The organism is Actinoallomurus sp. CA-142502 (genome assembly GCF_050936355.1).
In the GTDB taxonomy this organism is placed as follows: domain Bacteria; phylum Actinomycetota; class Actinomycetes; order Streptosporangiales; family Streptosporangiaceae; genus Actinoallomurus; species Actinoallomurus iriomotensis.
In genome coordinates this window covers 6,370,454-6,428,124 of the sequence record NZ_JBNJMY010000001.1, presented here as the reverse complement: position 1 = coordinate 6,428,124, position 57,671 = coordinate 6,370,454, and the positions used below count along the sequence as shown (strand labels likewise).

The 57,671-nt window shown below is 69.5% G+C and carries 23 protein-coding genes (2 of these 23 running past the window's edge); 18 read left to right on the top strand and 5 right to left on the bottom strand.

Translation table 11 applies throughout. From position 1 onward, the window contains the following. From ACQEV1_RS30350 to ACQEV1_RS30335, 4 genes are all read left to right on the top strand, one after another. On the top strand, positions 1-119 hold the 3' portion of the coding sequence (locus ACQEV1_RS30350; protein WP_433397936.1) for an ATP-binding protein. 2,182 nt of this gene lie to the left of the window's left edge; the window shows 119 of its 2,301 coding nt (coding positions 2,183-2,301); its start codon lies off the left edge, out of view; it ends in the stop codon at positions 117-119. 232 nt (positions 120-351) lie between these two features. Continuing rightward, positions 352-660 (top strand): WhiB family transcriptional regulator, encoded by a 309-nt coding sequence (locus ACQEV1_RS30345; protein WP_433397934.1) that lies wholly within the window; start codon positions 352-354, stop codon positions 658-660. Between the two features lie 13 nt (positions 661-673). Next, the gene (locus tag ACQEV1_RS30340; RefSeq protein WP_433397932.1) at positions 674-871 is read left to right on the top strand and encodes a DUF5999 family protein; all 198 of its coding nucleotides are present in this window, start codon (positions 674-676) and stop codon (positions 869-871) included. Positions 872-1,324: 453 nt separating this feature from the next. Beyond that, positions 1,325-2,260, top strand: a complete 936-nt coding sequence (locus tag ACQEV1_RS30335) for an alpha/beta hydrolase (protein ID WP_433397930.1) — start codon at positions 1,325-1,327, stop codon at positions 2,258-2,260. A 23-nt stretch (positions 2,261-2,283) separates the two neighbouring features. On the opposite strand, the gene ACQEV1_RS30330 is transcribed toward ACQEV1_RS30335, so the two are convergent. Beyond that, a complete protein-coding gene (locus ACQEV1_RS30330) occupies positions 2,284-3,111 on the bottom strand; it encodes a class I SAM-dependent methyltransferase (RefSeq protein WP_433397929.1) in 828 nt (275 codons plus the stop codon). A 211-nt stretch (positions 3,112-3,322) separates the two neighbouring features. Between ACQEV1_RS30330 and ACQEV1_RS30325 the strand changes: the two genes are divergently transcribed. Continuing rightward, positions 3,323-5,527, top strand: coding sequence for a hypothetical protein (locus tag ACQEV1_RS30325; RefSeq protein ID WP_433397927.1), 2,205 nt, complete (start codon positions 3,323-3,325; stop codon positions 5,525-5,527). Between the two features lie 119 nt (positions 5,528-5,646). Then, positions 5,647-5,874, top strand: coding sequence for a hypothetical protein (locus ACQEV1_RS30320; RefSeq protein ID WP_433397925.1), 228 nt, complete (start codon positions 5,647-5,649; stop codon positions 5,872-5,874). Here ACQEV1_RS30320 and ACQEV1_RS30315 read toward each other — a convergent pair. Continuing rightward, the gene (locus ACQEV1_RS30315) at positions 5,865-6,881 is read right to left on the bottom strand and encodes a cytochrome P450 (RefSeq protein ID WP_433397923.1); all 1,017 of its coding nucleotides are present in this window, start codon (positions 6,879-6,881) and stop codon (positions 5,865-5,867) included. The genes ACQEV1_RS30320 and ACQEV1_RS30315 overlap by 10 nt on opposite strands. A 158-nt stretch (positions 6,882-7,039) precedes the next feature. Then, positions 7,040-9,412 carry a type VII secretion protein EccCb gene (eccCb, locus tag ACQEV1_RS30310; RefSeq protein ID WP_433397921.1) on the bottom strand — a complete coding sequence of 791 codons (2,373 nt, stop codon included), beginning with the start codon at positions 9,410-9,412 and terminating at the stop codon, positions 7,040-7,042. A 218-nt stretch (positions 9,413-9,630) separates the two neighbouring features. Here eccCb and ACQEV1_RS30305 point away from each other — a divergent pair, with 218 nt between their 5' ends. Both ACQEV1_RS30305 and ACQEV1_RS30300 read left to right on the top strand, forming a co-directional pair. Further along, on the top strand, positions 9,631-10,626 hold the full coding sequence (locus tag ACQEV1_RS30305; RefSeq protein WP_433397919.1) for a hypothetical protein: 996 nt from the start codon (positions 9,631-9,633) through the stop codon (positions 10,624-10,626). After that, positions 10,611-14,111, top strand: a complete 3,501-nt coding sequence (locus ACQEV1_RS30300; protein WP_433397917.1) for a right-handed parallel beta-helix repeat-containing protein — start codon at positions 10,611-10,613, stop codon at positions 14,109-14,111. The genes ACQEV1_RS30305 and ACQEV1_RS30300 overlap by 16 nt, the downstream gene beginning before the upstream one ends. A gap of 395 nt (positions 14,112-14,506) precedes the next feature. Here the strand turns inward: ACQEV1_RS30300 and mycP are convergent, their stop codons facing one another. Both mycP and eccCa read right to left on the bottom strand, forming a co-directional pair. After that, positions 14,507-15,697: a type VII secretion-associated serine protease mycosin gene (mycP, locus tag ACQEV1_RS30295; RefSeq protein WP_433397915.1), complete on the bottom strand. Its 1,191-nt coding sequence runs from the start codon at positions 15,695-15,697 to the stop codon at positions 14,507-14,509. Then, complete coding sequence (gene eccCa / locus ACQEV1_RS30290; RefSeq protein ID WP_433397913.1) at positions 15,694-19,683, bottom strand: type VII secretion protein EccCa; 3,990 nt, start codon at positions 19,681-19,683, stop codon at positions 15,694-15,696. The genes mycP and eccCa overlap by 4 nt, the downstream gene beginning before the upstream one ends. Before the next feature lie 134 nt (positions 19,684-19,817). Here eccCa and eccD point away from each other — a divergent pair, with 134 nt between their 5' ends. From eccD to ACQEV1_RS30240, 10 genes are all read left to right on the top strand, one after another. Next, complete coding sequence (gene eccD / locus ACQEV1_RS30285) at positions 19,818-21,224, top strand: type VII secretion integral membrane protein EccD (RefSeq protein WP_433397911.1); 1,407 nt, start codon at positions 19,818-19,820, stop codon at positions 21,222-21,224. A 30-nt stretch (positions 21,225-21,254) separates the two neighbouring features. After that, complete coding sequence (gene eccB / locus ACQEV1_RS30280) at positions 21,255-22,661, top strand: type VII secretion protein EccB (protein WP_433397909.1); 1,407 nt, start codon at positions 21,255-21,257, stop codon at positions 22,659-22,661. A 62-nt stretch (positions 22,662-22,723) separates the two neighbouring features. Continuing rightward, the gene (locus ACQEV1_RS30275; RefSeq protein ID WP_433397908.1) at positions 22,724-23,026 is read left to right on the top strand and encodes a hypothetical protein; all 303 of its coding nucleotides are present in this window, start codon (positions 22,724-22,726) and stop codon (positions 23,024-23,026) included. Positions 23,027-23,050: 24 nt separating this feature from the next. Next, positions 23,051-23,341, top strand: coding sequence for a hypothetical protein (locus ACQEV1_RS30270; RefSeq protein ID WP_433397906.1), 291 nt, complete (start codon positions 23,051-23,053; stop codon positions 23,339-23,341). Positions 23,342-23,468: 127 nt separating this feature from the next. Then, positions 23,469-23,864: a hypothetical protein gene (locus ACQEV1_RS30265; RefSeq protein ID WP_433397904.1), complete on the top strand. Its 396-nt coding sequence runs from the start codon at positions 23,469-23,471 to the stop codon at positions 23,862-23,864. A gap of 50 nt (positions 23,865-23,914) precedes the next feature. Further along, positions 23,915-26,179, top strand: a complete 2,265-nt coding sequence (locus tag ACQEV1_RS30260; protein WP_433397902.1) for a hypothetical protein — start codon at positions 23,915-23,917, stop codon at positions 26,177-26,179. Between the two features lie 60 nt (positions 26,180-26,239). Then, positions 26,240-26,650 (top strand): YbaB/EbfC family nucleoid-associated protein, encoded by a 411-nt coding sequence (locus tag ACQEV1_RS30255; RefSeq protein WP_433397900.1) that lies wholly within the window; start codon positions 26,240-26,242, stop codon positions 26,648-26,650. After that, positions 26,643-26,981, top strand: a complete 339-nt coding sequence (locus ACQEV1_RS30250; protein WP_433397898.1) for a hypothetical protein — start codon at positions 26,643-26,645, stop codon at positions 26,979-26,981. The genes ACQEV1_RS30255 and ACQEV1_RS30250 overlap by 8 nt, the downstream gene beginning before the upstream one ends. 4 nt (positions 26,982-26,985) lie before the next feature. After that, positions 26,986-48,387 (top strand): hypothetical protein, encoded by a 21,402-nt coding sequence (locus tag ACQEV1_RS30245; RefSeq protein ID WP_433397896.1) that lies wholly within the window; start codon positions 26,986-26,988, stop codon positions 48,385-48,387. Positions 48,388-48,562: 175 nt separating this feature from the next. Further along, positions 48,563-57,671, top strand: partial view of a hypothetical protein gene (locus ACQEV1_RS30240; protein ID WP_433397894.1) — the 5' portion only. Its footprint extends 371 nt past the window's final position; 9,109 of the gene's 9,480 nt are visible here — the first part of the coding sequence; its start codon is at positions 48,563-48,565; the stop codon falls past the right edge of the window.

Here is a 57,671-nt window from a genome sequence, read left to right as displayed (position 1 = left end):
AGGAGGGCCGGACCGAGGAGAGCCGCCGAGCGTACGAGCGTGCGGCGGAGGTGTTCGAGGAGATCGGTGACGCCGAGGCGAGCAGCCGCTGCCGCGACCTGACGACCGCCACCCGCTGACCCCGTCGGAGGCACCGCGCGCAGAATTACTGCTGTACTTCTTCGTACTGTTCTGCGCGGTCTGTCGGCAGGGTCTCTACGAGGACCTCGCCACGCCTCTTGATCACCGCCGATGGAGGGTCACCGCACCTCGAGCTGCCCCGGATGTGCCTCACCGGTCCTGATCGAGTGAACGGCGCCGGACGCCGCACGCGTATTCATTTATGAACGCAGCGCGCAGAGGAGGCACCAGATGGCCCACTTGACCAAGAGCACCGGGACAGATCCGGACGGCAAGGCCGGTTGGCGTGCGCGAGCCGCGTGCCTGCAGTTCGATTCAGCGCTTTTCTTCCCCGACCGCGTGACCTATCTGAAAAAGGACGTCGGCACCGCGAAGGCGATCTGCTTCCGGTGCCCCGTACGCGAAGAGTGCCTCCAGACCGCGTTGGACAGCGGCGAGCGGGTCGGCATCTGGGGTGGCCTCACGCCCGTCGAGCGCGCGAACCTGCACCGCCGACAGCGTCGCGTCAGAGCCCAGGAAACCAGCACAGAAGACAGATAGGAAGAGGATCCTCATGTGCCAGCATCGGCCGCCATGCCCATCCGCGGATGCTTCCGATCATGACGCGGCTCGGCTGCTCGTGTTCTACCCGGAGCAGGGATGGGGGTTGCTGTGCAACGGCGTAATCGTTTTTGACGACACTGGAGAACTGCTACCCGACGGACGGAGTATCCCCATCCACCCCGCTTTGTCCGAGCCCACGGCCGCATAGGACTGCGTAAATCGTGCTCGGCAGGCACACGGACGTCGTTCACGCTGCCGTTGTCTCGTCGGACTCTGAGCTAGACCGCCGGCCTGGTCCGCCGGCACGCAACCAGATCCGGTCCAATGGCCACCTGCTCCACCCCTCCCAACAACCATGCTCGCGCTGGTCTACCTGCGCAAGAACGTGTCCTTGACTTCCACCGGCATCTGATGTTCCCTGTCATCAAAAGCGATAACGGACGTCAGTAAGGGGAGGGCGGGTGGCGTGAAGGACTGATTCTCTGCTCCGTTTGGGTGCCTTTCGTCATCGCACGGCGCGGTCTCTTCCGCGGCTCGCCGTGCTGCGGTTCGCTGCCTGACATTGCCGATGTCGCGTGCCTAGTATTTCCGTCCGTCAACCTTTCGAATAGGTCGGGCCCGCACCGAACACCGGATCCCCTTATCGAAAGGAACACAGCCCATGATTGATCGGACCGAGGTGCGCATCGGCTGCACATCACCGCTCGGCACCGAGTGGTCGGTGGCTGGCTGGCTCACCGTCCCCGAACCGGCTGTCCGGGGCGAACTCCAGATACTCCTGCACGGCGGGAGTTACGACCACCGGTACTGGGACTGGCCTCTGGACCGCGAGACCTACTCCTACGTCGAATACTGCCGCCGTAGCGGGCACGCCACGCTGGCCATCGACCGCGTCGGATCAGGTGCCAGTTCCAGGCCGCCGGGCCGGCTCAACACCGCCGCCGCGCAGGCCGACGCTCTGCGCGAGATCGTCACTGCGGCCCGCGACGGCAGCCTGGCCGGGATCGCCTTCGAACGCGTCGTCCTGGTGGGTCACTCGTTCGGCTCGATCCTGGCCGGACTGGCGGCCAGCGAGAACGGGGACGTCGATGCTGTGGTCTTCACCGGGCATCTGGGGATCGACTCCGGCGCCATGGACGATGACCCCCGATCCGGGATCTTGTTCCACGACGTGGCCGAAGATCCGGTGGTGGCCCACCTGTGCGGCCTTGTCGATGACGGATACCTCACCCTCAGGTCAGAGGCGCGAGTTCCCACGTTCTACGTGGCCGAAAACGCCGACGAGCGGGTCCTGGATGTGGATGAGAAGATCAAGGGTGTCATGACGTTGGGTGAGATATCCGATATGGGTACCGCCGCCGAGGCGTGGGAGCGCATCGATGTGCCCGTGCTCGCTCTGGTCGGGGAAAACGACGTGATGATGTTCGATTCCGACATCGAGGTCGACACCTACCAGGCCGTGAATCGGGTCAAGGGCAAAGCCCCGGAGAATTTCAGCTTCCAGGTCGTCCCGGCCACCGGCCATAACGTCAACCTGCACCGCAACGCCCGCAGCAGCTACGAACACATTCTGCGCTGGCTCGCATCCCTGGCCTGAGCCGGCCAAAGGGCGGACCACGCTCATCGGCGTACGCGTGCGTGGGTGAGCAGGAAGAGGACTGCGGGCCGGAGGGCGTCGGAGCGGTCCCAGAGTGTCGCGTCGACCGACTCACGCTGGCCGACCTGCTCGATCGTGTCGTAGCCGCGCTCCGCCAGCAGACCGGCGACGTCACCGGCGGACAGGAACGACAGCAGCGCCTCCCCCTGTTCCGCGGAGGAGGATGTGAGCCGGTCGATGTGGAACTGGCCGGTCTCGTCGCGCTGCCCGGCGGGCAGCATGGTGTCAAAAACGATCTCGGTACCGGGTGCGAACATGGCGATCGTCGTGAGGGTCTGGGCGATCGCCTCGCGGGTGAGGTACATGGTGACGCCGAGCCAGCTGAACAGGGCCGGACATGCCGGGTCGAAGCCGTGGTCGAGCAGCGCGCCCGCGAGCGGCTCGGTCTCCAGATCCACCGGCACGTACGTCACGTCCGGTGCCGTGAGGCCGGTACCGGCCACCTGGTCGCGTTTCCACTGCTGCGTGGCCGGGTGGTCGACCTCGAAGACCTTGACGCTGCCGTCGGTGCGGTAGGCGTACGAGTCGAGACCGGCGCCGAGAATGACGTACTGGCCGACGCCGTCGCGCACGGCGGCGGCGAGGTGTTCCTCGGTGTAGCGGTTCCGGGTGGTCACGGACACGCGGCCGCCGGCGAGGAGAGAGTCCCCGCTGTTCGCCTGATGATGGCCGACTAATACCTCGGCGTGCTCACCGAGCAGGGTGTACGCGGTCGTGTCGGCGAAGAGTGAAGGTGCCTGGTCGACGATGAGGTGGGCGGCGCGTGCGGCGGCGGCCAGGAGTGCGGTCATGCTGGGACTTCCGTCGCTTTTCACCGGGCGAGAGTACAACGTCTTCGCATTTTGCTGCGGCTGGTGATTTCCGGCCTCCAGTGAACCATTGGGCCGGCCGAAGCCGTGTCTGTTGTGGCGTCGCTCAGCTTTAGGGGGGTGGGTCACCGGCCATGCCCCATGGTCAATTAGTCCCGAGCTTTATAGGTGTTCCGCTTCGAGGAGTAATACGTTGATCGCGTTCGGGGAATGGTTCAAATCCAGCCGGAGCGCTACTGGCGCTGACGCCGCATGCCTGGAAGTCGCGCTCGGCCACCTGGTCAGTGAAACCGGCGGCGGCAGACGGTTCATCCCGACCTGGTCCGACAATTCGCGCCGGCCCGCATACTCCGCCGATCCGGTCGAGTGGGTCGCCGCCCACCCGGGGGAATGGCTGGCCTCAAGTCGGCACGTCCCGGCTGCTTCACTGTCGATGGAACGGTTCGATCCGGCCCGAGAACAGCCGAACGGTGAGGAACGCCGCCCGGGGTTGCTGGCCGGGCGCGCAACGCTGATCCGTGCGAATGTGCGCAAGGTCCAGACCAGCGGAGGCACGCGGGTGCGGGAGTTCACCCTCGCCCTGCCGGTCTTGCCGGGGGACCTGCCGTTGGCCGATGTCACTCGCTTCGAGGCCCGGCTGCAGGGCTTGCTCGATGCCCACATCAATCGCCGGTATCGACTCCCCCGATCACAAGACCAGTTGCATGTGTGGGTCGCGTTGACCCCCTTTCGATCCCACGGCGAGGGAATCCAACTCACCGCCACCCGGGCCACTCACGATGCCGACCAACTCCACCTTGACGTTGTGCATGACTCCGACGGCGTCCTCCTCCACGAGCTCCTTCACTACCTGGGGCTCGGTGACCGGTCCCACGACTTGTGGTCGCTGTTCCGTCACTCACCCGGCTCACCGGCGGTGCATGCCAACGGCCTGATGGCCAGAACGGACCCGGACACAGTCGAAGCGGGACTGCTTGACAGGGACCTCGAGCTGATCGAGGACGTCAGCGACTCCGGTCCCCACATCCCCGGCTCTGCTTCCGGCCGGTCCGCATTCGCCGAACGTGACGACGCGGTCGACGGCTACCGGGGTCTCCTGCCGGAGAGTGCGTTGAAAATCGCGGCAAGCCCCGACGCGATACCCGCTCATCCCCCTTCCCGGGTTCCCACCTGGTGGGGCATCGGCAGACAACCCGCGCAGCCGGGGCCCTACGACGGCGACTATTACACCTTGCCGGCCCAACTCTCCCGCCATCTTCACCGGCTGCCGGCCGCGCCCGGCGGCCGCTATCATTCGGCGCTCGCGGCCGGTGATCTCGCACGCGTATCAGACCTGATTCGAGAAGATCAACGCGAGGACAGAGCAAGAACCCTTGACCTTATTCTCGATCGTTCGACGGTCTCTACGGTCGGATTGACCGACCATCGCCTGCGCGAACTGCTCAACGATTCGCTATTGAGAGAATATCCTGAGATAGAAACATACCTTGTTCGCCACAACCAGCAGTCGACCGATGATAGGAACACCGGCATCGACCGGTGGCGTTCCGAAGGTTTCCGCCTCGATTCGGGAAAAATCACTGTTCACTATGATCCGACCGGCCCCAGTGGCCGTCTGGTCGGGCTCATAAAGCGTGCGGTCTACCTGGTCGAGGCCGCAGGCTTCGTGATTCCAGACCTAGTGGTATACCTGCCGAAATACGCTAGACGACTGGAAATCAGCGCCGACGCCTCTTCGGGAGTAGAAGAACTCCTCATCGCATCCCACGAGGAAGATGGTCTTGATGCATTCGCTCGGTTCTTTGCTCCGAACGAAATAATCATAAGTGCTGAGCTGGCGGCCATCGAAGATCCCGACAGAGAGGCGAATCGAAACCCCTACGGACTCGAGGACTCGTTCGATGAGAAGGCGGTGGCCCAGATCATTCACGAACTCGGCCACCACCTCCATAGTCACCAGAGTCCATATATCGTAGCGCACTTGTGGAATACGGCACTACTAGATCCAAGTGTAGGCGCCGAGATCGGGTCCGTCAGCGAATACGCATCAGTGGGAGACTCGATCGAGGAGTTCGTAGCGGAGTATTTTTTGAGTTATGTGTTCGAGAAGCCCTACTCCCGCGAAGTCGACGTAGGCTTTCTGGAACAGCTCTATCGGGATCTGGGCGGTCCGCTTCCACGTCTTGGCCGGCGCGATATCGGTCCCGACATCGATGGCGAGAAGCTACGCATCCTGACGGCGAGGGTGAACGCCATTCTGTCCGCAGCCGGCGATCGGCGGATAATGACAGAGCAGATTGTTGCCGATTACCATGCTCGGCTGAGTCCCTATACCCGTCGACTGGTGCTGCGCGAAAGAGCTTTTTGGATCGTCCAGCGCATGCAACTCGAGCCATGAACGTAAGCGGCACGCAGCCCTCGCCCCGTGTGTACGGTCTTGACTTCTCTCCGCATCTGATGTTGCCTGTCCCCAAAATCTAGAACGGATGTCCGTAGTGGAGGTTCGCATGGCCGGGTGTGGGCGGGGCGCTGGTCAGGCGATTCTGTGCGGCATGGAGCAATCTGAACCCGTATGAGCTGGCGGGATACTTCGCCGAGAACGCCGTCTACCAGAACGTTCCGATCCCCGGAATCATCCTTGGTCGGGAAGCCATCGATGCGGAGCACGACGTGGACCTACCGATCATGGGCGTCTTCGAGCTGTCCGCTGACTTTGGTCATTTCACCTCCTGGACTCAGCGCTGATGAAAGATGACAGGTAGCGTGGTGAGGCCGCGAACCACCGGGCCGATCGTCCATTCGGGTCGATAGCCGTCGGCGAGGTGGTATCGGGGCGCCATCGCGAGGAGTTCTTCGGCGACGATGCGCATTTCCAGGCGGGCGAGGTGTTCGCCGAGGCAGCGGTGGATGCCGGAGCCGAACGCCACGTGCGGGTTGCGGCTTCGGGGGCAGACGAACTCCCCGGCGCGTTCGAACGTGGCCGGATCGCGGTTGGCGGAGGCGAGTACGAGCAGCACCCGTTCCGCATCGTCGAGCTTCTGCCCGGACAGGTCGGCGCCCCCGCGTACGGTGCGGGCCACGGAGACCACCGGCGCCTCCATGCGCAGGCTTTCGTCGATCATGTTGGGAATGAGTGCCGGGTCGGCGATCAACCGGTCTTTCAGGCCCTCCACGGTGGCGATGTGGTAGATCATCGTGCCGATACTGTGGACGGTGGTCTCGTGCCCTGCGATGACCAGCAGCAGGACCATGTAGAGCCGTTCCTGCGAGGTGAGCGGCCGCCCGTCGAACCGGCCTTTGCCGATCGCACCGATGACGGTCTCCTCGTCGCGTTCGCCGTCGAGGTGAGCCGAGAGATAGCTCGTGAACTCCCGCGCCACCCGCTCGTTCTCCGCGCGATCACCCGCGGCCGCCGTGACGAGGAGCCGGGTCGTCCACTCCACGAACCGCTCACCGTCTTCGGGCGGTAGCCCGAGAATGGCGGCGATCGCCATCGGCGGCAGGTAACGGGCCAGTGCGGGAATGACGTCGGCGCTGCCCTCATCGATCAGTTCGGTGAGGCGGTCGCGTACGAGCCGGCGTAGGAGCGGCTCGTATCGCGCCGCGCCCTGGCGGGTGAACTGCCGTTGAATGATCTTCCGGTAGGCGGTGTGCTCGGGTGGGTCGAAGGCGATCGGCGGCGACAGGATTCCATGGACACTGGGGATCGCGACGCCACCGGTACTGCTGTAGGTCCGCGGATCGCCGGTCACCTCCTTGACGGCTTCGTGTGTGAGCGCCGCCCAAAAGCCCCCGTGCTTGGCACTGTGCACGATCGGACAGCCGTCCCGCACTTCCGCGAACACCTCGTGTATGCGCGGCGCCAGCCATGGATCGATGTGATCGAATTCCCATTCACGCGAGTTCGCGGTCATATGCCGAGACCCTCCGCCAGCGCGGTCTGGACCAGCAGCGTCCGGTGGCCGGAACGGTAGCTCGCCCGGCCCTGCGGCAGGGCGCGGGCTTCGATGCCGTCGAGCGTGAAGCTCTCTGGCGCGGACAGCGAAAGAGTGGCGGCACCGGCGTCGCGAAGTCCGCGGATCAAGGGATCGGCCGTCGTGGCGGCGTCCGAGGGCGAACGTACGACCACGAGGTGCACGCCGAGCTCATGGCCCATCCCGAGGTATTCGATCAGCGGCTCGAACGGGCTCGGCCCGGAGAGCGCCGGTTCGTGGTCGTCGACGAGGACGAACAGCCGGGGACCGCGCCACCGCGGTGTGCCGTCCGGCCCCGGCACCCGCTCGGCGATGGCTCGTGTGGTGCCGTCGATCAGTTGCCGCAGGATGGCGGGGGAGGTGGCATGCCCGAGGACGAACGCGCCAGGCATCGCGTGCGGCAGTCCGCCGTCGCGGTCGACGAGCAGCAGCCGGATCTCTCCCGGACTGTGACACGCGGTGATCGATCGGGCGACGAGCCGGAGCAGATTCGTCCGGCCGCTGCCGGCGTCACCCACGACGACCAGGTGTGGCACGGCGGCGAAGTCGTGCACGACCGGCGCGAGCCCGCCGTCCGCGAGGCCCAGGGCGACCCGGAGACCCTCGGGTTCGGGAAGTGAGTCCGCCAGGACTCGTGCGGGGAGGTCGTCCATCCGGGGGGCGCCGGGGTGCCCCGCCCACTGCTCGGCGATCTCCGCCACCAACGCGGACACGGCCACATCGAGACCGTCGGCGCTCCGCACGCCGTCGGTGCGCGGCACCGCGGTGAGGAAGTGCTGCCCGGAAGCCGTCAGGCCGCGGCCGGGGCATCGCGGCACGGTCGCCGCCGCGCGGGAGCCGGCGACGGACTCGGCCGGGTCGTCGAGGCGCAGTTCGAGCCGCGTGCCGACTCGGGCGGGTGCCGCCGGCCAGTGAGTGTCCGTGAGGATCAGATGAACGCCGTACGCGAGGCCGTCGGCGGCGATCCGGTCCAGCGCAGGGGCGTGCTCAGCGAGTCCCGCGGCGCCGTCCGCCACGAGGAGGACATCGCCGTACGGATCGCCGGGGAACTCTGCGCGACGGCGCCGGTAGTCGGCCATCCCGGCGATGCCGTGGTCGCGGAAAAGCCGTTCGCGCCGCTCGACCAGCGCGCCGACTCCCGCGATCACGGCTCCGGCACGGTCGGCCGTGTCGATCAGAGCGCCGACATGCGGCAGGCCGGACAGCGCGCTGAGCGCACCGGAGAGGTCGAGACAGTAGAACTGCACCTCGCGAGGCGTGCGGGTGACGGCGAGAGCGAGGAGCAACGTCGTCACCAGAGTGCTCTTGCCACTGCCGGCCGCCCCGGCGATCAGCACGTGTGCGTTCTCCAGGTCCACGCGGAGGACGCCGCGGGTCCGCTCGAAGGGCCGGTCGATGACGCCCACCGGTACCGCCGGCCATCCCTCCTCGGGCGATCCGGCGGTGCTCAGACCGCGGTCACGGACGGTCCCGCGCGGTGGCGGCAGCTGGTCCATGCTGGGAGGGTCGGCGAGCGGCGGTGGCCATTCCCCGGGGCCGGCCGCGGCGTCGAGGAGTGCGGCGAGCTCGTCGCCGGGCATGGCCGGGAGCCGTGTTCTCGCCCTGGTGGCGTCCGGGCGGGTGATGTTCGGGCTCTCCTCCGGGCCGCGCTGGGCGAGCAGGAGAGCCGCGGCACCGGCGTCGTCCACCGGAGCGGAGCGTTCGGTACGGTCGTGGCCCAGCCACGTGGCCTGAACATCGACGGGTCGCACGTCCAGGCGCAGAACCGTACGGCCGGGGCGGCGGCGTGTGCCGGTGAGGTCGAGCATCACGGTGTTGCGGTGGCCCGGGCCGGTGAGGCGGTCGCCGACCGGGAGCTCGGCCCCGTCCACGACCACGACGACCAGCGGCTCGTGAGGATCGAGACGGGCGCCGGGAACGAACGCCGGCCGGCCCGCGAGATCGGCGCCGAGCAGTTCTAGGAGCCGCTCGACGGAGGAGACGGCCACTTCGTCTCCCGAGCGGCCCGGTGGCCGTCTCGTGTGCGGCAGCCACCGCGTCCACGCCCAGTCGGCCCGCCGCGACGGGGCGACGCACAGCGCGACCATCATGTCCTCGGCGGAAGCGACCGCGGCGAGCCGGGCGAGCATGGTGCGCGCGAGGGCACGGCGCCGGTCGTCGTCTCCATGGAACAACACGCGCGACCAGCGGCCACCGGACGGGCCGTGATCGTCCGGAACGCCGGAGACGGCCGGCCGGGCCGTGTCCGCGACGGTCTCGAACCCGATCGGACCCCTGTCCGTACGGCTGCGCAGTGGGCCTTCACTCACCGGGTTCTCCTCGCTTATCGGGAGGGGCGCCGGACGGCCTCTCCCGGCGCCGATATCCGGAGAGTAGCGCGGAAGAGAGGCAGAAGCACCGGCCGTTTCCGGCAATGAATGCGACGTCTCAAAGGTGAACTCCCGGAGCCCCGGCACACGTGGATCTCATCGAGGGACTTCGGATATCGGCCGGTGGAAACGCGCTTGACCGACCTGAGGAGTACGCCATGATCACCGCAGCACCGGATCGCCGGAGTCTGCACTCGCTGCTGCTCGGGTTGGCCGGGCGGGTGTCCGACGAGGATCTCGCGGAGATGCGCATGTGCCTCGCGGACGGGGAAGAAGTCGAGATCGTCTCCCGGCTGGCGGTGGTGATCGGTACCGGTCGGCTCGCCCTCACCGAAGCCGAGGCCGGCCTGGTACGGGCGCTCTTCGCCGGATACGGCGCCGATCCCGACCCCATCGACCTGGCGTCGCGTATCGAGAACCCGCCACCCCCGCGGGACCGGTTCGACACCCCGGAACGCGCCGAGGACGCGGTGGACGGCGTCATTGCCGAGGCCGGCAGGCGGGTCGGCGGGTTGAGCGCGATCTGGCGGGCGTGCCGTCAGGCCGATGACGGCGGCACGCGGCGCGTGTACCTGGCCGAGGCGAGACCGGAGGCCGACGTGGTCGAGCTGGTCGCGGAGATGCAGCACGCGCTCACCGAGGCGGACGGGGACACAGCGCGGGTCGAGGTGTTCGCGGAGAGGACGGCGCCACTGCCGTACCACGACGCCGCGCTCGCGTCCGCGGCCCTCGTCTGGGCGGCGGAGGAGACACCGATCCGTCTCGCGCGGGCGTTCGACGGAGCGCACCCGGAGGACGGGCCCTTCTTCCACCCGGACCACGAACGGCTGAACGGACCGGACGGGGAGCGGGTCCTGTCCTACCTGCGCGCGGGGGAGCTGGTGCTGAACACCCCCGGCGCGATGGACGACGTGCTGGACACGGAACGGCCGGGGGCGGTCCCGCTCGGGTTCCGCTCGGACGGGTCGTGGGTCTGGCCGGACTCGCTGGCCTATTACCTGAAACGTTATCGGCTCGCGCCGGAGGGGGAACTGGTCGCGCACGCGTTGTCCGCGCCGAAACCGTCTGTCCCCCTTACCAGGCTCATCCGCCACCGGGCACTGGAGACCCTGTTCGCACCGGCGGGAATGGAGCCGGTATGGCAGGCAGGCTGACCCCGTCGCGGTCCATCTTGAACGTCTCGGCGACCGCGCCCGACTCGTATCGGACGATCAGCGACGCGGTGGTCGCCGCCGGCCAGGGTGATGTGATCTCGATCCAGCCGGGGACGTACGTCGAGTCGGTGGTCCTGGACCGAGAGGTCACGCTCTCGGCGGCGGGTTCGCCGGGCGGGGTACGGATCGAGTCCCGCGGTGCCCCCGCGATACGGGTCTCCGGTGAGGCCGCCACCCTGTCCGGCGTCGTGATCCGGCATTTCGGTGCGGAGACCCCGGCCATTGACGTGCCGGTAGGCCGGCTCCGGATGGACGAGTGCACGGTGGAGGCCGAGTCGGCGGCCGCCCTGTACGCACGGGGCGCTGTCGAGGTCACGGCGCAGGCCTGTGAGTTCACGAACCCGGCGGGCGCCGGCGTGATCTTCGTTGAGGGCGCCGCGGGCAGCCTGACCGAGTGCGTCGTCCGGCGGACGAAGGCCTCGGCGGTCGTGATCCGCACCGGCGCCAACCCACAGCTCGCGGACTGCACGATCACGGAACTGCAGGGCAGCGGGCTACTGGTGGCCGAGCAGGCCCGGGGCACGCTGCGCAACTGCCAGATCATCGGTGCCGGAAACCCGGCGGTGGCGATCGAGAACGGCAGTGCGCCGCGGCTGGAGGGGGTCGTCGTCGGGGACCCTGACGGGGTCGGTGTGCTCGTCGCGTCCGGGTCGACGCCGCTGCTGGCGGGCTGTGTCGTGACCGGTGCCGGGGCCCAGGGCATCGCCCTGGTGGAGGGTGCGGCACCTGACCTGTACCGCGTCGAGGTGCGCGGGTCGGCCGGGCACGGCGTGCACGTGCTCGACGCGTCGACGGGGACGTTCACCGAGTGCGTCGTATCCGGTTCGGGTGACACCGGGGTCCTGGTGACGGGAGCCTCGACGAGTTCGTTCGAAGGGCTGCGAGTCGAGGGCGGCTCCGGCTCCGGGGTCGCCGTCACCGAGTCGGCGCTCCCGACGTTCGACGAACTGCGGGTCGACGGCACCGGCAAGAACGGCCTGGAGGTACGGTCCGGTGCCCACCCGCAGTTCCGCCGCGTGACCGTCTCAGCCCCCGCGGGGGACGGCATCCTGGTGACCGAGCTCGGCCGTGGGCTGTTCGAGGAGACGATCGTCACCGCGCCCCAGGGAGCCGGCGTACGCGTCGCCGGTGGGGGACGGCCGGAAGTGCGCGGGTGCGCGTTCAACGGCAGCGGTGGTGCGGCGGTCCACGTCGCGGACGGCGAAGTCGAAGTGTGGGACAGCGAGATCTCCGACGGCCAGGCCGAGGGGGTGCTGGTCGGGGACCGGGGAGCGGCGCAGCTGACCCGGACCCGAGTGCGCGCCTGTCGCCGCGCGGGAGTCGAATGGGGCGAACACGCGACGGGCAGCGTCGTGGAGTCGGAGATCTCGGCCGGCCGCGGCGACGGGATCCTCGTGCACTCCACCCGAGAGGTGATCGTGCGGGACTGCCTCGTACACGACAACACCGGGGCCGGAATCCGGGTCACGACGCCCTCGAACCGGCTGGAGACCGCCCAGATCACCAGCCGCGGAAACGGCGCCCCCGACGCGTACGCCGGATCAGACGCCGATGATACGAACAACGGATCGCGCGGCGACGCCGACCGGAGCGCCGCGGACGAGCCGCCCGGCCCGTCGCGGGTCCCAACGAAACGCCCGGCGGCCTCGGATGACGGCCCCTCGGACGGCCCGCGTGACGGCGGGCTCCGTCCCCGCGGCGGTACGGCCCCCACCTTCAGCCGCGGTCTGGGAGAGGGTGCCCTGGGTGAGCTGCTCGCCGAGCTGGAGAGCCTGGTCGGGCTGAGCGAGGTCAAACGTGAGGTGGCGACGCTCGTCCGGCTCCACCAAATGGCCGCGCGTCGCTCGGCGGTGGGACTGCCCGCACCACCGTTGTCTCGGCATCTGGTCTTCACCGGCGCGCCCGGGACCGGCAAGACGACGGTCGCGCGGCTCTACGGGCGGATCCTGGCCGAGCTCGGTGTGCTCTCGACCGGACAGCTCGTCGAGGTCGGCCGGCACGACCTGGTGGCCAGCGTCGTCGGCGGCACCGCGCTGAAGACCGCCGAGCGATTCCAGGAGGCCCTCGGCGGCGTGCTGTTCATCGACGAGGCGTACACGCTGTCGGCGGGTGCCACCGGCGGGCCGGACTTCGGCCGTGAGGCGATCGACACGCTGGTCAAGCTGATGGAGGACCACCGAGACCAGATCGTCGTCATCGTGGCCGGGTACACGGACGAGATGCGGAAGTTCCTCGCGTCCAACCCCGGGCTCGGGTCCCGCTTCTCGCGGGTCATCGAGTTCGCCAACTACTCACCCGCCGACCTGGTCACGATCGTCGAGGGGCAGTGCCGGGCGCACGACTACCGGCTGGAGTTCGAGACCCGCGCGGCGCTCGTCGCGTACTTCGAACAGATGCCGCGCGACTCGGCGTTCGGCAACGGCCGCAGCGCGCGGAAGGTGTTCGAGGAGATGGTTGGCCGGCAGGCGTACCGGCTCGCGGAGGAACCGGACGTGACACCGGTGGACATGACCCGCCTCCTGCCCGAGGACCTCGGCCGGTTGCCGGGCGGCGGGGTCGGCGCCGGAGCCGGAACGGACGACACCGAACGCGTGGACGCGCTGCTGACCGAGCTACAGCGGATGGTCGGGCTCGACGAGGTCAAGCGTGAGGTCGGGAACATGGTCGACCTGCTGGCCTCCTCCCGGCAGCGCATCGCGGCGGGGCTGCCCGCACCGTCGCTGTCACGGCATCTGATCTTCGCCGGGCCGCCCGGAACGGGTAAGACGACGGTGGCGCGGCTGTACGGCTCGATCCTGACCGCCCTCGGCGTGCTGGCCCGGGGCCAGGTCATCGAGGTGGGCCGCGCGGATCTGGTGGGGGAGTACGTCGGGCACACCGCGCAGCGGACGACGGAGGCGTTCGACCGGGCGCGGGGCGGTGTGCTGTTCATCGACGAGGCCTACACACTGAGCAGCCAGGCCGGCTCCGGCGCCGACTTCGGACGTGAGGCGATCGACACGCTGGTCAAGCTGATGGAGGACCACCGCGACGAGGTCGTCGTGATCGCCGCCGGCTATGAGGGCGAGATGGCGAAGTTCCTGGACGCGAACCCGGGTCTGTCCTCGCGGTTCTCCCACCGGGTCAGGTTCGCCGACTACACCACGGACGAGCTCGTGACGATCGTGAGCCAGCACGCGGCCACCGCCGGGTACGAGCTGAGCAGCGCGACCGTCGCCGCGTTGAGGACACACTTCGCCGCCGTCCCACGCGGGCCCTCGTTCGGCAACGGCCGGTACGCCCGTCAGGTCCTGGACGGAGCCGTGACAAGGCACGCGAGGCGGATGCGGCAAAAGGAATCCCCGACTGTGCAGGACCTGTGCCTGCTGCTCCGCGAAGACGTGATCGCCGCGGAGGCCGACGGCGCCGCCCCGGCCATGCGGTAGCCGGAGGCTCGCGTCGAGCAGTGATGCGCCACCGCCTGGCCTCACCCGGGGGTGAGCACCCACCGCGTGAAAGGGCGCCCCGCCGGATCGCGGCGGGGCGCTTTCGCTGACGAGGAAGACCAGGGGGTGCAAGTCCTCGTAGGCAGTCCCGAATCGGCCGACAGGAATTCTTTCGGCTATCCGCTCGGCGGCCGTGCGTCCCTGCTCGGAAAGGTCGTAGGCGGGGTCCGGATGACGGGCAGGAAGACGTTGGAGACGATGCCGTACTTGGCCCATTCCTGGGAGGCGTTCCGGGTCACGGCATGGATGGCGCCCTTGGCGAGCTCGTAAGGGGCGAAGCCCGGGTCGCCGTCGACGGCAGCAGGTGTTGTGATTCGGCCGGTCTCGGTTCACGCTTACGTGTCATCCAGCGCGCCGGGACGCCAACCGCGGCGCCGGCCCCGTCGGATCGTCGCGATGGCGAGACCGCACAGGCCGGCGCAGCCCGCCACCGCGGCCGAGGCGGCGAGCGAGGTGTACGCCGGCCGCCGATCTTTCGGCGGGGCGAGGACGATTCTCACCGGCTGCGGATCTGCACTCGGCGGCGTCTCGCCGGACTCCTCCGGCAGCACGGTCGCCACGGCCGCGCCCGGATCGACGATGCCGTAGCCGAGCGATGGGTCCGGAAGCCGCCCGGTCGGGTGGTCCGCGGTCGTCTCCAGGCGGTGCAGTACCTGTGCGGCCGTCAGCCGGGGCCGATAGTCGCGTACCAGCGCCGCGGTGCCGGCCACGAACGCCGCGGCCACCCCGCTGCCGGACGCGGTGACGTTCCCCGAACCCTGCGGGGCGACGCTCAGCAGGTTCGAACCGGGCGCGGCGAGGACCGGCGCGAAACCCGTCCTGGCACCGGTCGCGGTCGCGCCGGCCACCTTCCCGTCCGAGCCGATCGACGCGACGGCCACTACGCCGGGCAGCGCGGCGGGATAGACCAGGCCACCGGCCGACCCGCCGGGCGCGTCGGTGGAGGCGACGATGAGCACATCGTGGGAGCCCGCGTAGGCGACCGCGCTACGCAGCGCCCGGGTGTCCACGGTCGTGCCGATGGCGACGGTCACGACGCGGGCGCCGGCGTCGACCGCCGCCCGGATGCCCGACGCCAGCTTGGCCGGGTCGATCTGGTTCTGGTCCGTCGTGACGCGGATCGGCAGAACGCGTGCGGCGGGCGCGAACCCGGCGAACCCGTGTCCCGGGGTGGGCCGCGCCGCGATGAGACCGGCGACGAACGTGCCGTGACCGGAGCAGTCGCCGTCGGCCCGGGAGCGCGTCGTCACGTCACGCCCCGCGCCCACGGCCCCGGCCAGCGCGGGAGACGCCGCGCTCACGCCGGTGTCGACCACCGCGACGACGACGCCTGCGCCGCGGGTGAGGACCCAGGCCCGCTGCGGCGCGAGCAGTTGCTGCGCCCAGGGCACGTCGCTGACGGCTCTGGTGGCGGGGACGGCGCACCCCTGCGCCTGGGCCGGGCCCGCCGCGATGAGGGGCGGTGTTCCGCCCAGCGCCGTTCCGGTGAGCACCACCGCGAGACGGCGTAGCGCACCGGCGGTCATCGGGTGCCACCGTAGGGGGACGGGTCGGCCGGCGTCAGCCAGCCGACCTGCAGCTGGGTGGCGCTGCGGCGGGTGACGACGAGTCCGCGTCCAGGGGGGAACGGGCGCGGCCGCATGCCGTTGAGCAGGGGCATCTCGGTCGGCGGGCAGGACAGGGCGAGATCGGGGGTGTTGGACTCCTGCAGCCGGCGGACGGCCGCCTCCATCGACAGGCGGCCGGATCCGGCGGCGCTGCGTGCGAGGACGACGTGCAGCCCGATGTCGCCGGCTTGCGGGAGCAGGTCGATGAGCGGGTTGAGCGGTCCGCCCATCGGCCCCGTGAGCAGGTCGTAGTCGTCGATGAGAACGTACACGTCGGGGCCGGTCCACCAGTCACGGCGCGCGAGCCGGGCCGGGGTGATGTCGGCGCCGGGCATCCGTTCCCGTAGCCGTGTCGCCAGCGTCTCGATCAGTTCCGTCGCGGCCGAGGAGGAGAACGCGAACCCCAGACGGTACTCCTCCGGCAGTGCCTCCAGCAGCGCGCGGCGGCTGTCGATGATGAGGACCTCCGCCTCGCCCGGCCGGTACGCGCGGGGGATGGCGTCGGCGATCAGCCGGAGCACGCCGGTCTTGCCGCTGCCGGTGTCACCGAGCACGGTCAGGTGGGGCTGGAGGTCGAAGTCGTGCCAGACGGGTTCGAGGTCCGTCTCGCCCCAGCCGAGCGCTACCCGCATCCGGCCCTCCGGCGCGGGCAGCCGGTCGGCGGGCAGCATGGCGGGCAGCATGCGAACCGGCGGCGCGGCCGGGCCGTCCCAGCTGTCGGCGACGGTGTCGGCCAACGTCCGGGTGGCGGTCGCGAGATCTTCGGTGCGGGATCGGCCGTCGATGCGGGGGATCGCGGCCAGGAATTGCATCTTGTCCATGGTGAGCCCGCTGCCGGGGGCGCGGGGGACACGTGCGGCGGCACGCATGTCGATCATGGAGTCGATGGAGTCGCCCAGACGGAGTTCCAGCCGGGTGCCGAGCTGGTCGCGCAGGGCACTGGGGATGTCCGACCAGCGGGCGGAGACGAGCATGAGGTGGATGCCGTACGTCAGGCCGCGGGCGGCGAGTTGCCGGATCGGTTGGTCGTGTTCCTCGTAGTCGGCGCGGAGTGAGGCCCAGCCGTCGATGACGAGGAAGACGTCGCCGTGCGGGTCGTCGCCAAAGTGGCCGTCGCGGCGCAGTGCGCGGTAGGCGGCCATGTTCTCGATCCCGTGCTCGGCGAACAGGCGCTCCCGCGCGGTGAGGACGGCCTGGACTTCGGCGATCGTGCGGCTGACCCGCTCACGGTCCATGCGTCCGGCGACGCCCCCGACGTGCGGGAACCCGCTCAGGGTGGACAGCGTGCCGCCGCCGAGGTCGATGCAGTAGAACTGCGCCTCCGCCGGAGTGTGGGTGATCGCGATCGCGGCGATCAGCGTCCGCAGAAGCGTGCTCTTGCCGGACTGGGAGGCGCCGGCGATGCCGACGTGCCCGCCGACGCCGGACAGGTCGACCATCATCAGGTCGCGTACCTGATCGAAGGGTTTGTCGACGACCGCGACCGGCACCACCAGGCCGCCGCGTCCTGGCCAGCCGGCGGGGGACAGGCCGTACTCGGGGTCGGGCACGAGCGGGGGCAGGATCTGGTCCAGCGTGGGCGGGTCGGACAGTGGGGGAAGCCAGACCTGGTGGGCCGGCGGGCCGGCATCGCGAAGCCGGTCGACGGCGACCTGCAGCAGGGTCTCGGCGTGTTCCTCCTCCGGCATGCCGGCGGCCTGCGGTACGGGTTCGGGCGGGGACGTGACCGCCGGTGGTGCCTCCACGCTCGCGGCGCTGAACGGGACCACCTGCCGGCGGACCTCTTCCTGGCGTTGCTGGGCGGTCCGGCGGCGATAGCGGCCGGAGACGTAGGCGGCCTTGAACCGGACGAGGGTGGCGACGTCGGTGCGGATGTAGCCGTTGCCCGGCGCGTTGGGCAGCTGGTACGCGTCGGGGACACCGATGACGGATCGGCTCTCCATGGCGGAGAAGGTGCGCAGACCGATCCGGTAGGACAGGTGGCTCTCGAGCTTGTGGATGCGTCCGTCGTCGATGCGCTGGCTGGCCAGCAGCAGGTGGACGCCGAGCGAGCGGCCGAGCCGACCGATCATCACGAACAGCTCGGAGAAGTCCGGATGTGAGGCGAGCAGCTCGCTGAACTCATCCACCACGACGAACAGCGTCGGCAACGGGTCCAGAACCGCGCCGTTCGCGCGCGCCGCCTCGTAGTCGCGCAGCGAGCTGTGGTTGCCGGCCCGGCGCAGCAACTCCTGGCGGCGCATCATCTCGCCCTGCAGGGCGTCCTGCATGCGCTGCACCAGCGGCGCCTCGTCCGCCAGGTTCGTGATCACCGCGGACGTGTGCGGCAGCCCGTCGAGGCCGAGGAAGGTCGCGCCGCCCTTGAAGTCGACCAGGACGAAGTTCAGCACCTCGGAGGAGTGCGTGATGGCCATCGCCAGCACCAGCGTGCGGAGCAGCTCGCTCTTCCCGGAGCCGGTCGCGCCGATGAGCAGGCCGTGCGGGCCCATGCCGTCCTGCGCGGACTCCTTGATGTCCAGCTCGACCCGGCTGCCGTCCTCGGCGATGCCGATCGGCACCCGCAGCCGGTCCGGTCCTTCGGCCCGCGACCACACCTTCGACGGTTCGAGCGTGTGCAGGTCCCCGACGCCGAGCAGCGTGCCGAGGTCGAAGTCGGTGAGCATCGGCTCGGCCACCTCGGCGGTGGCGCCGAGCCGGAACGGAGAGATCGTACGGGCCAGCGCGGTCGCCTTCGCCACACTGAGCGCATCAGGCCGGCCCAGGGAGGTCCGGATCTCCTCACCGCTCCGGTCCAGGCGGATCATCTCCATCGACTCGGAGGTGACCTCCAGCCGCAGCGTCCCGCGGCCCGGCGTCATGGGCAGCCCCGAGGAGACGTTCAGCACGATCGAGTTGCGGTAACCGGTGCCCGCCAGGCGCGATTCGGCCGGTACCTCCACACCGTCCACGATCACCACGACGTACGGCTCGTCGAGCGTCGGTGTCGCGCCCGGTTCGAACCGGCCCCGGCCCTCCAACTCGACGGCGAGCAGCGAATCGAGCGAGTCGATGCCGTCGGTGTGCAGCCGGGCCTGGCCGGCGCCGTCCTGCCGTGTGCCGTGCTGGTTGTGCGGCAGCCACTTCACCCAGTCCCACTCGGCGGCGTGCTCTCCCGCGGCGCAGACCGCGATTCGCAACTCGTCCGGGGAGTGGAAGGTGACGAGCTGGGCGAGCAGCGCACGGATGAGATCCCGCCCGGCCGCCTCGTCGCCGCGCAGCCGTACCTGGGCGAACCCGCGCAGGAACACCGCGGCCGGCAGGTCGCTCACGGTCGTGTACGCCCGGATGAACCGGCGCAGCGCCCGTGCGCACAGCGGCTCCAGGTCCTCGACCGGTTTGGTCTGCATCGGGGTCATCGTCATCGCGAGCTTCTGCGGGCCGGTGCCGATCCGTACCTCGGCGAAGTCCGGATGGGTCGGCCGGCGCTCCCAAAGCCGGCTGCTCATCGCCACCGACCACAGCCCGGCCGGGTCGGGATGCTGCCAGGCCAGCGACTCGCGCTGCGCCGCCGCGACGGCCCGGACCTTCTTGCGATTCTGCGCCAGGTAGCGCAGGTAGTCGCGGCGCTCGCCGCGCAACCGCCGCTTCCGCTCGCTCGTCGCCCGCCCGACCTGCCCGAACACCATCGTCAACGACGTCATCGCCATCAGCCCGGCGGCCATCAGACCCAGGCCGGGCTTGGACGGTGAGACGAAGAGCAGGATGGTGACGCTCGAGCCGACCGCCATCGGCACGTACATCAGCAGCATGCCGAGGTTTCCCGTCGGTGCCTCCGGCAGCACAGGCGGCTCCTGCAGGGACAGCTCACCACTCGGCATCTCCGGCGGTGACTGTCGTGGCGGCCGCCGGAACAGCGTTGTACTCACGACCACAGGTCCTTTCCCGGGGCGTCGCGTGGTTCCCCTTTTCTCTAGCCACGGTTCCCGGGGCCCGTGGGGTTCGTTCCCTGTCGGTTTCTCGACAGGTGAACTCTCGAGCGGCCGGAAACCGTGTGTTGGGCATGTCTACTCCGCAGGCTTTGGGTTCCGGCGAGATGTGCCGGCTGACGATTTGCGGGCCGGCCTCGCAAATAGAGTTGGCCGTGCCGGCGCACGTGCCGGTGGCGGATCTGCTGCCGACGTTCCTGGAACATCTGGGCCAGGAACTGGCGACCGCCGGGTTCTCCCACGACGGATGGGTGTTGCAGCGGCTCGGCGAGCCGCCGCTGGATGAGGACCTGGGCACCGCGGCGCTGGGCCTCTACGACGGCGACGTGCTCCACCTGCGGCCGCGGGCGGACCAGCTGCCGCCGGTGGACTTCGACGACCTGGTCGACGGGGTCGCGACCGGGACGGCCGAGCGGCCGGACCGGTGGCGGCCGGAGACGACGCGACGGTTCGTGCTCTCACTCGTCGGCGTGGTGCTGGCGGTGGGAGCGGTGATCGCTCCGATGAGCGGACCGGGCGTACTGGCCGCGATCGTGGCGGGCGCCGCCGGAGTGGTCCTGCTGCTGGGCGCGGCGGCCGCCTCCCGCGCGCTGGGCGACCGTACCGCGGGGATCGTCCTGGCCGCCGGCGCGATCGGGTACACGGCGGTGGCCGGGCTGGCCCTGCCCGCGGGCGCGCACACGCTGGGCCCCGGGAACCTGATGAGCGCGCCCGGCCTGCTGGCCGCGGGCGCGTGGGCGGCGACGGTGGCGGCGGTGGCCCGCCCGGCGGTGGGCGGTGTGCTCGCGGGTCTCACCTCGGCGGTCTTCGCGGCGGTGCTGATGGGCCTGGGCGGCCTGCTCGTCTCCTTGCGCCTGGTGAACGTGGCGGGTGCGGCGGCGATCGTGCTGGCGGTGACGCTCTCGGTCGGCACGGTGGTCCCGCTGATCGCCTCCCGGTTCGCCAAGTTGCGGATCCCTCCGCTACCGACGAACGCCGAGGAGTTCCAGCAGGGCATCGACCCCGAACCCAGCCGGGTCGTGCTGGACCGCACCACCCGCGCGCACGAGCACATCGGCTGGCTGTACGCGGGCCTGGGGGTCGTCGCGGGCGTGTGCCTGCTGATCCTCGGCACGACGCCGGGCATCGGCGCGCGGGTCCTGGCGGCGGTGGCCTCCCTGCTGCTGCTTCTGCACGGCCGTGACCTGTTCGGGATACGCGCCCGGCTGGCGGTGCTCCTGCCGGGTGTGGCCGGACTGGCGACCGTGACGGTGGATCTGACGTTGGACCAGGGAGCGCTGGTCCGGCCGTTGATCGTGGCCGCGCTGCTCATCGTGGCCGGACTGCTGCTCTCGGTCGCCCGCAAGGTGCCGGGGCGGCGGATGCTGCCGCACTGGGGACGGGTCGCCGACCTGGCCCACAGCGGCACCGCGATCGCGGTCGTCCCGCTCGTGCTGTGGGTCGTCGGCGTGTACGCCCGAGCCCGGGCCGGATGGCAATGAGCGAGCGGACACGAGGCGAGGGGGTGTCTGATGCATAGCCGGCGGGACCAGGTACACGCGCACGGCTTCATGGTCGGCCGGCTCGTCTCCGCACTACTACGCGCCGAACCGGACATGGCCGTCCCGCCGCTGCGGCGTTCGTGGAGCGGGCTGGTCATCGGCTCCCTGGTCGCGATTCTCGCGGTCGCCGGGTTCGCGGTGCTGGCCGTCGTCTCCCCGGGTGGGACGAGCGCGTGGCGCAAGCCCGGCACGCTCATCCTCGACAAGCAGACCGGCGCCCGCTACGTGTACGCGGGGGGACGGCTGCGGCCGGTGCTGAACTACGCGTCCGCGCGGCTGCTGCTCGGTGCCAAACTCACCATCGTCTCCGTCACCTCGAAGTCCCTGAAGAACGTGCCCCGCAGCAGCCCGGTCGGCATCGTCGGTGCTCCGGACGCGCTGCCCGCTCCCGAGGCGGTGAGGGCCCCTTGGCTGGCGTGCGCGACCACGACCGGCTCGCGGCCCGCGCTGTCCCTCTACATCGGCAGCGTGGCGGACGCGTTCCCTGTATCGGCGCGGCAGGCGGTGCTGGTCCGCTCCTCCGACGGCACGACGTACCTGATCACCGGCGGGCACCGGCTAAGGGTCACCGCCCCCTGGGTGACCCGCGCGCTGGGGTTCTCCGACAACGCGGCGGTCGGCGTACGCGACGCCTGGCTCGACACCATGCCCGCCGGCCCGGACCTGCCCCCGCCCGCCACGCCGGGCATCGGCCAGGACGCCCCGGCCCTGGAAGGGCACCCGGCGAAGGTCGGGCAGGTCTTCCTCTCCCGCGGGGCCGGCGGGGACCAGCGCTACTACCTTCTGACCACGGGCGGCCTCCAGACCATCACCCAGACCGCCGCGGCGCTCATCCTCAGCGACCCACGGACCGCCAAGGCATACCCCGGCACGGCCACCGCCATCAGCCTCGGCCCGGCCGCGCTCGCCGCGTCGAAGGTGCTGTCGGCACCCTCGTGGACGAGCGCGCTGCCCGCCGCGCCGCCGACCCTGGACGCTGTCGCCGCCGGTCGGATGCCCTGCGTGCGCTGGGCACCTTCGGGGAACCGGACCGACGTCACGATGGTCACGGTGCCCGCCGCGCCCGTCACGTCGGCGACCGCGGTGGTCGCCCCGGCCGGCGGCACCTCGCCCGCCGCGGCGGGGAACCGGGTCGCCGACCAGGTGGTGGTGGCCCCACGGGCGGGGATGCTCGCGCGGACGCTCCCTGTTCCCGGCGTCCCGGGCGAGGGGCTCTACCTCATCACCGAGGACGGTGAGAAGTTCCCCGTCGCGAGCGTCGCCGCGGCCACCGCGCTCGGCTACTCCACCTCCTCCATGGCCCCGGTGCCGACGGACCTGCTGGCCCTGCTGCCGGCCGGTCCGGTCCTGCAGACGCTCGGCGCGGGAGGTGGTTGACGCACTTTTTCTCGGCAGCACACGTCCACAGAAACACGCGACAACACCTTAAGGAGAAAAAGATGGCAAACCAGCCAGGCGGTTCCTACTATTACGAGTCGCAGGACCTGCGAAACATCATCGACAAGACCAACAACGCGGTCAGCGAGCTGAACACCGTGAACAGTATGGTGCAGTCCCACACCGACGCCCTCGTCGACGCGAACAGGTCCGACTCGGGACAGATCCTGTCCTCCCACCTGGCCACGTGGAACACCGACTTCCACACCTGCGTGAGCAACCTGAACGACCTCAACCAGAAGGCCCAGGCGCTGCTCAACATCAACCTCTCGACCGACAGCAACACCAGCGGCATGGCCAAGTAGAACCGCCGGAAAAGGAGAAAGACGATGCCCGATCAGTTCTGGGTCAACCACAACAACTACTCGGACGTGAATGCCGGCCTGGTCAACGAAGTGGCGCGGATGGACTCGATCATGGAGGACCTCAACGCGACCCTCTCCCGGATCGCCCAGGCCAGCGGCGGTAAGGCGACCCCGCTCTGGGAGAACCAGCAGAGCCAGTGGAACCGGTCGTACCAGGAAATGAAGCAGCAGCTCAACGAGCACACGCAGTCGTCGATCCGCGTCGCGGACAACTTCGTCGACGGAGACAATCGCGGCGCCAACGCGATGATGTGATCGCCCGGGCGGTCTGACGGGCCATTCCCGTAGGTGCCCGAGCCGGTGGAGTTCGCCGGCTCGGGGACCATGTCCCGATCATCCATCCGGCCAGCGGGCCTTAACGAACCAGCGAAAGAGGAATCTCATGGCCGACGGCAACATAACTTCGTTCGACAAATCGCACTATGAACAGCTGCTGACTTTTCTGAAGAACATCGATACGGATGTCGAGGGCAATCCCCAGTACCTCGGCCCTTCGGCGGACCTCAAGCTCGACGCCACGCTGAACTCCCGCTTCCATCCAGGTTCGCAGGAGTGGTCGGTGTGCAAGGACTTCCTCCAGCAGGCGACCTCCTTCGGCACCTCGATGCACAGCCGGCTGGCCAACTTCGACACCGATCTCCGGAACTTCTACTCGGCGCTCAAGAACGCCGAGGCGATCTTCGAGAAGACGGACGACCTGGCGACCTACGACGCCTCGAAGTTCTCGCAGGACTATCCCGATGTCACCGGCGGTGGTGGGAACCCGACCACGACCTGAGCGGGGCGGGACGGTCCCGTCGGTAGATCGAGGAGAGTGGAGGAGGAGCGGTGGCGGATGATGGTTCCGGCGGTCTGTCCATTCCGAACAGCGACAACTGGAGTGAGTGGACGTTCGAGCAGACACTGAAGGCGCTCACCAGCGAGGGCTCCGACCTCCATACTCCGGCGAAGGCGGCCTGGTTCACCTGGAATCCCAATCCCAGTCCGGGCGGCGGTGACTGGTGGCAGTACCACGCGTGGGACAAGGCCTATTTCGGTGTCAACCTCAATACTGACGCGATCAACGCCTGGGCCACGGCGGTCAACGCGATCGACGAGATGATGCCGGATGTCGCTCGGGGCAAACGCGGCAGCATGGATTCGTGGACGCTCACGCACCTGTCGTACGAGCTGAACGACATGGCCACATATTTCCAGAACACCGGTGGCGGCTTTGACCAGTGGGCGAGTCGTTTGAACTCCGATGACGACGGGTTCAGGGGTAAGGCGGCGTTCCTCATCTACTGGCGTCTCAAGGTGCAGGGCGATGGGCTGAAGGACACCTATGAGCAGCTTTACAGCCGGCACGGGAAGCCGATGTGGGTTTCCATCGCGGACGCCGCGCAGGCGCTTCAGGTCTACAACTCGACGGTGTCCCGAAGCTGGCAGATCGCGATGGGCTACAACATTCGTAACTGGGTCACCGACCAGATCCGGACGATGAGCGACCGGCTTAACGCGTACCTCCAGAGTATGGGTCTTTATAAGGGCACTCCCCAGTACATCCTCGATGGCATGGTGCACGACCATGGTCGCGAATACGCCGAGAATTTCATCCGGGAGACCCTGGCTAATTCCGACTGGGGGGATTTGACTCAGGAGTCCACCTGGACGAGCATGAGTGATCAGGTCACCCAGAAGGTGCTCAACAATCTCAAAGGTTTTCTCGATGGGCCGGCGCAGACGGCGATGGCGGCGTTGGCGCCCAAATATGTGATGGCGACCAGCTCGCTGATCGAGATCACCGCGCCGCCACCGGAGACAGCGCCGAAACCCGATCCCGGCGACGGTGGTGATGGTGACAACAAGGACCTGCCGCCTCCTCCGGACGGGGGCGGTGGCAATGACAACAAGGACCTGCCGCCTCCTCCGGACGGGGGTGGCGGGAACGACAAGCTCAACATTCCGCCGCCGGATGGCGGTGGTGGCGGTGGCGGTGGTGACGGTCTCAACCTGCCGCCGGCGGACGGCGGCGGGGGTGACGGCGGGCTGGACCTGCCCAATGGCGGCGGGGGTGACGGCGGGCTGGACCTGCCCAACGGCGATGGCGGCTCCGGCGGGCTGGATCTGGCCAACGGCGGTGGGGGCCCGGGTGGCCCGAACGAGTTGAACGCCCCCGGTGGGGATCCCGCGTTCGATCTGGCCAACGGCGGTGGTGGTCCCAACGGATTCGATCCGGCCGGTGGCGGTGGCGGTGGCGGTGGCGGTGGTGGTCCGCTCGGGGACGGTGGCGGTGGGTTCGTCCCGGGGCTGGTGCCTCCGGGCGGCGGCGGCGTCGACGGCGGTGGTGGCCCCAACGGTAAGAACGGGGTCGGTCCCGGTAGCGACGGTGCGTTCGATGAGAACGGTCTCGGCAATCACCTCGCGACGCCGCCGGACGGCGGCGGGGGAGACGGCTTTTCCATCGTGCCGTCCGACTCCGGCGCGTCGAGCACGCATCTTCCGCCCGGTGTGAACGGTGGTGGTCCCGATGGGAGCAACGGCTTCGGCACGTCGCCGAACGGTGTCAATGGGCCGGATGGTGGCCTGGACATCGGCCCGGGTGGGTTCGGCAGCGACCCCGCGAAGGGCTTCGGCTCCGGCGGGAACCTCTTCGGGACGAATGGCGGTGCGGGCAATCCGCTGGGTGGCCCGGGCGGGCTGGACGGCAACGGCACCAACGGGTTGAACGGTACGTCCGGTCTGCTCAACAACGGCTCTGGAACACCGGGCGCGAACGGCACCTCGGGGACGCCGGGCGATGGCGGCGGGGGCGTGCCGTTCTTCCCGCCGATGATGGGCGGTGGTGGCGGCGGTGCGCCCGGGGAGAAGCCGCAGGAGCGTGAACGGCAGACCTGGCTGCTGGAGGACGAGGAGATCTGGGGTACGCGTGTCGACGTCCGTTCCGGTGCCATCGGCCGTCTCGACGAGGAAGAAGAGATCGAGGAGATTCCGCTGGCAGGCCCCACTCGCCGGCAGCGGCGGCTGGAGACCCCACGGCGCCCGCGGCCGGACGAGAAGCCGGACACCGAGCGCACCACCACGTCCGGCGAAGAGGTGACCGGCTCGGCATGACGAATCGGCGATCACCGCCGAACGGACCGGACAGCATCAACCTGACAAGGAGATGGGCGAATGGAGAAGCGAGCGGAGTACGACCTGAACGCGGCCATCGCGGACCTGCGGGCCGAACAGGCCCGCATCGAGGCGGCCACCGACCGCATGTCGAGCGTCACCGGCTCGGCGGTGTCGAAGGATCGGGCGGTGACCGCGACCGTCGACAGCCAGGGACGGCTGGTCGAGCTGAAGCTGGCGGCCGAGCGGTACCGCCGGATCGCTCCGGCGGAGCTGGCCGCGAGCATCGTCGCGACGGTACGGCAGGCTCAGGACGACGCCTTCCGCGAGGCGACGAGCATGCTGTCCGGACTGATGCCGGACGGGTTGGGCCTGCCGCTGAGCGGCGACCTGGACCTGGCGGCGATGTTCGACGCCGCGGTGACCGCGGCCACCGTGACGTCACAGGAAGGGACGGACGACAATGCCTGACGACGCGAATATCTTTTCCGCCGACATTCCCCAGCTCAGGGACGGCGTGCCCAAGATCGAGCACTTCAGCGAGCTCATCGGCGACATCTACGGAAATCTGAACAACACGCTCGCGTCGAATCCCCTGGACACGAGCGGCGACGACGACTTCAGCAAGTCCCTCAAGCAGAAATACGACCCTTCCAAAGAGGGGTGTCTGCAATTCCTGAGGGATCTTCAGCAGCGGATCAATGACAATACCAACGGATTCGGTAATATGGGAAACATTCTCAGTGAGATGGATCTGAATTCCACGGATGTAGCGGGCGGCGTTCACGGCCACAGGCACTGATCGCATGGGACTGGAGGTGCCCGAGAACGTCCGGGGGTTGTTTCTCGTCCTGACCGGAGAGAAGTGGCCGTCGGTCGACGAGGACGCGTTGTGGCATGCCGCTGAGGCGTGGGGCATCGCCAGTGATCGTATGCGGAATGAGGCCGGTCCGTACCTGCTGCGGGTGGTGCAGGACATCCGGGAGAATTTCTCGGGGAAGTCGGCGATCAAGTTCGCTGAGATGATGGGTCCGTATATCACGGAACCGCCGTATTACCTGCCGCAGGCGGCGGATCAGTTCAAGGGTTTGCAGCAGTTCTTGGACGAGGCAGGAACGCAGGTCGAGTACGTCAAGATCATTTCGATCGAGGAGCTGGTGCTGCTGATCGCCCAGATCGCCTGGGCGATCGCGGCGGCGTACTACACGGCGGGGTCCAGCCTGGTGTGGCTGGCGGGCCGGTTCGTGGTGGTGCGGTTCTTGCTGCAGCGGTTGTGGGGGCGGCTGCTTTTGCAGTTCGCGATGGCGGAGCTGTTCGGGATCGCGTTCCAGCTGGCGCTGGATGTGCTGACCCAGACGGTTCAGTTCGCCAAGGGCTCCCGCAGCAAATGGGATACGCGTTCGACGTTGATGTCGGTGGAGGTCGGGGCGATGGGCGGGGCGTTGACGGTCCCGTTCTCGCTGATCGCGCATCAGGTGTCGAAGTATGTGACGAAGGCGTTCTCCAAGCTGCTGGGCAAAGAGATCTCGCTCGCTGAGCTGAATCCGTTCGTGGTGCGGGCGGTGAATAATGCGCACGAGCAGCTGGAGCACACGCCGATTTCGGCGGTGGGCAAGGACGCCACCGGCAAGGTCTCGGAGAAGATCGTCGACGGGGTGGTCAAGTCGGTGCCCGAGCCGCTGCGGGTGCGGCTGGTCAAGATCGGGATACCGGTGCTGATCGAGGTGACCGAGGAGGGGCTGCACGAGGCGATCACCGAGGGTCTGGTGAACCAGGCCAACGGCCAGGGTTTCTCCTTCAACCCGTTCTCCTTCACCTCCGGCGTGGCCGGTGGGATGGCCAGCGCGCTCGGTCATGGGCTTGGCCACAAGCTGGCCGGCCCGCGCCCCGAAGCGCACGGCTACACCCAACTGCCCGATGAGCCCAAGACCGACGCCGAACCCGACCCGACCGACGACGACACGCAGCCGCTGCTGCCCTCCGGCTCGTCCGTGCCGGACTCGGTCTCCCAGACCACGCTCGTCGACCCCGCCACGACCACCCCCGGTGGCGGCAACAAACACAACGACGGGCCGTCGGCCTCGGTGCCCCCGAGCCGGACCTCAACTCTCGGGTCCATCGAGCAGACCGACAGCGAGACCGCCTACGGGACGGACAGTCGAAGCGATGGCCGGGGTACGGCCTCCACACCCGCGACCGAACCATCCGGAAGGGCCGGCGCACCCGGCACGACCAGGGACGATGGGGTGCGTCCGGGTTCGCAGACCGGTCCGGCGGTGCCGCCCAAGGATGTGGTGCGTCCGGGTTCGCAGACCGGTCCGGCGGTGCCGCCCAAGGATGTGGTGCGTCCGGGTTCGCAGACCGGTCCGGCGGTGCCGCCCAAGGATGTGGTGCGTCCGGGTTCGCAGACCGGTCCGGCGGTGCCGCCCAAGGATGCGGTGCGGTCCACCCCCGAGACCGACCCGTCGGCTGCTTCCCGGCAACGCCAGGGTTCATCGCCGTCGACCACCACCCCGGACTCGCGTCCGCCGGCCAAGAGCGGGGGTTCGCCCCGGACCACGTCGTCCACCTCGCTGTCCTCTTCACCGAGCCGTACGGGCAGCGACTCCGTACAGCCGGAGACGACGCCGACCCGATCGGGCGGCCGGGACCCCGGCAAGCCGAACGGGCCGGCCGAGCCGGCGAAGACGCAGGCGACCGCGGGTGCCGACATCTCCCGGTCCGCCTCCGGGCCGAACCCCGCCCGGAACGGCCGAACCACGCCGGCCACCGGCTCCACGACCGAGACCCCGGCGGCACGCGGATCCGCGAACCGGCCGCGCGACACCTCGGCCACCTCCGATGCTCCGCGCCGCGACGACGCCCGGCCGGCCACGACCCCGCCCAAGACCTCACCCACGAGAACACCGGACCGTACGACGCCGGCGAAGGAGTCGGCGGTCACCGGGCGGGCCGGCTCGGCTACGAACCAGAGCACTACCAACCAGAACACCACGAACCAGAACATCACGAACCAGAACACCGCACACCAAGACGCCAGGAGCAACCCAGCAACCAAGCCGCCCGGCCGTAGCTCCGCCGGGAACGACGGGCAGGAGACGAACCCGTTCCGCAACGGGACCTCGACCAGGTACGCCGCCACCGCGAGGCGGAGACTGGCGGAGGCCGCCGGCCAGGCAGCGGTCGAGGCCCACAGGACCGAGAGCCGGTCGGCTTCGGAGTCCCTGGCCGGGGAAGAGTGGAGCCAGTACTGCCTGGCCATGGTCGAGGACCTGCGCCACCGGCTGATCCCCGGTCCGATCCGCACGAGCCGCTCGCGTGAGGAAGGCGAGATCACGGTCGGCGCGCGGGGCCTCCGCCTCGACCTCGGACTGCCGCACGAGATGTGGGCGGCGGTCAGCGACTGGGACACGCTGATCGGCACGGTCGCCCGCGGCGACCTGGGCACGGCGGCGTTCGTGCGGATCGGCCGGCCCGGCGAGGTCGGCCACGCCGTGGTGCTGTACCGCACCAGCGACGACGGCGTCGTCCTGGTGGACCCGACCAGCCCCGGCGAGTTCACGATCCGGCGGGTCACCGCCACGAGCTCGCCGGACGGCACCGGCCGGCGCACCGTCGCGGAGACGCTTGAGCGCTTCGCCGACGGACGCGATCCGCTGGCCGACGCGCGCGCGGTGGTCATCACCCGCGATGGCCGGGACATCACCCCCGCCCCGGCCCCGAGCATGGCCGCCCGCGCCCTCCTCGACCCTTCCTTGACCACCACCGGTGTGTCGAGCCGACGGCGCGGAGACCGCCGGCAGCCGTTCGGCCCGGAGGCCGGCGACGGGTTCCTGCCGTTCCGGCTGAAGCCGGAAACCAAGATCGATTACGCCCGTCGGCCCGGCGGCGTCAAGGTCATCTCGCGGGACGCGACCACGGACGAGGTGATCGATCTCTCCACGGTCCTGCAGAGTCTCGGCCTGAAGTTCCAGCCGATCCGCGACGTGACGATGCCCTCGTACGACGATTCGACGACCTTTGGCTCCGCGAGCGTCACGTCCGCCGAAGGCTCGGAACCGACGTCGACCACCGGCCGGTCGGAGCTGTCCAGGGACGAGCGTAAGGAACTCGGGAAGGCGGCTCAGAACCGCCGGGAGGAGATGGCCCGCAGGCGTTCGGAGGAAGCGGCGAGCACGGTGGCCCGGAGCGACTCGGCGGAGACGGCCGATCCGATGGTCACGCCGGCGGAGGGCTCGGACGCGCTTTCCAGCATCAGCAGATCATCGAGTACGGGCCCGGCCACGGCCGGCCGGACGGGACTGACCCGGAAAGAACGTAAGGATCTCGGGGAGGCGGCCCAGAGACGCCGGGACGAGGCAGCGGCGGCCCGCGAGCGTACGGAGGCGGCGAGCGGGGCGGCCGAGGACGGTACGTCGTCACCGTCCACCGGTCGGAGGCTCGGCACCGGCGACGGTGCGGGGATACCGGGGCGGGCCGAGAGCGAACTCGAGCGCGCCAAGGAACGCTGGAGAGCGGCGACGGAGGTGGCCGGCCGAGCCTCTGTTCCGGCCGACCGTTCTCGCGCGACGGATCTGGGTCCCGGGTTCAACGGCGTGCCCATGACCATCGCGGACGCGCGGCGGGCGGAGCTCGCGGCGAAGGCGGCGGAGACGCCGGGGTCGCCGGATCCGTGGCGGACCCCCGGCCGAAGGCTCGGCGCCGGCGAGGGCAAGGGGATCGAGGGACTCAGCGAGAGCGACCGCGCGCGCATCAAGGCCAAGCTCCGGCGGAGCCGGGGCGGCGCCAAGCTGACGCGGCGGATGCGCCCGGCTGAGGTGGCTCCACAGGCCCGCAAGCTGGGCAGAGGGTGGCACCGAGGTACCCAGGGGCCGCTCCGGGGCAGGGGCATCGAGGGGCTGTCCGAGACCGACCACGAGAGCGCCGCCCAGCGCCGGAACGCGTGGCAGGAGGACCCGGAGGGGACCAAGGCCGGCCCGGCAGGCCCACGGCGCCGTACGGGCAAGGGCAGCGGGCGCGATCCGGTCACCATCGACGACGTACGCACCGACGACGAGCCGGCCGCCGATCGGGGACGCTCGGATTCGAGCACTGACGGACTCACCGAGACGAAGAGCGCCGACGGGACGGTGACGCTGCTCGAGCAGCCGAAGCCGGAGATCCAGCGGTCTCAGGCGAGCGCCGGACCGGCGCGCACGGATGCCGTGCGCGCGAACAGCCCCGCCGAGGCCACCGGCAGCGACCCTGGTCGTACGGAGTCTTCCCCGGACGAGACGGTCGCCGAGACGCCGGCACCCGAGAGCGACCGGACGACACCTGAGACGGCCGCGACCGAACGAGCCGCTCCCCGCGCCGGACTCGACCGGACCTCCGTCGAACGGGCGCGGGGCGAACTCGCCACGCTGTCCGAGTCCGAGTACGAGCAGGTCGACGGCGAGGCCCAGGCGATCATCGAGGACGTGAGCGCCCACGTCGCCGCGATCGAGGGCGCACCCGTGGCACTGCCGGACGGGACACGGGGACAGGTCGCGCACACGATTGTCCACTCCGGCCACGCCGCCGGGGTGGAGCTGGTCGAGACGCTTCTGGGCCGGGAGCACGAGCCCGGACAGGTCCAGGTCAGCGACCGCGTCGTGTCGGCGGAGATCGAGGCGGACATCGACCTCCACCGCGCTCGTACCACCCTCGGGCTGCTGAACGACGAGGAGTTCGCGTCCGCGACGAAGGCGATGCAGCAGGTCGTCGGCGACCTGACCGGCAAGGTGCCCGCCCAGCCCGACCTCGGCGAGAATCCCCCTTCGCGGCTCGACCGGGTGGGGATCCTGGTCGCCGCCGCGGTCGCGCGGGACGCGCGGGCCACGCGGGACGCGCGGGCCGCGAAGGACGGGCGGACGACGCCCGACGAGCAGACGGCGCAGGACGGGCGGACGGCACAGGACGGCAAGGACGGGCGGGCCCTGCGGGACGTGCCGGGCGCGCAGGACGGCCTCGCGGCCGGCGAGGCGCTCGCGCGCGAGCTCGCCCCGCTCCTTCGCGACCCGTTCCTCACTCTCCGCCCCGACCTGTCGCACCTCGCCGTCAACGACCCTCGGGTGACCGAGGCCGTCGTCGCACTGGAGCTCGTCCGGCGCTCCTCCCCGGAGCAGTACGCGCGCATCATGCACGAGGCGCGGGTGATCGTCGCGCACCTGACGGGCTTTTCGCCCGCCAGGAGGCCCGACGACCGGCACGCGCTGCGGCTCGGGCTCCTCTGGATGGTGGCGGGGAACGAGATCGCGTGGTCCGGGCATCGGGCCGCGGAGAACGCCGTGCGGGACGTCGTTCGTCTTCCCCGCCTGGAGACGGACTCCCCGCTGCCCAGCTGGACGGCGGCGTTCGCCGACGCGTCACGCTTCGACCTGAACCGGGCCCGTGCGACGCTCGCGCTTCGGTACAGCGGCACGGCCGACGGGCTCAGGGACGCGGCGAGGAACGTCGTGGATGCCCGGGGTGATGTCTTCTACTCGGGCGAGGGCCTCGAGCTGGACGCGGAGACGGCCCGGGAACTGGTCGCCGCCGAGATGGCGCGCCTCGGGCCCGTGGCCGGTGAGGAACTGGCCGAGCGCCTCGCCACCGAGCCGCCCCACCTGGACAAGGAGAACGACCCGGCCGACACGGATGAGGGCGGCGCAGAGAAGGCCGGTCCCTCGGAGGCCACGCCGGGCTCACCGGCCGAGGAGAGCACCCCGGACCGGCGGTCCGAGGATGCCGAGGAGGGCATTCCCGGCCAGCGGCCCGAGACCACGGTGCCGGACTCGACCACCGATCAGGCGGCTCCGGCGCCGCCGTCCGATCAGGCGGAGCCCGTTCCCTTCGAGGATCTGCTGGCCGATACCCGGCTCGGGGTCACGGCCGGCGGGCGTCCGGTGGCGATCTGGCTGCCGGGGGCGCCCGAGCACGGGATCGGCCTCGACGCGATCGAGCAGCTGGGCGTCCTGGCACCACCGCAGACGGTGTTCGTGCTGGGCGCGGAGCGCGACGGCAAGGTGATGGTCGGCGACCGGGTGGTCTCGGCGGAGACGCTGCACGCGACCATCGCGGCGAAGGCTCCCGGTCTGCAGCCGTTCCTGCTGATTCCCGGCGCCGCAGAGGTGGCGGGGGAGCTGGCACGAGAGTTCGGCGGGCCGGTGCTCGCCGCTCCGGACGCCATGCGGTTCGAACCGGAGCAGGCCCGGCTGTCGTTCAGCGGCCCCGGGCGGGACGGACAGTTGGAGGAGAAGCCGTACCGGCTGTACGAGCCCGGCCGTCCCGAGGGCCTGCCGATCGCCCCGTCGCTGACCGCCGGCCCCGAACGCCAGGACGGGCCGGCCGACTCGACGCCGATCCCGGAGATCGTGATCACGGACCCGAAGGGACAGGTGCGGGCGCCGTCGACCGAACCCTCGCAGTTCGGACGTTCGGCGCTGGGTGGCATGTCGACGACGTCGCATGCGGGAGGGTCATCGCTACGCGGCGTCTACTCCGGGACGTTCTTGCCGGAAGACGGGGCACCACCCGTCGCTCCGCCTCCCGGGGCGCCGGTGATGACGCCGGCCCCCGAGATCCATCAGATGGCGCGTTCGATCGGTGTGCCCCGGGCCGGCCTGCCGTACATGCGCGAACTGCTCGCCGGCATGGAGTTCGCGCTGTTCGCCCGCGGGCAGACGTTCTCGACGAAGCAGAAGTCCGATGTGGTCCAGCGGTTGCTGTCCAATTTCCCCTATCTTCTGGGCGCCAGCGAGGACGGCAACACCAGCGGGTTGGTGGTGCCGATCGGGCCGGTGGAGTTTCTGATCTCATTCGACCCCCAGGACCCGCAGAAGGTCGAACGCAACCCGGCCGGCTCCTACCTCGCGCCGTCGAAGCTGCCGGCTCCAGACGGCGAGCACGCCACCGTCGACACCGTCAGCTCGTCCTTCCAGACGGGTGCGCACACGCAGACGATGAGCGGGCAGGCCGGTGCGACGCGCGGACGGATCGCGGCGAGCTTCGGCATCGGCGTGCCGGGGAGTCACCTGAACGTCGTGAGCATCGGCGCGGCGCTTTCCGGCACCACCAACCAGTCGAACCTGAGCAACACCCATATCGCGGACGCCGAGCGCGGAAAGGTGGAGGACAGCCGGATCCAGGCGCATCTCATCGCCTATCCGAAGGTGAACATCTCCTTCCAGGTCCGCGACCAGAAGCAGGGCGAGGCACCGCGGCCGTGGCGCCTGGTCCCGGCCACCCGCATCGCGGAGTCGGGGAATGAGGCCTTGTTGCTGTGGCTGGCCGACCCGTACACGAAGGAACCGGCGCCGCTCACGGTCACCGCGACCGGAGACGAGGTCCGCCAGAAGCTGAACCGGCTGCCGCGGAACTACATCGCCTCCGGCATGACCAACATTCCGGAGCTGGTCGACGAGATCCTGCGGGTGATGGCGGCGAAGGGACTCAAGCTCGAGACCGGCAACGTGACCCGTGAGGCGCTGGCGCAGAAGCTGTGGAATCTGAACACCCACCTGGACGACGTGGTCAACGAGGACCGCGGCTATGAGTTCAGCCTGCCCGACGCGAGGGGCCGAACGATCGCGGTCGTGAACCTTCGCGGCTGGCGAGCGGTTTGGGGTAGCGCCGCCATGGATCGACCGGTCGGCGCGATGAGCGACAAGTCGCACCTGGAGGACGTCCGGACGGCGATCGATGGGACCAGCGGCAGCCACACCCTGAACCAGTCCAGCGTCCTCTCCTTTCCCTCGCTGGAGTTCGACACCCTGCCGCAGCCGGTCGGGACCGAGGTGGGGCTCAACGTCTCCCTGTCGGCGTCCTACAGCTCATCGAACTCCGACTCGCTCTCCGCCAACCGCGTCGGCCTGAACGTCATGGTGCCGCGTTACACGGGCCGCACGGCCGCCTACCACAGCATCTTCTCGCTCCAGGCCACGGTGAACGTACGCGACGGCCGGCGGGGCGTGCCGGGGCAGACGAACCGGGTCACCAGCAGCGCGCTCGTACGGATCCCGGTGAAGGAGGCGTTCGCATACGGGTTCCCCATCGACCGGAGCGCGTTGAAGAACCCGCCGGCCGGCGACACGATGCCGTACGTGCCGGATGCGGTGAAGGACACCGGACCCCGTCCGCAGGACCCGGCACAGAAGCAGGCCCCCCAGCATGTGCTGGCGGGCAAGGGCGTCGGCATGGGCCTGGTAAGGGTGGCGGACGAGACCGTGGACGCCATCATGACCGCGATTACCCGCGAGGTGGGCGCACGTGGCTTCCTGCCCGACCCGGACGACCCCTTCGCGGGTCATCATCAGCTCAGCCACGGCAACAGACTGCTCAGCCGCCTGGACAACTGGGAACTGCTGCGAAAGCTGGTCTCCATCCAGGGGCTGGACTCGCATTTCGACCAGATCCACCAGGACGGGATGACCTTCACGCTCCGCAAGAGGACCGGCTTCGCCGGCGCGGACCTCGACGTCGACGCGGTCAAGATCACGATCAAAGCCACGCAGAGCGCCGATCCGGCGTACGTCCGTACCACCAACGAGCTGCACACGGTCAACCTGGCGATGGGCATGGACACCTTCGGCGCGGGGTCGAGCCACGCTCGCAGCCTGTCCGTCGGCGTGGCGCTCAGGGGTTTCTACAAGTACCTCAGGGGCGCCGCGATGGGCCTGACGTTCCAGCGGACCGTCGGTGCCGCCGATACGGTGAGCTTCCTCAACAACCGCCCGGAACTCCTGGAGTTCCCCGGCGACGTCGATGAGTTCAAGCTGACCAGCGACTACACGATCGGATTCGAGTACGAGCACTGGGGGCCGCGGGGGCGGTTCCGCAAGGGCCGCCGCGACCCGGCGACGGTCCAGGTGCCGAACCAGCAGGCGGTGGTGAATCTGCTGGCGCTGGGGACCCTCGACGAACGCGGGCCGTTCATGAGCGGACCGGCGGAGAAGGGTCTCCTCGATCAGGCGCTGGTCTACTTCGTCGACACCTCTGGCATGGGGGAGGCAGGGCGGCGCGTGCTGCCGGACCTCGTGGGCCCGGCATCTTCGGCGGATCAGGCCATCAGCACGTTCACCAGCCAGATCATGCTGCGGGCCCACATGCGAGAGATCCTCCAGGGGGAGTACACGTCCACCCGGCTGTTCGAGACCGGCCTCTTCCGCGACGACTTCGGCGGGCTGGACATCTCCGGTGAGCTCCGCGATTTGCAGTTCAGCGGTGCGAAAAGGGAGAAGTTCGTTAAAGGTGACATCAAGCTGCTGCTCGCGGAGAACAGCCTCACCGACAACAACTCGGTCGGGCTCACCTGGGACCAGCTGGACCCCGCCGTGGGCGGTGTCGCGGGGCACGCCGGCCTGAGCGGTGAGGTCGACATCAACCGGCACTGGCAGTGGAACACGTCGAGATCCAGCGGACGCACCGGCGGCATCGAACGGCTCCAGCTCGACTTCAACCACCCGTACCTGTTCAGCGGCCGGGTGGACTTCACGGTGAGAGGCCGGCAGGAGAAACAGACGAAGCTCTGGCCGACCGCGTCGGCCCACGGTGTCGATCGGCAGGTGCACGGGCGCGAGATGCGGTTCCTGCTCTCGGAGCCCGAAGCCTTGAAACGGTACGCGCAGCGCCACGTTCCGATCTCCGACGACCAGCTCGGCTACGCCCTGGACCGCTGGCGAAACGGCCTGGCCGCCGCGGTCGAAGACGGCCTGGTGCTGAGCAGCGACGTCGTCGCCGGCATCCTGACGCGCTGGATGAACGAACGTGGAGCCCGCAAGAGGGTCGCAGGGCAGATCCTCAGCTTCGCGCGTGTCCTGGTGGACACGCACCAGAAGAGCGTGTCACCGGTCATGGACAGCGACACCCGCAAGGCGTTCAACGACGCCTTCGCGCGGCATTCCGGCGTGAGCCTGAACGAGCCGCAGGACCCGTTCGTCCACATCGAGACGCCCAGCGATCTGCGGGACTGGGTCATGGGCAAGGCGGAGCTTCACATCGGGCGGCTGCGCGAGGCCATGGCGGACTGGAGCGCCGGCCGGCTCAGGTTGAGCGGCGACATGGTGGTCCAGATCCTGGTGGGCTGGGTCGGTATGCACGCGCCGACCGCCGAGCACATGCAACTGGCGCGCCTCCTGCACGAGCTGCATTCCAAAGGCGGGCTGCCGGTCCGGGACGCCAGTAACCGCGAGTTGTTCAACGAGTATTTCGGGATGGGGCCCTGGGGTCTGCTGCCGGAGCCGAAGGTTCCGCTTCAGCACATGAAGCTGCCGGAGTTCTACAGACGCGATGATGCCGGTGGCCGGATCCTGGGACACGCCGGCGTCCAGACTTACACGCATGACAACGGGCAGACCACCTACGAGATCGTCCGGGACCTGATCGAACGCGTGGCACCCGGCATGCTGGCCGCCGGAGCACAGATCTGGAGCCGGGACGGCAGGCTTCTCGGCGAGGCCCGCGGCGGCGTCGACGCGCTCCAGGCGATGCTGGCGAAAGGGCGGGACATCGGCCTGTTCGAAGAGCTGCTCTCCCCAAACGGCTTCTCGTTCTATCTGGTCAATCCGGTCGGCTGGCTGCTGGCGGACGTGGTGGAGATCAATCTGTCCAGCGTCCTCACCTCGCAGCCGAAGGTCGAGGAGTTCGTCGCGAACACCGGCATCGAGGTCTATTCCCACGGTTACTACAGCGCGTCGGTGGCGAAGTCCCGCAACTCCGCGCAGGCGATGACCTTCGCGAAGCTCAACGTCGGCGGCGCGCAGTCGACCACCGGGTCGGCCGGCGGGGGGCTGAAGGTCGCCGAGGCGCACAACCGGGGGACCACCCGCGCGGAGCAGGGCGTCACGGAACAGACCGTCTACGACTGGTCGGGGCACTACCTCACCATCTTCAGAGACGAGATGACGGCGAGGGTGCGGCGGCTGAAGATGTCGGGCCGTCCGCTGAACAACTGGATGCTGGACGTGTTCGGCGGCTTCACCCAACACGGCAGGACCGAGACCCGCACGGTGACCGGGAAGCTCGTGTTGCAGGTGCCGCGCGGGATCGCCGAGGCCGGCGTGTCGCACGGCCCGTCGAACCACCGCAACCTCGTGCCGTTGCCGAAGCTGCCGGGCAACGCCTTCATCGCAGGCACCTTGCTGGACGACACGTTGCCGATCGCACGGAAGATGCTCACGAGGGTGTTCGAGCCCAGCGTGGTCGAGAGGATGTTCGGGGAGAAGGCCGGCGATCCCCGCACCCGCTCGAGTCTGTCGCTCCCGGTGCTGACCTCTCGTCTGCACCTGACCAACCATCTCCAGGAGGCGACGGGCGGCGACACCTACACGGTGGCGAAGGGTTTGGTGATGCCCGGCTCCTCGAACACGCGGGCCGACATCGAGCTCAAGGGCGCACTGTACGACCTCGAGGTGATCGCTCCCATCAAGGCGGGCACGGGTACCGGGCGTTACAGCAAACACCAGAGCGGCACCTCGACGTTCGCGAGCACCAACCAGGTGCGACTCGAGGGCGACTACAACGTGGACGTCCACGGCCAGCTCGGGGGGAGTCCGGAGGTGCCGCGTACCTGGGACGTGGGGAACTCCGGCAGCCGTGTCACCTCGATGAACCAGAACAGCTCCGGTACCGAGAACTACCGCCGGGAACAGCACGCGAAGGAACAGGGCCCGGTCTTCCTCGTCCGCCTTCGGTTCCGTGGCCGGCTGAGCGCACGCAAGTTCGAGTACAGCCTCTTCCGCGAGCCGAAGGCGAAGGGCGTCTACCGCAGCGATCCGATCACCGGCGACGTGTACGCCGAGCTGTTCCAGGCCGAGGTCGACGAGCTGCGCGCGCAGCTCGAAGAGAGGATGGCCGACGACCCGCTGGAGACGGAACCCTGGCCGGCCATGGACGACGCACCGTCGTTCGATCTGGCCACGCTGCTGACCGACGCGGCGAGGGACCGTTATGACGCACAGCGGGCGTACCAGAGCGTGGCGCGGGACATCCGCGAGCGGGTCGGCGCCGACCGGCCGATCGTGATCCGGGCCGAGGAGGCCGCCCTCACCGACGCGACGTACCGGGCGCTTCTGCCGTGGGCCGTGGAGACGATGGCCCCGGGGCTCGACATGACGGCGCGGCTCGGCCGCCACGACCTGCGGTCGGTGGTCTGGGACAGTGCCCGCCGCCGGGACGAGTACGAGCAGTACGAGCAGCGGCTTCATGGGAACCGGCCGCGTGAGCAGTGGGAGCGGGCCAAGCCGGGCGGACGGTACATGAGCCCGACCCGGCACTCGGCGGCCGAGGTCGACGAGCTGATCCGCGTCGTCCAGACGATGTACGCCATGCGCGCCGACAACCCGCTGGGCACCCTGCCGCCGATGTCGGATGCGGCCTCGGTGCTCGGCCAGGACCCCGTGTACCTCGCCCGTGACGTGGCGCACGCGCTGGAGACGCACGTGCGCGTCGACATCCACCGACCCGACGGCACGCTGCGGCAACGGTGGATCACGCCCAGCGGCGCGGTGCACGCATTCGACCCGTCCCGTTATTTCTACGACGGCGAGCCGCCGAGGCTGCACGTCCATGACGGCCAGCGCGACCGTACGTTCAACGCGGCTCTCGCCCACGACAACGGGCTGCTGTCGCAGCACTACCGCGACGAGGCCCGCGCGTTCGGGCTCACCAGCGCCGAGCTGGGCCGGCTCTATCTGACGGCGATGGCGAACCAGCAGACGTTCGAACAGGCCGTCGCCGCGGAGGTCGCCGTCCGCCGGGCCGACCTGGACGCACTGGACGGCCCACCTCCGGTGCGCCGGGAAGACCGGGACACCCCCCACCCCACGCTCTCCGGCCTGGTGCGCCGGGCGTTCGACGTCCGCGAGTTCTGGCGCGGTGAGGTGGCCCGGCGCCAGTCGTGGACGGATCGGCTGACGGAGTGGTCCAGTGCGGACCACGGACCGGGCCTGCCCGCCGCGCCCGCCGAATTGTCCGAGTTCCTCCTGGGCGAAAGGACGCCCGCGGGCGACACGACGCCGATGGACGAGGCGCACGAGCTCTACGAGAGTCTGCGGGGGCTCGGCCGCGCGGACGCCCAGGGCCCGCGGCGCTGGCGCGCCGCCACCCTCGTGTCGATCGACGCCCGGCTCAACCGGATGATGGATCCGCTGCACCTGGTCCAGACGACGCGGCTGGGCGAGGCGCGCCGGACCTGGGGTGAATTCACACCTCGGTCGGCCGAGCAGCTGGAGACGGAGCTCCTCGACGCCGGCATGGGCTCCGTCTCACTCGTCACGCTCCCCCGCGGAAACGGCGTTCGGGTCGCGGTGGCCGACGAGGACGAGGTCACGTGGCACGAATACCCGTCGGGCCGGGCCGTGGTCCGGCCGGCGCGGATCGCGAGCTCACTTGATCTGTCCGGTGACGGGAGCGTGCTCACCCGTGCTCCGGACGGGGGCGTGCGCCGTGCCGCCGAGCTGCCGGAGCTGGACCTCGGCACGGAGTTCTTCCGGCGGTTCCGCACGGATCTGGTCGGCATGGTCCAGGCGAGCGACCCGCGTACCCGGCCCGGCCCACTGGCCCGCCGGGCCGGCTGGCGGCCGTCCAGCCCGGACATCCGGACGTCCCCCTCCGAGGACGACTTCGCCGCTCCGTCGGACCCTTGGGGACCGAGGCGGGAGATCTCCCAGCGGCGGCCGGGCACCGTCGCACCGATGAGGCGGCTCTCCGCGGTGGTCCGCCCACCGGTCGTTCGTCACGATCTCGCGCTCACCGACATGTACCTGCGCATCGACGAAGAGGGCCAGGCCGTCCTGCTTCCGTACGAGAGGCACACGGCCGGCGAGATGCGCCTGGAGCGGGTGGCGGACTACGCGGCGATCCTCTGGCACGAGATGGGCGGGCTGAACCGGGCGGTGACGATCTTCGACATCGTCGGCCGCGGCTGGCCCCACGCGCTCGACTATTTCTCGAACCTTGACCGGTCCCAGGGGCTTCAGTTCCGGGCGTTCCAGGCCATGGACCGATCGTCGACGCACATTCCCCGCATGGCGTCCGAGCTGCCGGACGACCTGGCGGTGGACACACAGCTCTGGTTCAGCGTTCGCAACACGACCGGAAGCGCCAAGGTCCTGCCCGGCGGGCGAGCCCTCGTCTACATCGTCGGGCGGGACTCCGTCCAGGAGATGACGATAGTGGACCTGCGGACCATGCTCGGCAGGGAGCCTCGCCTGGTGATCGCGGAATCCGTCGTGCAACCGATCGTGTTCCCTCTCCACGCCGTGCCGGAAGAACTGCGGCTCGACCAGGCGTACGTGTACGAGAACCGGCGGAGCGGCGCCTTCGGTGTCGGTTTCGGCGGGCTGAGCGATGGCGACTGGGAAGAGGTGGGGCCGCTCGCGGACTACGCCCTGATCTTCCGGCTCACCGGGTTCACCCCTGAAGAAACGGTCGACTACATCACGGTCGCCGAGGTCATCTCGGACATCGGCAACGCGGTGAGGTTCCTGCGGACGGACCCCGACCAGTCGATGTCCCTTCGGGTCTATGACTTCCTCCGCGAGGACCTGGACTACAACGTCCTGCGTTTCGTGGACGTACGGGAGTTCCCGGAGCACCTGCCGTACGGGACCCGGCTCTGGGTGCACAGCGGCGGCAACTCCGGCGTCGCCATCGCACTCGGCGGCGACCGGTTCAGCGTCTACGCCCCGGCCGTTAACGTCACGGGTTTTCAGAGCCTCCGTTACCTGGACCACATGACCCAGAGGCCGTTCACCTATGTCGTCGCCCGGCCGAGGGCCTCGGCCCCGGAGCTTGACCGCCGGTTCGACGAGACCGAGTCTCCTGACAGATCGGTGTCCGGATCGGTGCCCTCCTCGCTGTCCGAGCCGGAGGTCATGCAGTTCGAGGTGGACCTGTCGGAACCGGACCCGCACATCTACCGACGCGGCGCCAACGAGCGCCGCGTCAGTGGACCGGGCTTGGACGAGGACGGCTGGCGGTTGGAGGGCTCGTTCCGGGAGTTCGCCCCCCTCATGTGGGTCACGGAGGGTGGCGCGGCGGCCGGGACCACGGTGACCGAGGTGCTGCGAACGCACACGGTGGAGGCCGCAAGGTTCTATGACCTGGTCAGGCCGACCGGGCGAACGGAGGACGCGGTCCGCGCGTACTTCCTCGAAATGGACCCGGAACGTATCGTCCAGGAGACGCACACTCTGCCGGTGCTGCTTCCGCCGGGCACCTGGGTCTGGTATCGCGGGAGCGAGCGGACCGGTGCCATGTACGTCCGTGCGAACGGGCTGTACCGGCATCTCGGGCCCGGTCACGACCAGGGGAGTTTCGAGACCCGGGAGCGCGGGCTGCATCTGGCGGGCCCCGGCCCCCATACGTACGTGATCGCCCGGCCGGCGGAGGCCGAGGACCTGACGGGACCGGAGCCTTCGTCCCCCACGTCGCCGACCGCGACAGACCGCAGGGAATCCCTGGCGCTCCTACCGGCCCGCGTCTACCGCGTGCCGGAGGAGGTGCCGCTCGGGCTACGGATCACCCGGGCCCACCTGTACAGAAGCCGGGAGAACGGCCGCAGCTTCGGTGTCGGCATCGGCGGGCTGCGAGCGGGTAACTGGCGTGGTTTGGGAGCACTGGGGCCGTACGCCCTGATGTACTGGCTCCTCAGCCCGAACCTCAACCACGGGTACGACCCGGAGCCGGAGATCACGCTCACCCAGATCGTCGGCTCAGCGGAAGTGGTCGGACTCGGCTTCGACCTGCCCAGAGCGGCGAGTTTCCTGGAGATGGACCCGCGCCTGACCGAGGCCAGCCGGGTCGCCCAGTTCATCGAAGACCACATCCTCGGCACGATCTGGACGGCCATGACGCTGCCGGGCGGATTGGCCGTGGGCACGCTGATCTGGGGATCCGGAGGCGGTCTGACCCTGGCCGCGCAGGTGCTGTCGGGCGGTTATGTCCACGTCTACACCCTGGGCGAGCAGAACACCCAGGTGCTGACGGAGGCCCAGCTTCGCGCGATCACCGCGCGGACGTCGTACACCTTCGTGATCGCCGTACCGGAGGGCGCGGAGGAGAGGTTCGACGTCGGCCCGGTGCACGATTCCTCGTTCCAGCCGCCCGAGCCGCCGCGGATTCCCGGCGGTGAGGGGCGTCGCGCGATCACCGACGCGCCGTTCTCTCCCGCCGGCCCGGACGAGACGAGGTCACACGGTGCCCCGTCGCCGTCGCCTGAAGTGCGGGAGGTCACCGAGGGCGCGGATGACATCGTCGTCTCGGCGCCACGGTCGCCCTCGCCCGGCCTGGACGAGACGGGGACCTCGCGGGAGACGCCGGCGCCGCCGGCCGAGCCGACGCGGGCACCCGGCACCGCACACGAAGGCGCTACGGACGCCGGCACCGTCCACCGAAGCACCGCGGACGAAGGCATGGTCGGCGGGCCGGCCCTGCCGGAGCTGTCCGGTGAGAACGCGCCGGACCGTGAGACGTTCAACCGGCTGCTCCGGATCCACGAGATGAAGGAGGTCGACGTCGCCGGGGACGGTAACTGCCTCTACAACAGCCTGAGAGTCATCGCCCCCTCGTACCTGGCCATGTATCTCGGCCTTGACCTCGATACTCCATCGTTGGTGTTCGTACGGGCATTGCGCCGGTTCCTGGCCGATCGCCTGGGCATCGACCTGGCACTGGCGGAGCGCGGGGAGGAGCTCCGGACCCGGTACGCCGAGCATTTCGTGCCCGAGGGCGTCGCGGTGGGCGCCTGGAGGACGGAGCTGATGAACCAGCTCCTGGAAATGGGCGATTACCGTCACTTCGTGGCCGAGCAATCCGCGACGCTGGCCGCGAGTGAGCTGGGCCTGCCCCTGACCCTGGTCCAGTACGGGCAGCCGAACATCGACCTGGGACCGCCCGGCGGGCCGCGGATCTACTTCATCCGCGACGGTGAGCACTTCCGCGGCATCGAGTCGATCCACGGCGGGCTCCCGTCCTTCCCGTGGCACGACTTCAGTCCGCGGGAGGCATCGACGGTCGAGGAGGCCCGCAGCCGGGCGCAGGTCGCGCTCGCCGAGGCGGAAGCGGACTTCGAACGCGACCTGAGCGCCTTGGAGGACGCCTGGCGGGATCTGCCGGGGCACGCGAGGGACATGACCGCGATCGACCTCGACGCCGTCGCGGAGGTGGGCCGTACGCAGGTCGAACTCGCCACGCGTGACCCGTACCAGGACCACCCCCCGCACCTGCGCACACAACGGCGGATCGACACGATTCAGGATGTGGCGGGCACGGTCCGAGAGGCCACCCAGCGCCTGCAGGAGCTGTCGGCGTACCTCTGGCTCACCCACGGCCGGCCGGCCGAGGACGCGATCCGTGACATCGCGGTCGACCCTGGTCTCACCACGGCGCTGGCAGCCCTCAGGACGTCGCTGGTGTCCCGGGGCCCGAACGACCCCGACCCGATGCCCGACTGGGTCGCCACGACGCTTCGGACGCAGACCGGGCGGAACGCCCGGGTCACCCGCCAGCTGCCGGAGACCATGCGGACCGGCACGTACGTCTGGTTCTCCGGCCTCGGCATCACCGGAGCCGGCGTCGTCCAGCCGGACGGGTCCATCAGCTACCTTTACCGGGTCGCCGACCCTCACCGCTCGCTCGGGGAGTTGCTCCGCCGGCGACTGACCTATGTGATCGCCGAGCCGGGCGGGCAGGCCGCGTCCACCAGCCGTGCCGCCGTCAGCGACATGGAGGCGTTCGACGAGGCCCAGCAGGACCTGCCAGGGGACGAGGACCTGGGCGACGAGGAGACGGGGGACCCGGATCCGGGAGCCGAGGATACGGCCGGACGCGGCGATCACCTGCTGCCGGAGGACGTCGACGCGGCGCACGACCGGTTGACCGAGGCCGGGAACGCCTTCTGGGAGGCGGCCGGGGACACGGACCTCGACGAGACGGACGGGCAGGCGTACCAGGATGCCATCGAGAGCGCCGTGGCTCTCGTGGACCAGGCACGGGCCGGTACGTCGACCCTGGGACGCACGCAGTGGCTCCGTGAGGTGGGGCAGCGGGCAGCTGAGCTCGAGAGGCTCACCCAGAGGCGCCGGGACCGGCGGGCCGCGTCGGGCGACACCGGTGCCGAGGAGCCTGACCGGGACCCGTCCGAAGACGGAGCCGACGAGTCGTGGCGGGCGCACGACTACCCGTCGCCTCAGGACATCGCGTCGGCGAACGACCGTTTGATGGCAGCCGTGACCGCCTTCTGGAGGACGGCCGTGAACGCGGAGAGTCGGCGAGAGTACAACGCCGTCTTCGCCCGTGCCTCGGCTCTCGTCAACGCGGTCCGGACCGGCCGATCCAACCTGCGACGGCAGCAGTGGATCGAGGAGATGCAGCGAAGGATCGCCGACGTCCAGAGGCTCGCCGACAGGCACGAGAGCGGACCGGCCGAGTCCGGAAGCACCAGGGAGGGGGATGAGACCGGCGGCGCGTACGACCGGCCCTCACCGGAGGACGTCGCTTCGGAGGACGCCCCGTCGAACACGCGGGCCGCGTCCTCGGACACCGGGGACGGCGACCCGCAGGCGGCGCCGGCCCAGGGGACCAGGGGGATCGCGGACCGGCCGAGGGGCGGTGCGCTCGGGTTCGAGGCCAAGTTCTCCTCTGAGGTCGAGCTTCGAGAGGGCGCGGACAGGTCGGGGTTCCGGATCGAGGCGCGGAACGGGACCTTGTCCGTCCAGCTCAACCAGGTGCCGCGTAACCTGACTGCGGAGTTGGAGCAGATCAATCAGGCGCTGGCAGCGTACGGGATGGGGCAGATCAATCAGGAGCTGACAGAGAGCGGGCTGGGGCTGGTCGAGCAGTACCGCGCGAACGTCCTGGAGATCGTCACCGCACCCATCACAACGGCTGTTCCCGGCGACGGAGAAGGCCGGGTGATCGGCGAAGACGTCCTCGCGACGGTCGAACGGGTGTACCACGGCCTGGAACAGGCCGAGGGTAGGGCCGAGGGGGAGAGAATTGCCATTGAGGAGATCTTCCCCGAAGACCTGTTCGAGTACTCGCCCGATGCCAGGGGCGCCCATGTCTCCTCTGGTCCCAGCGGCCTCAGGCTCGGCCTTCCCTTCCATTTCACCGCGGGTGTTCCGATCACCCGGATGCATGAGTTCCTGAGTGAGGCCCGTGATCACACGGCTCCACAGGAGGCGGCGCGGGCCCATCTCGCGGACGGCCTGCAGTTCGGTAACGAGATCGCCGCCATGTATGCCGAGACGCTGCCCGAATACGAGGGTTACGAGATCCCTTCCTACGCGGTGCACCTGTTCGCCCGGCGTGAGGATGTCAGCGCAGTGCGCGGCTACATGGCGCTGGTGTATGCCCAGATCGCCCCGATCGTGCACGGCGAGCCGAGCCGGTATTTGGGGATAAGGTCGCGTGCGGCGGCGGTGTCGCGTATTTCGCTGGCCGGTATTCTGGAGACGCTGCCGGAGCCGGTCAGGGAATTCCTGGATGGCAATGATGAGCGTATCGAGGATGCGCTCCTCCGAATGCTGCAATACCGCAATCTCGAGCGTGAGGATGAGCCGCTCAGCGGATACAGGCTTTGGGACAGCGAGGGCGACTACGACCTCGGCGACTATCTGGACACGGCGTTGGCGCCGGACATGGAGGAAATCAACCAGAACCAGGCGCTCGGCGTGCGCACCCACTTCGATAAGCCGGACACCAACGACGGCCGTCTGCAATTGCCGCTCGTTCTGGTCGAGTTGCGCAACCTCGGCGGTGTCGAGCCCCGTCGTCAGACGTTGGAGGACCTGAAGCGGCATTACGCGATGGTCGAGTCGATGGCGAAGCGCAGGTACACGGAGGCTCTCGCGCTCAAGACGGCAGCGATTACCGACGCGGATCGCCTGGCGGCCGCCGCTACGTTCGAGGACCTGACCAGGTTCCAGGACGCGATCGACCAGGGGATCGCATGGGTGCAGGGGATCGACTACGTGCTGGACAACGCGTGGAAGCTGGACCCCGTCCTGCAGGGCGAGGCGGGCAGGCCCGCGGTCATCACGGAGGAGCGGGTGGATCGGATCGTGGGCGCGACGTTCGCCTTGCTCCGCGGTGACCACTCACCGGCTGAGAGACTCGCGGTCGACCTGTCTGCCATCCGCGATGGTCTGTATGACCTCGTGCCTGACCTCGCGGAGGATGAGGACACCGAGGAGGGAGCGGGCTCGGCGCTAAAGGTGGCCGATGGCGTGATCACTTACCTGCGCGGGCTGGAGTCCTCCACCCGTCCGCGCCTGCTCACCGGGTCCGGCCAGCGCCTGGTGACGGCGCCGGCGAGCCAGCCGGCCGACTCCGGTCCCAGTACTCCCGAGGAGATGGTCGGCCACCGGTCCGTTGACGAGCAGATTGCGCTGGCGCCCCTGGTCGAATCGGCGTATGGCGTGCGGCGTGATGATTCGGGTGCCCCGTCCGTCGAATTCCTGGAAGACGCTCTCATCGAGGCGGGCCCGGGTTCGATCTCACTTGTCATCGCCCCGCATGCCGCCGGTGACCGTCTGGTGGCGGCGAATCTGGACGGTCAGGTCACGTGGGTCGAGTATCCGTCCGGCCGGCCCGCGGCCCAGCCGGTGGACACGATGGTGCGCTCGCTTGAGCTGGGTCCGGACGGGATGGTCCTCGACCCGTCCGATGGGCTGCGGCAGCTGGATCCCGACCATGCCGTTTTCGGGTTCTTCCAGGGGCTCCACGCCTCCCTCACCGACTTCCTCGGGCGAGGATCCGACCCCTCATCGCCGGCCACCCCGCATTCCGAGCTTGCCCCGGGCGACGTGCAGGTGATGAGGGCGGACGTGTCCGGCTCGATGATCCCCGGACTTCGGAGGCTCCTGGCCGACCGCAAGGCGGAGATCGAGACCGAGGCCGCCGCCCAGAATCTTTCTCCTGAGGCGCTGCGGCAGGTCATCGCCGACGACCCCACCGTCCAGCGACTCCAAAGGGCGCTGTCCGAACGGACCGGCAACGCGCAGCGCCATGCTCAGGAGACGCCGGCACCGCCAGACCCTGAGACGTCCGGCGGCATCGCCGAGAACATCTACCAGGTGTTGAGCGGCTCGCCTGGCGAGCACGAGGCCATCTCCTCGGACGAGGATCGCGCCTGGAAGAAGTCCTCCCACAGCGACCAGTTCTGTGTAGAGGTCGCCATTGCTCAGGTCCGTATCTGGCCGGGTTGAAATGGACCTGACGGTGTGGCGGAAGCCGAGCCGGAGCGGAACGGCGGGGTATTTCTCCTGCGTACAGGTTCGCCTCGTCGATCGCCGAGAGGCCGATCGGCTGTCCAAGCCTGGTGGACCGGCGGTAAGACCGCCGCGCGGTGCCCGGGCGCGGACCCGGGTCACGGATTCCCCGGTGACCGAAGTGAATGGCCGGCCGCGCGAGTACGGACCGAACCGGGCCGATCGGACCGTCGGTCGTGAGGAGATCGAGGAGGCGCTGCTCAGGCTGCCGCAGGATGGTCCGACGGATCCGCGTGGACTGGCGAGCGATCTGGCCGGAATGATCGCGACGGGGATGGTGCCGCGGATGAGGGGCGGCGCGATGGGCCTGGAGCTGGAGACCGGCTTCGAGCTCGGCGGCCTGGAGCACGCAGACAAGAAGTACCCAAAGTTGATCACGACTCCGGCGTACTCCCTGGTCGTCGACTACACGCCGGCGATGAGTGGGCCGAACATCGGCCGTGGAGTGCCGATCATCGAGATCGTGCTGAACCCGGTCAACGCGCTGGAGGGGGAGACCGGCCGGCTGAGCCGTGAAGAGGCGTTCGGCTCGCTGTCATTCGTGCTGGACCGATTGCGTAACGCCCGTCTGGGAAGCACCGTCGCGGAGATCTTCCGTGACGTTCCAGAGGCCAAGGCCCACCGGTACGCCCATCGAGCCACGCTGCTGGGCGACCGTGATCGGGGCCGGATCTACACGCAGTTCAACGTAGGCGTGCCGATGAGCGGGGTACGGGAGCTGCTCCAGGCGGTCGCTCAGGGCAACAGGTTCAACTCGCACTGGGTGGCGCTCCAGCACGCGGAGAACGCGCTGGTCTTCGGCGACGAGGTCACCGCTCGCTTTGCCGGGATCGATCCGGAGGAAGAGGTACGTGAGTCGCTGGACCGCCTCGCCGCCATCGATGCGGACCTTGCGAAGATGCGTAACTACGCCACGCTGGTGTACTCGCAGATCGCGTCGATGCTCCATTGGCGCCTTTCGTACTCGGGTCTGGCCAAACACCACACGTTGATCGCCTCACGGACACCTCTGGCGGAGCTGCGCCGGTCACTGCCGAACCCGGTCCGCCGGTTCCTGGAGAACGAGGCCGCGGGGATCCGGAACCTGTTTCAGGGCGTCTACCGCGCGTACAACAGCAGCGTGCTACGGCGCAACCAGCATGTGCCGGAGTCGGGTGACCTGCTGGTGCTCGACTGGAGTCCCGGGGACGACGGCCGGAGGTACACGATCGGGGAGTACCTCGACAACGCGCTCGTCACCGCCCCCGCCCATGTCGTGGACCAGTGGGAATCACTGGGCATCGCCGCCGAGCTGCCGGAGACGGACGCCGATTTCGGGCGGCGGCGGTCCGATCCGCTCGTCGTTTTGGAGGTCCGGTCCTTCGGCGCCGACAAGCACGGATCCCTGGAGGAGATCGGCGCGGACTACGACCGCCTCGAAAGGGTGGCGCGTCGCGCGGACGAGGAGTCCGGCACTCTCCGGCAGCTGGAGCGGGGAGTCGGGTTGGAGGTGAGGTTCGCGAAGGGAGATCACGCCAATCCGGACTGGGGCCGGCCGGGCGCGCTCGAGCAGTTCGGGAAAGTGGCCGCCCGGGCGGCGAAGCGCTGGCGGGCGGCCGAGCGCGGAACCCTCTTCATCAACGTCGAAGGCGGCGGCAACGGCGGCCTGCTGAGCAACGCCCACACCACCGGCCTGGACCGCGCCGACGCGGTCATCCAGGAACTGAACCGCGAACTTCTCCGCCTGAGGCCGGCGGAGGGCGCGATCGGCTTCATCCGGTCGTCGAGCGGCAGCCGGGATGGTTCGGACTATCCGTTCCCGCAGGTCGAGGGGAGCCCGGAGGAGCGCCGGCGCCGAGTACGCGTCTGGATCGAGCCGAGTAGCCGGCCTCGGCGGGTGACCGGGCAGGCCCAGCCGGGGACGAGCACCTCCCACGGGGTGATGAACGCACCGAGGTTCTCCCCGGACTGGACGAACGCGCTCACCGCCGGCGTCGACTCGGCGTACATGAAGATGACCGGGCAGCAGGCCAGCGTCCCCAGCCGTCAGGGGGTTCTGACGGCGTACAACTCTTTGCCCGAGCGGTTGACGAACGAACCGATGTCCGTGGTGGCCCACCGGATCGCCGAGTTCATCCTCACCGGCCAGGTGACCGTCCGGCGCGGCGGCAGCCGGCCCTCCGCGCCGGCAGGTCCGGTGACGCAGGGGCCCGGTGGTATCCGTCCGATGAAGCCGCCGTCCGGCAGGGGCAAGGGCAAGGACGTCTGGCACACGCTCGTACGGCCGGTGACGGAGGGGTCCGGCACGCACCTGTACGAGGTCAGCGAGGCGGGCTGGATCCGGCTCGCCGACGGGCGGGAACTGTCGCCGGACTCGTGGGTGCGGTGGGGCGAGGTCCTCGTGCACTGGCCCACCGGGATGTCCCTGCGCGGCGAGGACGGCCGGATCGAGCCGATCGCCGGGTGGGAGACGCTCCGCGACTCACTGGGCGACGACACGCTGGTGCCGCACATCCTGTGGGCCGACGAGTCGTACGTCTACCTGAGGCCCGAGTCCGGTGGGCAGGTGATGGGGCTGCCGCTCGAGGTCGGAGAGTCGGGCAGCCTCGCCCGGGACATCCACCAGCGCCCATCGGCGGGCACCGGGGGTGCACGGGCGGCAACAGCGGACCTTGGGACGACCTCCGAGGCGAGCCGGCCGCCCGGCTCCGGCGGATCCGCGGAGCCGGGCGCCGATGTCGTCTTCGACCTGACGCCACCGCCGGCCACCGCGCTCCCCGATCCCGACCACGACAGACGCATGCGGACCGAGGTTGACGACTGGCTGGTGGACGAGGTCAACAAACGACTGCGCGGCGAGTACGGATGGGACCGGGCCGCCGGTGTCGACCGGGAGGAGGTCGAGGCTACGCTGCGTGAGCTGCCGCAGGGCGGCCCGTCGAACAAGCGCGGTGTGGCGTACGACCTGGCCACCAGGATCGACACCGGGACGGTGCCGCGAATGGGGGGCGGCGGGCTCGGGTTCGAGGGCGAGACCCGTATCGTCGTCCGGCTCCCGGAGGGCGTCGACGACAGGTGGCAGGACTTCCGTATCGACGCGCGGGACGGGAGCTTGCAGGTCGTGCTCGACAACGTGTGGTACTTCCGTGCCACCGACGAGAACCTGTACCGGTCCCGGGAACTGGTGGAAAACGCCGGAGAGGAGGTGGTGGAGAGCTTTTATGAGCACATCCTGGAGATCGTCACCGCGCCCGTCTGGGTCGTTCCCGGCGACCGCGGGCGGGCGGACGGCGCCGAGGTCCTCGCGAGGATCGAAGAGGTGGTCGGTGGTCTGCAACGGGTCCGGGGTGGAGAGCGCATGCAGAGTGTCTTCCCCGAAGCGCGGTTCGAGTACTCGGACGTGGCGCGGGACGCCCTCCTCCACCCCGATCCCCTTCGCCAGCCGTTCAAGCTCCACCTCCAGCTCACCGTGGGTGTTCCGATCACTCGCATGCACGAGTTCCTGAGCACGGCACGCGATCAGACGACCGAACATCATGCGGCGCGAGACCACCTCGCGGACGGCCTGAACTTCGGCGACGAGATCGCCGCCGAGTACGCCTCGACGCTGCCCGACCACGCGGGTCACCAGATCCCGCCCTACGCGGTCCACCTGCTCGCCGAGCGTGCGGACGTCAGTGCCCTGCGCGGCTTCCTGTCGCTGGTTTACGCCCAGGTCGCCCCGATCGTGCACGGCATGCCGACACAGGTCACGTCGGTGAAGGCGCGCGTGGCGGCGACGTCACGTACTTCGCTGGCCGGCATCCGCGCGACGTTGCCGGAGCCGGTCAGGGGGTTCCTGGAGAACCGGGCGGCCGACATCCGGCGAACGCTCATACGGACGATGCAAGGCCGCAGGCCCGAGATCCGAGGCACTGATCCGCTCAGCCGGCGGGGCCTCAGGTTCTCCGATCGCACCATCGGCGAGTATCTGGACACGGCGCTGCTGGACAGCGGTCGGCCGCCGTCGATCAACCAGCACGAGGCGCTCGGCGTGGACGCCCATTTCGATGAGCCGGATACCAACCCGGATACCGGCAGGGCCCGCCTGGAACCGCCGCTCGTCCTGGTCGAACTGCGCAGACTCGACAACCGTAAGACGACGATGAATGGCCTGAGGTCGCTGTTCATATCGTTCGCGGAGCTGGCGCAGCGCGCGTACATGGAGGCCCGCGTGGTCGAGACGGCTCCGGATACCCGCCCCGGTCGCCGGGTGGTTCCCGCTGCGGTCGCGGGTCTGACCATGTTCCGGGCGCCGAGCACCGATCGGGTGCAGGGGACCGAGTGGGTGCGGGGGATCGACTCCCTGCTGGCCACGGCGTGGCGCTTGGACCCCGTCCTGCGGGGCGTGGCGCGCGCGCACGCGGTCATCACGCAGGACCGGGTGGAGCGGATCGTGCACGCGACGTCGGCCGTACTCCGTGGTGATCACTCGGGCGTGGAGGCGCTCACCGCCGACCTGTCCGAGATCAGCGATCACCTTGAGAGGCTTCGCGGGGATGCGAGCACCGTGCAGGACGCGGCCGCGGCGGTGGGGGCGGCCAGAACCGCCATCGCCGACCTGCGCCGGATGGCTTCCTCCACCCGCCCGGACCCGCTCCGCGACCCGGATCCGGTCGTGCCGGAGCCTGACCGGCGGAGCCCTGTCGTGGACGAGGGGCTGGTCGCGGAGGTCAACAGCAGGCTGGACGCGTTCGGTCCGATCTGGACCGGGGGCCGGGTCGATGCCGCGCGGATCCGGGACGCGTTGGACGAGCTGCCGGAAAACGGTCCGCCGGACGTGTTCGAGCTGGCCACCGATCTCGCCTTCCACATCGTCGGGGGCAGCCCGCCGAGTTTGAGGGACGGGCTGAGGCTGGAGACCGGCTTCGAGCTCGGCGGCCTGGAAGACGTAGCCGATGAGTACTCAATGCTGGTCACGACTCCGGCGTACGCCCTGGTCGCCGAGCGCGTGACTCCGATGAGGGGGCCGGACGCCGGTCGTGTGATGCCGACCCTCGAGATCGTGCTGACGATGGCCAATGCACCGGAGAGGGAGACCGGCCGGCCGAGCCGTGAGGCGTTCGACTCACTGTCATTTGTGCTGGACCGGCTGCGCAGTGGCCCCCGGGGAAGCACCATCGCGGACGTCTTCGGCGACGTTCCGGGCGCCGATCTCCACCCGTACGCGCATCAGGCCACGCTGCCGAGCGGCGCTGATCCGGGCCGGATCTCCACGCGGTTCAACGTGGGCGTGCCGATGAGCGGGGTACGGGAGCTGCTCCGCGCGGTCGCTCAGGGCAACGACTTCAGGCCGGACTGGGTGGCGCACCGGCACGCGGAGAGCGCGTTGGACTTCGGTGACGAGGTCGCCGCGCGCGCCGGGCAGCCGGAAGGCGGGTTGCCCGAGCGGCACGCCGCGAGGGTGCGTGACTATGCCACGCTGGTGTACACCCAGGTCGCGTCGATGCTCCACGGGCTCCTCTCGGACTCGGATCCGGCGAGGCACAACACGCTGATCGCCTCACGGGCACCTCTGACGGACCTCCGCCGGTCGATGCCGAAGCCGGTCCGCCGGTTCCTGGCGAGCGAGGCCCCGTGGATCCGGGACCTGTTCCGGCACCTCTACCGTGCGCACAACGCCCCCATGCTGCTGGACAACCGGCATGTGCCGGAATCCGGTGAGCTGCTGGCCGTCGAGTGGCGGCAGTGGGACGCCGTCACCCGGACCGACGGCCCGGCGTACACGATCGGGCAGTACCTCGACAACGCGCTCGTCGCCACCGAGCCCGCCGGGGTCGTGGACCAGTGGAACTCGCTGGGCATTCCCACTCTGCCGCCGGAGATGGACGGTGCCCTCGGGCAGCGGCGGTCCGACCCGCTCGTCGTCTTGGAGGTCCAGTCCTTCGGCGCGCCCGAGCACGTGTCCATGAGGGGCGGCCGCCGCCCGCCGCCGGCCGAGCAGGCCCGGCCCGAGGCGAGCACCTCCCACGGAGTGACGGACGCGCGGAAGTTCTCCCCGGCCTGGACGAATGCTCTCATCGCTCACGTCAACTCGGCGCTCAGTCAGTTGACCCGGCGGCATGCCAGGGTCGCCGGGCAACGTGTTCTCACGGCGTACGACTCCCTGCCCGAGCGGCTGACGAACGACCCGATGCCCGTCTTGGCCCACCGGATCGCCGAGTTCCTCTTCACCGGCCAGGTGATCCTGCGCGGCGGCGACGGCGGGCCCGCCGGTATCGGTCCGGCGGAGGCCGCCGAGCAGCCGGCCCGGACGCAAGAGGACATCGGAATCTCCACGACCCCGGATCCGCATCTCTCCCCATCGGACACGCGGCAGCTCACCGGTTCGCGGCGCGCCGAGATCGCCGGTGCGGAGTATCCGGCCAGGCACGTGCCCGACCCGCGGCTCACCTCGCGGAGGCTGGAGAACGTAGCGGTCCTGCGGAACTGGCTGGCGGATCGGCTGCTCGCCGATTTTCGGGTCGCGCAACAGGGTCTGCCGTCACGGTACGGCGAGTTCTTCCAAACCCTGGATGATCACGAGGTCCAAGAGGCCATCCAGGGGATCCGGACCATGGACAGCTGGGACCATGAAATGGGCGACATGGTCGCGGAGATCACCGCGAGGGAGCTGGGTCTGATCGCTCCGGATTACCCGAGCGATGCGCCACGGCTCCATTTCGACCGCCGGCCGGGCCACTTCCTCGGCACCCGTACGGTCCGGGAGTGGGCCGCGCAGATCCGGTGGGAGGATCTCTCGCCGCTGCCGGTATCGACGCCCGACGCCGCCCGGCGTTTGCTGCAGGAGCGGATCGATGGGTTGCGGGGGGAGTTCGCCGCCGCCGTTGGTGCCTTCTTCAGAGCCCAGGAGGGTCTTGTGGACGAGGCGGAGGACGCCGAGGCCCTCCTCAATCGGGCCTCGACCACGCCGGAGACGGCGAACGCGGCCTACGTCTTCAACTCGGCCGCGGTCGGCACCGGATACGAGGACGTGCTTCCGCACCTGCGCTCCCAGCATCGGATCACCGACATGCGGCACGCCGTCGGGGAGATCGAGGCTCTGACGCGGAACCTCCCGAGCAGGCCGTCGATCCCCTCGACCCCCGAAGGCGGCGCGAAGCCGGATGCCGAACCGCCGCCCGAGCACGGGACTGGAAGCGGGGTCCCGCCGTCGCCATCGATCGATGGGAAACCTTATCCACTGGTGCGCATGACACAGCCCCAGGCAACTCTCTTTTCCCACTCCAAGCCACGTGTCTCCCGTGAAGGCGACCCACCTCCTGATCTTTCTGCCGCGCCCGAACGTACCGGGCCCATGCCGTTGAACGAGGCGACCTTCTCGGCCCAGCCGGCATCGTCATCCTCCCGCGTGGCATCGGGCCGGCCGGATGAGCAGACTCAGCGGGAGGAGCAGGGCCGGCCTGGCGGGTTGAGGGGACTCCGCCGTCAGCTCGGCCGGGTCGTCTATTCCTTCGGGCGAGTGAGGCTTCCGGGCCTCGGCGGAGGGCCCGCGAGGGCAGGACGGCCTGGGGCGACCGAGATGCCGAGCCGGCCGGCGACCGGCGCCGGCGTGGGGGCGAATGGGACTGGTATTCGCACGTGGCGGACCAGGGCCGTTCGCGTGGCCGGGGTATTCGCGTCGCTCTTTAGAGCGGCCGGCGACCCGCGGCAGCCGGACGCCGGCCCGCCTGCCGCCGAACCCGGCGGCCAGATCTCGCCGGCGGAACGGATGAGGGGCGGCGCGATCGGGTTGGAGCTGGAGACCGGCTTCGAGCTCGGTGGCCTGGAAGACGCAGCCCACCAATACCCGAAGCTGATCACGACTCCAGCGTATTCCCTGGTCGTCGACTACAGGCAGGGAGCGCCGATCATCGAGATCGTGCTGGAGCCGGTCAACGCGCTCGATGGCGAGACCGGCTGGCTGAGCCGTGAGGAGGCGTTCGGCTCGCTGTCATTCGTGCTGCAACGGCTGCACAACGCCGGTCGGGGAAGCACCGTCGCGGAGGTCTTCCGTGACGTTCCAGGCGCCGTCGCGCACCCGCACGCCCATCAGGCCACGCTGCTGGGCGCCACTGATCCGGCGCGGATCTACACGCAGTTCAACGTGGGCGTGCCGATGACCGGGGTACGGGAGTTGCTCCGGGCGGTCGCTCAGGGCAACCGCCTCTATACGGGTTGGGTGGCGCTCCGGCACGCGGAGAACGCACTTGTCTTCGGCGACCAGGTCGCCGCGCGCTATGCCGGGATGGATCCGGTCAGGGAGTCGCGTGAGCGGCTGGACCGCCTCGCGACCCTCGATGTCGACGTTGCGAGGGTGCGTAGCTACGCCACGCTGGTGTACACGCAGGTCGCGTCGATGCTCCACTGGTGTCTTTCGAGATCGGGTCTGGCGAAGCAGCATACGCTGATCGCCTCACGCACACCTTTGGCGGAACTGCGCGGGTCACTGCCGCGCCGGGTCCGGCGGTTCCTGGAGAACGATGCCGCGGTGATCCGGGGTCAATTCCAGAACGTCTACCGCGCGCACAATGGCGCCGTGCTGCGGGACCGGTACATACCGCAGGCGGGAAACTTGCTGGCCGTCGAGTGGCGCCTGTGGGACGACGTCCCCGGACCCGACGACCCGGTGTACACGATCGGGGAGTACCTCGACAACGCGCTCGTCTCCGATCCCGCCCGGGTCGTGGATCAGTGGAACTCACTGGGCGTCTTTACCCAGTTGCCGGAAATGGACCACAATTTCGGGCGGTGGCGGTCCGATCCACTGGTCGTTTTCGAGGTCGGTTCCTTCGGCGCTTTCAGGCACGGGTCCAGGCACGGGTCCAGGAGGGAGCTCAGCGCGGATTACGACCGCCTCGAAGAAGTGGCGCGTCGCGCGGACGAGGAGTCCGGCATCCTCCAGCGGCTGGAGCGGGGAGCCGGGTTGGAGGTGAGGTTCGCGAGGGCGGATCACGCCAATCCGGACTGGGGCCGGCCGGGCGCGATCGAGCAGTTCGGGAAGGTGGTCGCCCGGGCGGCCGGGAGCGGGCGGGCGGCCGAGCGCGGAACCCTTTTCGTCGTCGTGGAAGGCGGCGGAAACGGTGGCCTGTTGAGCAACGCCTACACGACCGGGCTGGCCCGCGCCGACGCGGTCATCCAGGAACTGAACCGGCACGTCGGACGGGAACTCCGCCGCCTGGGTCTGCCGAATAAGGCGGTCGGCTTCATCCGGTCGTCGCGCG

Bases quoted from the DNA above. Each gene is read 5' to 3' on its own strand.
- ACQEV1_RS30345 (WP_433397934.1), top strand. From the start codon at position 352: ATGGCCCACTTGACCAAGAGCACCGGGACAGATCCGGACGGCAAGGCC.
- ACQEV1_RS30340 (WP_433397932.1), top strand. From the start codon at position 674: ATGTGCCAGCATCGGCCGCCATGCCCATCCGCGGATGCTTCCGATCAT.
- ACQEV1_RS30335 (WP_433397930.1), top strand. From the start codon at position 1,325: ATGATTGATCGGACCGAGGTGCGCATCGGCTGCACATCACCGCTCGGC.
- ACQEV1_RS30330 (WP_433397929.1), bottom strand. From the start codon at position 3,111: ATGACCGCACTCCTGGCCGCCGCCGCACGCGCCGCCCACCTCATCGTC.
- ACQEV1_RS30305 (WP_433397919.1), top strand. From the start codon at position 9,631: ATGATCACCGCAGCACCGGATCGCCGGAGTCTGCACTCGCTGCTGCTC.
- ACQEV1_RS30300 (WP_433397917.1), top strand. From the start codon at position 10,611: ATGGCAGGCAGGCTGACCCCGTCGCGGTCCATCTTGAACGTCTCGGCG.
- mycP (WP_433397915.1), bottom strand. From the start codon at position 15,697: ATGACCGCCGGTGCGCTACGCCGTCTCGCGGTGGTGCTCACCGGAACG.
- eccD (WP_433397911.1), top strand. From the start codon at position 19,818: ATGTCTACTCCGCAGGCTTTGGGTTCCGGCGAGATGTGCCGGCTGACG.
- eccB (WP_433397909.1), top strand. From the start codon at position 21,255: ATGCATAGCCGGCGGGACCAGGTACACGCGCACGGCTTCATGGTCGGC.
- ACQEV1_RS30275 (WP_433397908.1), top strand. From the start codon at position 22,724: ATGGCAAACCAGCCAGGCGGTTCCTACTATTACGAGTCGCAGGACCTG.
- ACQEV1_RS30270 (WP_433397906.1), top strand. From the start codon at position 23,051: ATGCCCGATCAGTTCTGGGTCAACCACAACAACTACTCGGACGTGAAT.
- ACQEV1_RS30265 (WP_433397904.1), top strand. From the start codon at position 23,469: ATGGCCGACGGCAACATAACTTCGTTCGACAAATCGCACTATGAACAG.
- ACQEV1_RS30255 (WP_433397900.1), top strand. From the start codon at position 26,240: ATGGAGAAGCGAGCGGAGTACGACCTGAACGCGGCCATCGCGGACCTG.
- ACQEV1_RS30250 (WP_433397898.1), top strand. From the start codon at position 26,643: ATGCCTGACGACGCGAATATCTTTTCCGCCGACATTCCCCAGCTCAGG.
- ACQEV1_RS30245 (WP_433397896.1), top strand. From the start codon at position 26,986: ATGGGACTGGAGGTGCCCGAGAACGTCCGGGGGTTGTTTCTCGTCCTG.